A 57,671-nucleotide genomic window follows, 5' to 3' on the forward strand; every position below is an offset into this window, starting at 1 on the left:
CATGTTGTCGCTCCTGTAGGACGAGTATGAACAAAAAGTGGGATAAAACGGCAATAAATGCTGTTGCAGTGATTACAAGCACAAAGTGTGCCAAGCAAAATCTTACATGCAATCTATTGTGCCACATCTTTTTGCTGTCGAGGACTTACTTTTGAGTATTTTTTTAGTGCGTATATTGGTTTGCTGCACTGCTTTGGTGCGTCAATAAATGTAGCTGTAACGTAAGACATGCCGCTAAAATAGCTCGCTCGATGGCAGAGCGCCAACAAGGGGATTTGAGATGAGTCAAAATAACGAAATTTTGCAAAATGCGCGCTCACGCGCCATGAGCCAAGGTTTACCTTACGCAGGCGTTGTCACTCCGAGCGAGGCGTGGACCTTATTGCAAAGCCTGCCCAATGTGCAGCTGGTGGATGTTCGTACGCATGCTGAATGGCAGTTTGTTGGCGTGGTGCCCGGCGCGGAGATGATTGAATGGAAAACCTATCCGGCAATGGCCAATAATCCGCATTTTCTGGTGCAGTTAAAAGCCGCTGTTGATCCTGAGTCCGTCGTACTGTTTTTGTGTCGAACGGGGATGCGTTCACACGATGCCGCTATTTTGGCCGCTGAGCACGGCTACACTGCGGCGATGAATATTTTAGAGGGCTTTGAGGGTGACAAAGACGCGCAGAGTCACCGTGGCAGTAAAAATGGCTGGCAAGCGGCCGGATTGCCTTGGACACAAGGTTGATGTTGTCGTTTGGTCGGCGTCTGGATCTGTAAGCTAACGACTGTGATGCTTCCACTTCAGTCCTCACACAACCGTTGCATGGCAAGGCGTCGAGGCCACAGATCAGTACACCGATGGACCTCGAGTACGACAAGGCAAGGCAACGATGCAAGCAACGGTTGCTTAATACTTACACCTCACTTTTTAATGGGTGCCGCACGATGACTCAACCGACGTATGTGGTGATTGGTAATCCGATTGCGCATTCTAAATCACCGCAGATCCATGCTGCGTTTGCTGCACAGTTTGCAGATCATCCCGCCGTAGTCGGTTTTGACTATCAGCAATTACTCGCGCCCTTAGATGGTTTTTCGGCAACGGTGAAGGCCTTTGCCGATGCAGGTGGACGTGGGGCGAATGTGACGGTGCCGTTTAAAGAAGCCGCTTTTCTTTGGGCTAGCGAGCAACTGACTGAGCGCGCCGCTGCTGCCGGTGCGGTCAATACCTTGGTGCGACAAGCTAACGGCACTTGGCAAGGCGACAATACCGATGGCGCTGGTTTAGTCGCCGATCTGTTGCGGCACATTGATTTGCAGGGTCAACGCATCTTATTGCTTGGCGCCGGTGGCGCGGCACGCGGCGCATTGTTGCCGTTATTACAGCAACAACCCAAATCGCTATCGCTTGCTAATCGAACGCAAAGCAAAGCGCAGCTGTTATTAGATGAAGTGGCAGCGCCTTGGCTGCATGCTCAGGATGTATCGCTGCCGGTGCTGGCGCTGGGCTTTGATGACTTACTTGATGAAGTAACTGCTACCAATCTCTCGCAATATGACGTGGTAATCAATGCCACATCGGCCAGCTTAAGTGGTGAGCGCTTACCGATTGGCGATACGATCTTTGCCGCCAATGCACTGGCTTACGACATGATGTATGGCAAGAATGAAACGCCGTTTTTGGCGCAAGCGCGTGAAGCGGGCGTGCAACAGCGTGTCGATGGTTTAGGGATGCTCGTCGGGCAGGCCGCTGAGGCGTTTGAGTTGTGGACCGGTTTACGGCCGGATGTTACGCCGGTATTGCAGTGGATGCGCGAGCAAATTTAATGATGTATATGAATGTAGGCTTTTATTAATATCGCCTGTATTCATATACCTATAGGTAAATAATGACAAAGACGGGGATTTTAGGCTGGATTGGCCGTGGTTTGGCGGCGCTATTAATTTTGGTTTTATTGTGGAATATCTGGATGTTTTTGCATATTTTGGCGTGGCGCTGGATTAATCCGAGCGATAGCGCATTTATGCAAACGCAGTTGGAACGACTACAACTCGAAAATCCGGCGGCGCAGCTGGAGTTTGAATGGGTCGATTACCCGCAAATTTCACCGCATTTAAAACGCGCCGTAGTGGCAGCAGAAGACGCTAAATTTTTGGATCACGAAGGTTTTGATTGGGAAGGCCTGCAAACGGCGTGGGAAAAAAATATCAAAAAAGGGCGGATCGTTGCTGGCGGTTCGACCATTACTCAGCAGCTGGCAAAGAATTTATTTTTATCCGGTAGTCGCAATCCATTGCGTAAAGTGGAAGAGGCGGTACTGACGGTGATGATTGAAGCTTTGCTGGATAAGCGACGAATTTTTGAGATTTATTTAAATGTGATCGAGTGGGGAGACGGGGTTTTTGGCGCGCAAGCAGCTGCGCAGCATTATTATCGAATTGATGCCAAAAAATTATCCGCCTCGCAATCAGCGAAACTTGCCTCAATGGTGACCAATCCACGCTATTTTGATCAAAATCGTAAAGATCGACGTTTACTACGTAAAGCGGCGATTATCCAACGGCGCATGCCGTACGCCGAAATCCCATAAATGCCACGTTTGAGCCACAGACCGTATCGATTGCACACGCCAAGTTTGCTAGAGCACGGGCCCAGCATGCAATATGTAGTTCGTGTGATGCAGCGGGCGGTTTGCTGTGCTGGATTGAATCTGGGCTGACGATTTAAAAATATGGGTATTCAAGTTAGTTGTGAGTTGCAGGGCCGATGGTCAGCGCTGGTGCTTAGAGGGCAGCAATCGTCAACCACAACGATTTTTAGCCGTAGGTCAGCATGCTTGTTATTTAACGTATTGGCTTGAACAGTATTAATTCAATAGTTTGCGCGAATATACCCCTGAGGTGAGTGCTATTTTAGTGAAAGTAAATCCTGTCAATCAGGCAGCAATCCTTGTGCTGCATCCTGTTCTGGTCAAGTGGCGCGGCTTTGGCTTACTCGGTCTGCTGATGGCACTGTGGCAGGCGGATGTCGATAGCCTACTGATCACACCTTGTCGTTTGGCCTTGGTCATTTGTGGATGTGATGCAGTAAGGAGCGGGCAATGCGCAGCTTAGCCACGGCGCTAGAGATGTTGGGCCTGACCGATGTTGGCCGTTTACGGTCACACAATGAAGATACGCTTCGTATCGATACGGAGTTGGGTTTTTTGGTGTTGGCCGATGGCATGGGTGGCTATAACGCCGGTGAAGTGGCCAGTAGTATTGCCGTTGAGGTGATGCATGAAGTGATGCAGGCGCAATTGGCCATGATCGCACTGCACAGCAAAAATGCGCATAATCTCTCGGCGCTCGCCTATGAAATGCTCGCCATTGCGATTAATCGCGCTAACGCGATGATTTTTCAAACCGGTGAAAAACATCCGCAGTGCGCCGGTATGGGTACGACTTTGGTCAGCGCCTTATTTTTTGACAATCGGGTGGCGATTGCGCATGTCGGGGATTCGCGGGCTTATCGCTTTCGGCAGCAGCAGTTGCTGCAGTTGTCGCGCGACCATTCTTTTTTGCAAGAGCAAGTGGATGCGGGCTTAATCAGTGCCGCTGATGCGCGGCATGCGCCGTATAAAAATCTGGTGACGCGCGCGGTTGGCGTTGCGCCAGAGGTACAGCCTGAGATTCATGAATTTGCCGTTGAAATCGATGATTTGTATTTATTTTGCTCTGATGGTTTGAGCGATATGTTGACCGATGAAGTGATTGCTTTGCAAATGGCCACGCCCGAGTGCAATTTAAATCTAATGGCGAGTACCTTAGTCGAATTAGCCAATGCTCATGGTGGTAAAGATAATATCTCCGTGATTTTGGTAAAAATTAATCGGGATTTTTCGGTACAGACGGGTTTATTAAAAAAAGTAGGTCATTGGTTTAGTTAGCCGTTGATTTAACGTGTTGCGTAGCGTGAATTGACGGATTTGAAAGTATCATTTGCGGTCGATCTTAGTTCGACAAAATGGGCACACAAGACTGTGCAGGAGTTAGCGCATTGGAAGTTTGGATTTATGGCTAAATTAATATTAAGTTTTGAAGGCAAACCCGTCAAAGAAATCAATCTAAGCGCCCAGCGCACTTTAATTGGACGTCGATCGAGTAATCAGATTCAGTTGGATCATTTAGCCGTTTCGGGGGTACATGCGGCACTAGAATGTATTGGCGAAGATTATTTTATTGAAGATCAACACAGTAAAAATGGCACGGCGCTGAATGGTAAAAAAATAAAACGTAGCCGATTAAATAATGCGGATGAAATAAAAATTGCCAAATATCGCCTGCAATTTATTAAAAATAATACCGCACCCAGTGTGAACGAATTTGAATCAACCATGCCAATGAATCTGGATGAAGCGCCACGCAGTGCGTTAATACGGGTATTAACTGGCCTTCATGCTGGGCGTGAATTGTTGATTGATAAACAGTGCTGCACATTGGGTAAAGCCGGAGTACAAGTGGCAAAAATTCTGCGCCGTGAAGAAGGTTTTTTTCTGGCTCATGTGCAAGGAAAAGAGCGCCCACGGGTGAATAGTCAGCCGCTTCATGCATTAGAGCAGCAATTAAATGAAGCAGATTTAATTGAAATTTTAGATATTCGAATGGCGTTTTTCTTGCGGTAAATTATGACTTCATTGCGTGTACTCGGTTGTAGTGGTGGTATTGGCGGCGCACACCACACTACGGCTTTTTTATTGAATCAAACCATTTTGCTGGATGCCGGTACCGGCGTGGCCGATTTAAGTCGTAGCGAATTATTGCAAATTGAACACGTATTTCTTACGCATGCGCATTTAGATCATATTGCCTATTTGCCTTTATTGCTCGATGCCACTTTGGGGGAGCGAACGCGGCCAGTGATCGTGCATGCTTGCGCTGCGACGATTCAAACGCTGAAAACACATATTTTTAATTGGCAAATTTGGCCCGACTTTAGTGTGATTCCGACGGCTGAGCAGCCCTTGCTGCGCTTTGCGGCGATTGAAGTGGGGCAAACGCATGGTGTTGATGCTTTGGCCATCACGGCATTACCCGCCGAGCATACGGTTGCGGCATTGGCGTTTCAAGTGAGTAATTTAACGGCATCGCTGGTGTTTAGTGGCGATACCATTGGTGGGGCCGCATTTTGGCAGGCGGTGAATCAAATTGAAAATTTAAAGATACTGATTATCGAAACGGCGTTTGCCGAATCCAATGCCAAACTCGCTCATTTGGCCAAACACCTTTGCCCGAGCACTTTAGCGGCCGAGCTAAGATCCGTGCCGGCGGGAGTTGAGGTGTTGATTACGCATTTAAAACCGAGCGAAGATCAACAAACAATGGCCGAGGTCTTAGCCTTGCAGCCAGCAGTAGTGGTGCGGCGCTTGATTCAAGGAGAAACCATCTGCTTTTAATGGTCTAATCCACCTGAGCCTACAAAATGAATGCGTTCAAAATCAGCACCGCGACTTAAAATACTGACTAAACGAATGCGTATTTTGCGGTAGCCATCCCAGAGTTCAAGCAAACGACCTTGCCGAAACCAGCCTGTTGGCAGTAGCAAGGAATTAGGGACTTTTAAGGCGACCATGGCCGGCAGCAATAACACGTCGATATAGTCGGTTTGGCCAAAACGCGCGGCGTCTTGAGCGCGAATTGATGCCGCTTGCGGCATGCCGGGTAAGAGTTGTACCCCGATTTTAAGCTGCTGGTTTTCCTCTGACAGCCAACGAATTTGTCCCATCAAATACTGCTGCTGGTCTTGAATGATCAACAGTTGCTGTAAAGCCATTCGCTCCTCGCCAACGGGCCCTTGTAAGCGTAAACCGGTAGCGGTTTCATCGAGTACTTGCCAAGTTAGGGTACGAATCAGCGGTGCGGGTTGCGAAGGCGTGCTGGTTTGGCCAAATAAACGAATTTGCATTAATTCTTCACTGCTGATTTGTGCCTCGGCTTGCGGTGGTGGCGTAAAACGGTCTTTTGCCATCCATGCATGTAAATTACTGAGGCCAAAACCAATTTGAGCCGTTTTTTGGCTGGCTCGACGTGCTAAACAGCGCTCTACTGGATGCTCGCACCATTGGCGATATAAATCAGTGAGTAGTGCCTCCGCCGCAGGCACACCTAATGCCGTGCCTAAGCCGATTTTTTCGGGCATTTCGCCACGGCGGAGTAATTTAATGCGTTTACTCAGCGCTTGGGCTAATTGCAAAGTGCTGATGGCCATTTGGCTGTCTTTGCTCGGCCGATCACGGCGCTCTGGCGCTGCAGGGTGTTCAAAATCAATGGTAAAAGCCGGGCGATTCGGTAGCGTTTCGGCAATATGCTCTAAGGCGCAGCGGCTAGAAAATACTTCTAAACACGCCGAAATCCACGTTAGGTAGCGCAAATTGTATTGAAATGGGTTGGCCGCCGACAGCAATAAACTGTGGATAAAGATATGTTCTGGCGTGGCCACGCCGCCAATAGTCATTAAACTATCTTTGGCTTTTTGCTGCTCCACACCTAAGTGCTGTGCTTGGCTGTAATGACTAAATTGCTGCGCCCACTGCGTGGCTGGAATCACACGGTGCACCAAAATATAAGCAATATTAACTTGTAAGCTGTAATACAAGGTCCGCTCAGCCAATAAAGTCATGTATTCAGCAACGTCGCTCTGGCCGGCGATGGCCGCTTGCCAAATCGATGCATAGCTTTGTTCTAAGTCTTGCCACAGCGTGAGTGCAGCTTGCCAAGCTTGATGTTCGATCTCAGTGAGTGGTAGCGCTTTTTGGGTGTAGCGATTTAACCAGCCGTCTTGTACTACATGGATGGTTTCGCGAAATTGCTCAATAATTTTTAAGCGATCTAAGGCCGTAATCTGGCTGTGATTGAGCGCGCTGATGGCTGAGCGGATTTCGGCATGCGCTACTGGCACATTAATTAAAGGCAGTAATTTCAGCCAATCTCTGGCGCTTCTGGCATCTTGAAATGCTAGTGTTGCGACAGGTGCATCCGTGGCGCTCGGTTCGAGTGGTAATTGGGTATTCATACAACGATTTGCATTAATTGTTGTTTTAATTGCGCTAACTGATCCGCGTTGACCATCGGTTCGGCTGGGCGCTGTGCGGTAGCCCAGATGGAGGCAGGGAAGTGTGGGTCATTTTCCCAGCGCGGAATAATATGCCAATGCACATGCGGTACCATATTGCCTAAGCTGGCTAAATTAATTTTATGCGGCTTTAAGCAGTGTCGAACGATGCGCTCGACTTCCCAAACGATATCCATCAATTGAGTTCGCTCGGATGAATTTAAATCGCTCATTTCAACTCGGTGCGCGTTTAAAATCACCCGGCATAGTCCCGGATAGCCAACTTCATCGGCCAAAATAATCCGAGCAAAATCATTTTGCCAAATTAACTCACCACCCTCGGTGGTACACAGTAGACAGTTAGCCTGCATTCACAACCTCATGCATTTTCATTTAATGATTACTGCGCAAAAGCATTTTGCTTAAAAAATAGGGCGCAACAATCATCGCGCCCTACATTACACCCTATCCGTATGGCTTACTTACGGTGTGGGTGTCTGGTCATTCTTGCGAACGGACTTAGAGTAACACACGTTCAATCCCGCCTTGACTGGCTTGTTTGACATAGTCCGGCATCCAGTTCGGGCCAAGGATGTTTTTGGCGATTTCGATGACAATGTAATCGGCCGTGGTGTCTGAATCATCATCATATCGGCTTAAACCTTGCAGACATGAAGGGCACGAAGTCAGAATTTTTACTTTGGCTTTGCTGTCATTGGCATCGCTACGCAGTTTAGCCGCGCCTTTTTCCATTTCTTCTTGCTTACGGAAACGCACTTGCGTTGAGATGTCTGGGCGAGCGACGGCAAAGGTGCCCGACTCACCACAGCAACGATCATTCAGATCAACACGCTGCCCCATTAATTCATTGGCGACATCGATGCCTTTATAGGTTTTCATCGGCGTATGGCATGGCTCGTGATACATATACTGGGTACCACTCACGCCCTCAAGCTTGATGCCCTTTTCAAGCAAATACTCATGAATGTCGAGCAGGCGGCAGCCGGGGAAAATATCTTCAAAGCGATATTTTTGCAGCTGATCCATACACGTACCACACGACACCACCACGGTTTTAATATCGAGATAATTCAAGGTGGTGGCCAAGCGATGAAATAATACGCGGTTATCCATCGTGATTTTGTCGCCCTTGTCTTGCTGGCCGCTTGAGGTTTGTGGGTAGCCACAGCAGAGATAGCCCGGTGGTAACACCGTGGTTGCGCCCACATGCCACAGCATGGCTTGCGTGGCTAAACCCACTTGGCTAAATAAGCGCTCTGAGCCGCAACCGGGGAAGTAAAACACCGCATCAGTGTCTTCATTCAGGCGTTTTGGATCGCGAATCACCGGTACCACATTGCTGTCTTCTACATCAAGCAAAGCGCGGGCGGTTTTTTTCGGTAAGCCGCCGGGCATCGGTTTATTCACAAAGTGAATCACCTGCGCTTTTAAGGAGGCCGTGCCTAGCGTTGCTGGGGGTGCTTTGGTGATGCTTTTAATTAAGCCAAAACGTTTGGCGAGCGTGTGCGCCAAGCGTTGGCCTTTATAGCCCCAGCCTATCATCACCGTGCGCATCAATTTGATGGTCGCCGGGTCTTTCATCGTTAAGAACGCCATGCCGAGCGCAGAGCCGGGATTGAATTTCTTTTTGCCTTCTTTACGTAAGAAATTACGCATGGCAATCGTTACGTCACCAAAGTCGATTTTAACTGGACATGGATTCACGCAGCGATGGCAAACGGTGCAATGGTCGGCAACGTCGCCGAGTTCTTCAAAATGCTTGAGCGAAATCCCGCGCCGCGTTTGTTCTTCGTACAAGAATGCTTCGGTGAGCAAACCGGTGGCTAAGATTTTATTGCGCGGGCTATACAGCAAGTTGGCGCGTGGTACATGCGTTGAGCAAACCGGTTTACATTTACCGCAGCGCAAACAGTCTTTGACCATATTGCTGATATTGCCGATATCAGACTGCTCTAAAATCAGCGATTCAGTACCCAGCAGGCTAAACGAGGGCGTATACGCATCGCGCAAATCCGCGCCGGGCATTAATTTGCCTTTGTTAAAGTGCCCGTTTGGATCGATTCGTTGTTTGTAGGCTTCAAACGGTGCGAGTTCTTCACGGGTTAAGAATTCATACTTGGTAATCCCGATACCGTGCTCGCCAGAAATAACGCCATTGAGTTCACGCGCCACCCGCATAATGCGCGCAACAGCATGATGCGCGCGTTGCAGCATCTCATAATCATCAGAATTGACGGGGATATTGGTATGCACATTGCCGTCACCGGCGTGCATATGCAGCGCAATCCAGGTGCGGCTTTTCAGCACTTTTTGCTGAATCGCGTGAATCGCATCCAAAATTAGTTTATCGGTTCGCCCGCCAAACAGCGTTTCTAAATCAGTGAGTAATTCGCGTTTGTATGAAATCCGCAGCACGGAGTCGCGTAGCGCATGAAATACGCTTTGCGGTAATTCATCCAGATCGAGTTCTTTTTCCAGAGGCACCATTGGAAACGCGGTTTGATACAACTCAAACGCATCGTCCAAATTGCGACCGACCCATTGCCAGTGAATGCGTGAGCGTTCAATAAAGGCCAGCGCCGACTCACGGCGATCACCAATCAGCACATCGTGGCTTACCGGCGCATCACTGGTATCAAACGGCAGACGACCTTGCTGGAAAAACGCCGTTAGTTTGTCGAGCAACTCGAGTTTATTGTGAATCGACAATTCAATATTAATGCGCTCAATCGCATCAGAATAGTCGCCCAAACGCGGCAGTGGAATCACCACGTCTTCATTGATTTTAAACGCGTTGGTGTGCTTAGCAATCGCCGCAGTTCGGGCGCGATCGAGCCAGAATTTTTTGCGTTGCTCGGGTAATACCGCCACAAACCCTTCGCCGCCACGCGCATTGGCTAGCTGCACCACATGGCTAGTGGCTTCGCCGAGTGCGCGCTCATCGTCCGATACAATATCGGCGATCAACACCATTTTAGGCCGACCTTTACTCTTGGCCTTGGTGGCATAACCCACAGCGCGCACATAGCGCCAATCTAAATGCTCTAAACCCGCTAGCTGAACCGTTGGATGGGCATCTAGATAATTTTTAATCTCGACAATCGACGGCACTGCGCGGCTGACTTCACCAAAAAACTCTAAGCACACGGTGCGCACATGATTGGGCATGCGGTGCAACACAAAGCGCGCGCTGGTGATTAAGCCATCACAGCCTTCTTTTTGAATCCCCGGTAAACCGGATAAAAACTTATCGGTGACGTCTTTACCCAGACCTTCTTTTCTAAATTTGGAGCCCGGAATTACCAAGGTTTCTTCGCCGATTTTGGTTTTGCCATCGGGTTTAAATTTGCTAATGCAAAACGTCGCTTGCGGCGCATCGTGGATTTTGCCCAGATTGTGATCCATCCGCTCGATGAACAACCAATTGCCATCGGGATCGACCATTTTCCAGCTGATTAGATTGTCCAGCGCCGTGCCCCAAAGCACGGCTTTTTTGCCGCCGGCATTCATCGCCACATTGCCGCCAATACAGGAGGCATCGGCCGAGGTTGGATCCACTGCAAACACTAAACCGGCTTCTTCTGCCGCCTCCATTACGCGGCGGGTTACAACGCCTGCGCCGCAATGAATGGTGGTCACATCGTGATCAACGCCAGCAATGCGCATGGTCTCGACGCCTTGATGGCGATCGAGTTTTTCAGTGTTAATCACCGCCGAAAGCGGCGTGAGTGGCACTGCGCCGCCGGTATAACCGGTGCCGCCGCCACGTGGAATCACGGTTAAACCCAGCTCGATACACGCTGCGACTAGCGGCGCCATTTCGGCTTCGGTGTCCGGGCACAGCACCACAAACGGATATTCAACGCGCCAATCGGTGGCGTCAGTCACATGGCTAACGCGCGATAAACCATCAAATTGGATATTGTCGCGGCGAGTGTGGGCGGCCATTTTTTTAAGCGTTTTTTTGCGCAAAATAGCAACGTCACGAAATTCGCGTTCAAACGCATCCACCGCTTGCCGTGTGCGAGTGAGTAAAATATTCACCCGTTCATTACTTTGGCGACGCTTTTCAATTTCGTGCAAACGATGATGCATCGCTTCAACCAACAGTTGTAAGCGCTTATTGTTTTCCAGTAAATCGTCTTGGACGTAAGGATTGCGTTTAACGACCCAAATATCACCCAATACTTCAAACAGCATCCGTGCCGATCGGCCGGTTTTACGCTCTTGCCGTAATTCATCCAATACCCGCCATGCATCTTCACCCATCAGGCGAATGACAATTTCACGATCGGAAAAAGAGGTGTAGTTGTAAGGAATTTCGCGCAAACGTTCAGGCGAGGTCACGTGGCTCACGGCGGTGGGATCCATCATGAAGGGCGTCTCCGGCAGGCAATTACGGCTAAAGAGTGAATTTTAACGGAAAAATGCTCGGTGAAAGTCGCAAATTTAATGTGGGTATCGTAAAAAAACGTAATTGGCTGACACTAAGCTGGTTTTGCTCAGATTTTATGTTGATTTTTACGCGGTTTTTGGTGTTTTCCGTCGACTTCAGGCCGTTATTGAATCACTCGGGGCGGTTGGCGTTGGCTTGAGCCGCCGCGCAGGTGCGATTTTCTCCGCGACTTGTCCCTAGCTGACATAAGCATGCTAGCAGCGCTGACTACGCCTTGGTTTTCCGCGAAAAGCGCGTATCTGGGGCGGGAAATACAAACGTCAACAGGCCCTAGGTAAACGGCAGCTCCATCGTTTCTAGCTCGGCTTGATGAATTTCATTGAGTAACTGTAGGCGTAAGTGTTGATGTTCAATTTGATGGCGTTGTGCCAATTCAGGTTCGAGTTTGGCGGTATAGCTTTGGGCTAAGGCGGCATGAATGCTGGCTTGCTGATGACGAATCCCTAAATAACTGGCGGTATACAGTGCCGATTGCAGTGTTTCAATGGCTAAATCAATTTCACCTTTGGCGGTTTGGCATTGCCCCAAAACCAGCATGGTATTGGCTTCGCTCCATTGATGGTGATGCAGGCGATTGATTTTGAGTGCCACCATCAAACTCATCGTCGCGCGATCAAGGTCGCCACGTAAGAATTGAATCAGGCCAATATTCATATAAATTTCGCCTTCATTGCGATAGCTTTGATCGGCTTTCACTAAGGGCAGGGCACTTTTTAAGGTGCGATAGGCTTCATCCAATTGCGCGCAGCCAATTAAATCGGCGGCAATATTAATCAAAATGCTGGCGTGTAAATGATGATCTTCATGGCTGGCGAGTTCTTGCGCTTTGCGATGGTGGGTGAGCGCGGTTTGGTAGTGTTCATGCGCATAATACAGTTGCCCTAAACCGATATGCGCTTGGACGCGAGACTCAAGGGCAATCGCTTCGTCGGGCAAGGTGAGGCAGCGATTCCAGCTATCGCGGGCAAGGTGATAAGCACCTAGGGTATATTGCACACGGGCATATAAATTAAGGCGTGCACCTTCATACCTTGCGATATTTTCTTGGTCGGCGAGTGCGTTCAGTTCGATCAGTTGCTGTAGTGATTCGGGGTAGCGGCCAAAATTAAAATGCGCTTGCGCGCATAAAAAAAGGGCTTGAGCGCAAAGGTGTGGCAATTTGAGTTGCTGAGCCAAAATTTTGGCGCTCAAGGCCAGTTGCAAGGCCTCGGCGCTTTGGGTGTGGACTAATTTTTGCGCACGATTGAGGCTACGCTCAAGTTCAGCAAGGGTCATCATTGATATCGCATTAGGCGGAATCAGCAGCATACCATTGTTATATTTAATATTTACAATCGCATCAGTTTGTTGTCAGTAAAATGGCACGACAATCCCCGGGTGTTAAGTCAGCTTTCTCGCCAAGTAGTAAGCGATTATGGCGAATGAGTTGTTCGGCCACGCGATCGGCGGCCTCAGTCGCGTCGATTTGATAGTCGCTGAGGCGAGTGGGCAAACCCATGGCGATAAAAAATTGCTCAGTCGAGGCAATCGCTTGCTGTGCGACGCTGATGTCGTCGCCAGTGAGCTGCCATACGCGGCGGCCCATTTGCGTTAATTTGGCTTGTTTGGCAGTAAAACGATAGCGCCACAAGGCAGGCAAAATAATCGCCAAAGTGCGTGCATGATCTAGGCCATACAAAATCGTCAGCTCATGGCCCATGGCATGGGTGGCCCAATCTTGGGCTTGGCCAACGCCGACTAAGCCAAACAAGGCTTGGTTGGCCGCCCACATCATATTGGCGCGCGCCGCATAATTGTCAGGGTCATTTAGGGTAATCGGGCCGACTTCAATTAGCGTTTGCAAAATACCTTCGGCCAAACGATCTTGGACTCGGGCATCGCCAGGATAAGTTAGGTATTGCTCAGTGGTGTGAACAAAGGCATCGACAATGCCATTGCCAATTTGCTGAGCCGGCAAAGACACGGTGCAATTGGGGTCAAGAATGGCAAAGTTGGGGAAGACCAAAGGGTTTTTAAATGACAGTTTGTCATTAGTTTCGCGGCGTGAAATGACCGCTGCAAAATTACTTTCTGATCCGGTAGCCGGTAGCGTTAACACCACGCCAATCGGTAAGGCCTGCTCAAGTGGCGTGCGATTGCCAACGATCAGCCAGCAATCGCCAGCATGCGGAATCGCCGCAGCAACAAATTTAGCCCCATCGATGACCGAGCCACCGCCGACGGCCAAGATATAGTCGAGCTGATGCTCGCGGGCAAAGCGCACCGCCTGCATCAGGGTTTCGTATTCAGGATTGGCTTCAATACCAGAAAAAGCTTGCCAGTGATGATCTTTAAGCGCGCCGCAAACTTGCTCATACACCCCGTTGCGATGAATGCTGCCGCCGCCATATAGTAATAAAACGCGCGCTTGCGGGGGAATTAAAACGCTCAATTTGGCGATACTGCCGTGGCCAAATTCGATACGACAAGGATTGTGAAAGCTAAAGTTTTGCATCGTCCGCCACCAAAAAGTCAGTCAATAGACCGAGTATATCGCGGTGTGGTGGCGCAATGCCTTGCTGTGTTCGATCTATTTATGCGGGCACCAACACCGGTGGGACCGGTAAATTACGTCGCGCCAATTGCTGCTCCAGTTGCGTCAGCCGCGCAAACAGCTGTGGGTCGAGCAAGCGGTGGAAATTTTCTTGGTAGAGCCGATGATGATATTCCGCTTCAGGGGCTTGGCCCATTTCACGAAATAGACCGGCTAAAAACTGGTGAATTAAAAAAATCTTATGCCCGCAACCCATGCGCGTTGATATGTCGAGTGCGCTCATAAAGCTGGTCACGGCCGCCGACCATTGCCCTTGCGCTTGCTGGGTACGGCCATTGACGATGTGCCAGCTAATCTCGCCCCAAGCCCAAAAATGCACGAGATGACGGCCTTCTTGGATAAAAGTATTTGCCTCTAGGTATTGCCCTCTGGCTAAGGCAAGAAGTGACTTGTAGGTGAATACTTCACCGAGGTATTCCAGATGCTGGATGGTTCGAGTGATGGATTCAGCTTGATTGAGCACCACTTGCGCCGCAGTAAAATCCTCTAGCGCGTATAAATCAGCCACAAGATTAATACACAGTCGAGCTTGCAATTCATGATCGGTTTGCGCGTTGATCCGGCATTCGGCTTGACGATGGTGGTGCAGTGCATCGGCAAAGCGGCTACAGGCGAAATAGATTTGCCCTAAACCAATATGCGCATTAATCCGGGTTTCATTGGCAAATTGGGCATTGCCCAAATCCAGACAATCAGACCAATAATCAATCGCCGTGCTGTATTCTCCGAGTGTGTAATGCGCGACGCCCAAATGATGCAATAGATCGCCGCGTTCGGCCTCTAAATCATGGGCCTCGGCGATGACTAAAGCCGGCAGTAAGACGTGACAGCCTTCATGGATTTGGCCAAAAGCAAACAACATGCTCATCTGTTGATGTAAAGCGGCAATCTGTAGCTGTGGGCTGCAGCCGGTTTTTGCCCGCAGTGCGGCTTCTGTTGCCAGTGCCAGCGAGGCGTTAGGGTCGGTGTAAGTGAGCTGTTTGCTGCGCTCAAGTAGCGCTAGAGCTGGGCTTTCTGATAGATCCATTTTGCTGCGCCTGCACAATGCGGACTTCGAGCTTACGCATCGCGCGAAGCGGGATCAAGTTTTTTAGCGACTTTGGTTATTAATTGTCACTTTCGAGTAAGCGTGTTTGCCCGCGACAGAGTTGATGCAGTTGATTGAGTGTGGTTTCCCGCAGGTGGCGAGGCAGCGTTAAGCTTAGAATCACTTCGGTATTGGTAAAGTCGCTGCTGCCAATATCAATGCTGTGTTGTTGCAAATAGTGGCGAACTTTATTTTCTTCGGCAAACGGCAACGCCACTTGTAATACATCCATCGGCACGGTCTCGATATATTCAGCGGCCAATAAAGGACGCGCAATCGCCTCGGTATAGGCCCGAGTTAATCCACCGGCACCGAGTTTAACCCCGCCAAAGTAACGAATCACCACCGCCAAAACGCCATCTAAATGCTTATGTTGCAAGACTTGCATCATCGGCCGCGCGGCGGTGCCCGATGGCTCACCATCGTCAGACATTCCCGATTCGCCACCAGCGAGTAGGGCCCAGCAAACATGTCGCGCTTCGGGGTGTTGTTGTTTAAAGTCGGCGACCAAGGTCAAAGCGTGGGCGCGATGATCCACCGGAATGACATAACCGATAAAACGACTTTTTTTAATAATGATTTCTGCGTCAACCGCATTGGCTAGTGTGGTGCTCATGCCAGCATTTTACCCGCCATGCTGGATAAGTCGATCAGTAAAAGTGGGCTTGCCGCGCTGCAATTTGCCGCGCATGTCGCTTGAACTTGGCCGTTTTTTGTTTGATCTATCGCCAATGATTGGGATATTGAATCGACTGATTGCGTGTTTAGCGCAAAAAAGCCTACTAATCGAGCTGCGCCTAGCTGCCCCTTGGTGTAGCCTTATTGTTTTTTAATGGTGTGGAGTTGCGCTGTGATTAAAAGCATTATTTCTGATATGGATGGCGTAATTTATCGCGGCAAGCAAATGATTCCGGGGGCCGATACCTTTGTACAAAAATTGCTTTCGGCTAATGTGCCGTTTTTGTTTTTGACCAATAATGCGTCACAAACGCCGCTCGATTTAAAACTCAAAGTGGAAAGCTTGGGCATTCATGGCCTGACCGAAGACAATTTTATTACCAGCGCGATGGCCACCGCGATGTTTTTACGTAGCCAAAAAGAAGGTGCCAAAGTGTATGTGATTGGCGGCGGCGGCTTGATTAATGAGCTGTATAACGTTGGGTTTTCGATGTCGGAATCCAATCCCGATTATGTGGTGGTCGCCAAATCAACGACGTTTAGTTTTGAGCAACTGAAAAAAGCCGTGCACTTTATCGACCATGGTGCCAAATTTATCGGCACCAATCCCGATATGATCGACCCCGTTGAGGGCGGCTATGAGCCAGCGGCCGGTACGATTTTGGCGGCAATTTCGGCGGCCACCGGCAAAAAACCGTATATCGTTGGCAAGCCGAATTCTTTAATGATGATGATCGCCAGTCGTAAATTGGGCGTTCATCCTGAAGAGTGCTTGATGGTCGGCGACCGGATGGACACCGATATTGTCGGTGGGCTTGAAGCCGGAATGAAAACCGCGCTGGTGCTGTCGGGCGTTACTAAACTCGATATGCTCAACGAATTCCCATATCGCCCTGATTATGTGTTTAACGACGTGGGTGAAATTGAGTTTGCTCAGCTGTAATTGCGGGTGGTTTGTTTCGCCGCTGAGTGAAGGCTTTGGCGATCGATGCTGATGACGCCCGCGATGAGATTTTCATCGCGGGCGTGGCCTAGAGATTAAAACCTAGGCGGCTATTTTTTGCTGCTGGCGCGATGACTGCATATTGCCGGGTTTTAGACGGCGTAGCGCTTGACCATCGGCATTAAAGACATGAAACGCATTACTTGGCGCGCTAATACTGATTGGCGTGCCGAGTTTGACCTCGCGTTCACCATCGCCGCGAACGACAATATCGACGCCATTGGCCAGCGTGAGATATAAGTAGTTAGCTTCGCCCAAATGTTCCACCAAGTTAACGACTCCTACTAGGGGTATACCGCTGTGAGCGTCTTCAATTAAATGCTCTGCGCGTATACCTACAGTAACTGCATCGCCCACTTGTGCGCCGTCATTGGCTACTAGTGCGGTAATGTCGATGCCGCCTGCCAAAGTAATTGATAAACCTTCGGGCAAAATTTCTTGTACCACGCCTTTGAGTAAATTCATTTTTGGCGAACCAATAAAGCCCGCGACAAATAAATTTGCCGGTTGCTGGTAGAGTTCAAGCGGCGTGCCCGCTTGCTGAATATGGCCGCCTTCCATCACCACGATTTTGTCACCGAGCGTCATCGCTTCGATTTGATCATGGGTAACGTAAATCATCGTGGCGTTTAAATCGCGATGTAATTTAGCGATTTCCAGTCGGGTTTGCACGCGCAATGCGGCGTCAAGATTGGATAGCGGTTCGTCAAACAGGAATAATTTTGGCTCACGCACAATTGCCCGACCAATTGCCACCCGCTGACGCTGACCGCCGGAGAGTTCGCGCGGTAGTCGTTCGAGCAAATGATCAATTTTTAAAATCTTGGCGGCATTTTTAATCCGCACGTCGATTTGCGCTTTGTTTTCACCGGCGATTTTGAGGCCAAACGCCATGTTTTTGTACACGCTCATATGCGGATACAGCGCATAGCTTTGGAACACCATCGCGATGCCACGCTCGGCCGGAGTCAATTCATTCACCACGGTATCGCCAATCGACAATTCACCGCCAGTAATGGATTCCAAGCCGCAAATCATCCGCAGCAGTGTCGATTTACCACAGCCCGAAGGGCCGACCAGCACCACGAACTCGCCGTGCTGTACGTCTAGATTGATGCCATCCAATACTTTGGCTTTGCCATCGTAGGATTTAGAAAGGTTATTTAGTGTTACGTTTGCCATGGGGCACCTCTTAAAAACAATGATTTAGGTCGCGCGATGGCGTTAAAAAATCCACCACAGAGGCACAGAGACACAGAGGAAAGAACTGGCTCGCTGTCGTGTTCTGGCCTAGGGGCTGTTGACGTTTGGTTTGTATATCGTTCTCGATGACGCAAGTTCGAGTTACTCCGTTCAATCTTGTCCACATATCCACCACAGAGGCACAGAGACACAGAGACACAGAGGAAATAACTGGCTCGCTGTCGTGTTCTGGCCTAGGGGCTGTTGACGTTTGGTTTGTATATCGTTCTCGATGACGCAAGTTTGAATTGCTCCTTTCAATCTGGTCCACAGGGCACTTTAGAAGCCGCATTAGCGTTTTTCTCTGTGTCTCTGTGCCTCTGTGGTGAAGGGTTTTTTACCCACTTATTTCACCGCTCCGCATTAAGAACTTCAAAAATCGCCTTGCGTTTTTCTCTGTGTCTCCGTGCCTCTGTGGTGAAGGGTTTTTTACCCACCTATTTCACCGCTCAGCGTTAAGAACTTCAAAAATCGCCTTGCGTTTTTCTCTGTGTCTCCGTGCCTCTGTGGTGCAAGGTTTTTTTACCAAACTTATTTCACCGCTCCCGAAGTCAGGCCGCGTATCAGTTGGCGTGAAAAGATGCTGTATAAAATCAGCACTGGAATCACTGCCAGGCTGAGTGCCGCCAAGACGGAGTTCCAGTCGGTGACGTATTGACCAATAAATTGCTGCACGCCAAGGGTGACGGTTTGGGTTTCTTCGCCGGGCGCTAAAATCAGCGGGAACCACAAATCGTTCCACACCGGAATCATCGTAAACACCGCCACAGTCGCTACGGCGGGGCGAATCAGCGGCAGAATCACTTGGAAGAAAATCTTGAATTCACCAACGCCATCACAGCGCGCGGCTTCTTTGAGCTCCTTTGGAATTTGGGCGATAAATTCGCTCAAAATCATCACCGCCAACGGCAAACCTTGCGCGGTATACACCAGCACCAAGGCGGTGAGGGTGTTGATCAGATTGAGCTGAACGATGAGCTCCAAAATCGACACCGTACCCAAGCGAATCGGCACCATAATCCCGATCATCATATAAATCGCCAAAATCCGATTGCCACGGAATTTGTATTCCGACAACGCCCAAGCCGCCATTGCGCCAAACAGCAAAATCAACGCGAGTGAGGCTAGCGTGACGGTCAGGCTATTGCCGAAATACAGCATGAAATGCGATTTAGCAATGACCTTCTCGAACCCGCCTAAAAAGAAGGTTTCAGCGGTGGGAAAAGCCAGCGGATTATCAAAAATCGCCGCTTTGGTTTTAAAGGCATTCATTAAAATTAAAACAATCGGAAATAAAGCCAGCAGCGTGTAGCCACCCAGCATGCAATGCACGCCGAAGGCGGAGAGGGGTTTACAGATATTTTTTTTCATAGAAACCTCGAAATGATAAAACCCGACGCAGAGGCGCAGAGACGCAGAGGAAAAACGAGTAAATCATGTTTAATTTCGATCAAATTATGAGAATGAAATGTGTTTTTCTGTCTTTCTCTGCGTCCTCTGTGCCTCTGCGTTGGCCGTTTTTTTAACCAATCACAATTCGTAACGCGTTAATTTGCGCTGCACGAAGTAAAAGTAAGCGCCGACGCCACAGAGGATGACCAGGAACATCAATGTCGCTACTGCTGCGCCCATGGTTGGGCTGCCGATTTGGCTTTGATAACCAAAGAAGGTGCGGTAAAACAGCGTCCCCAAAATATCGGTACTGTAGTTCGGCCCCGCAATCGCGCCTTTGACCGAGTAAATCAAATCAAAGGCATTAAAGTTGCCGACATAAGTCAGAATCGTTACCAGCCCTAGCGTGGGTAAAATCAGTGGTAGTTTGATTTCCCAAAAAATACGCCAAGCAGACGCGCCTTCGACGTAGGCCGCTTCGACGATGTCTTCAGGCACGGCCAGTAGTGCGGCGTAAATCAGCATCATCGGAATGCCGACGAATTGCCAAACCGAAATTAAAGCCAGGGTAATCAGCGCTGAGCCTTCTTCACCCAGCCATGGCTGGAAATACGCCCCTAGTCCGACCGCATTGAGTATTGATTCTGAAACGCCCCACAGTGGCGACAAAATCAGTTGCCAGATGAAACCAATAATCACCACAGAGAGCAGCGTGGGGAGGAAAATAAAAGTGCGATATTGCCGCGCGAACTTGAGCCCTTTGAGCGATAAGAATGTCGCTAAGATCAAGCCAATGGGGTTTTGAATCAGTAAATGAATCAAAAAAAACTTAAAGTTATTGCCCATCGCATTCCAGAACGCGCTTGACCAAGCGGGGTCGGTGAGGATGGTGAAGTAATTGCTAAAGCCCGAAAAATGGGCCACACCCGCGTCATTGGTGGTGTAAAAACCAAGGCGCAAGGTGTCTAGTAAAGGTAAGGCGCTAAAGACCGAATAAATCAGTACCGCGGGCGCAAGAAATAAAACGATATGCCAGCGTTTCATCACAACTCCAAAAAATCAAAAAAGACGGGTCAATCACGGTGGATGTCTGTGGTGGGTTGTCGCTTACGCTCCGTAACCCACCCTACTGGTGTCTTCAGGCAGAAAAAAACCGGCGGCACGCCGCCGGCTCAACTCACGCTGGGGTGAGGGGCAAATCGATTATTTTTGCTGCGGGGCGTACCACTTAGCAAAACCGCTTTGGATTTGCACTGCGGCTTCTTTGGGCGCCATTTTGCCGTTGAGCACTTGCGAGCTGACATTCCACAATTCGTTTTCCATTGCTGGCGTGCCACGGTTCATGATTTGCGCATTAAGGCGAATGGTTGATTTGCAGGTTTTGCGCCAATCGAGCATTTGCTTGGCAACAGGGTCTTGCACCGAAATCAGGTGATTCGATAGTGAGAAAAAGCCGGTGACTTTATTGGTGTAGAGGTCGGCAAACTCTTGTGAACCGAGCCACGCCAAAAATTTATACGCATCGGCTTTATTTTTGGCTTTGGGATTCACGCCCATGCCGATATCGGTGTGATCCGAGATATAGCATTGGTCGCCCGCTTTAGCGACAGGCGGCGGGAAGGCACCAAAATCCATGCCTTCTTTATTAAAGTAAGCGATGTCCCAGCTACCGGCTGGATACACACCGGCTTTGCCCATGGCGAATAAGTTTTGGCTATCGGCATAGGTTTGCGCTGAAGCGCCTTTACCCATCAACGGGCCCATTTTGCTCAGTTGTTCCCAAGCGGCAACAAATTGTGGATCGGTAAATTTGGCTTTACCAGCGATCAAGGCTTTACGGCCGTCTTCGCCTTTCCAGCTATTAGCACCGACATTGGTCAATACCGTTTGGTTGGATTCCCACTGATCGGCTGTACCTAGGGCGATGGGGGTTTTGCCAGCGGCTTTGATTTTTTCCATTGCGGCAAAGAACTCAGCTTGCGTTTTTGGCACTTGCAAGTTCAGTTCTTTAAAGATTTTTTTATTGTAAAAATAGCCATGAATCACTGAAGCCATTGGCATGCAGTAGGCTGTTTTGCCATCATCAGTTTGCCATGCCACTTTGGCAGACGCTGGGAAGTTTTCCATGCCGGCTTTGCCGTCGAGTTTTTCTAGCTGACCTTTTTTAAATAAATCGAGTGATTTATCAAATGGACGACAAGTGATTAAATCACCAGCAGTACCGCCGGTTAAGCGCGCCGTTAAGCTTGAGTCATATTCAGTCGGGGCGGTTGGCGTAAATTTGACTTGAATGCCGGGGTTCTTTTTTTGAAATGCTGGAATTAACACTTCTTCCCAGAGGGCCTTATCATCGACCCGCCAAGATTCGATATTCACAGTGCCTGCTTGGGCGGTTCCTGCTGCCAATAAAGTCGCTAGTAAAAGATGACGTGTGCTGAGCGTGCGCATGCGATTTAATCCTCGTGTGTGTGCCGTGATCTATTTGTCTCGGTGGCGCTAAATTAGCACCGAGTAATTTGTGACACTAGCGACGAGGATTTTTTGCTCAAATTATGTCGATGTTGTTGAATTTATTGGACTACATGACATTGGCTTGAGTTTTGTACGTTACAAAAAATCACAGGACAATGCTCAAAAAACGACAAAATGCTGACAAAACCAGCTTTATCCTATGTAATCCCCTGGTTTGGCCAAATTGCATATCGGCATAAAAAGAAATGTTTTATTACGCTTTTCCTTGGAAGCTTACGATATAGTCGACTTAATTCATGGAGAATTGCGACAGGTGTTTGAATCAATAGTGAAAACCATAAAATACCCTGCGATCAGTCTGCTTTTGTTGCTACTGAGTAGCGCACTACATGCCGCAGAGCCGCTGGATGTGTTGCATTGGTGGACTTCGCCCAATGAGCGGCGGGCGGCGGATTTTTTACGGCAAAAAATGGCCGAAGAAAATATCGAATGGCGAGACTCGGCGATTCCGGGGGGCGCCGGTGGCGGGGCGATGAAGGTGCTCAAAAGTCGTGTGTTGTCGGGCAAGCCGCCGGCGGTGTCGCAGTTGATCGGTCCGGCGATTAATGAATGGGCTGAGTTGGGCTTGATTTTAGAGATAGACAGTGCGGCGGTACGCTGGCAAAACCAGTTGTTTCCCACGGTGTGGAATCTAGTCGAGCATCGGCAGCATACGGTGGCGGTGCCTTTAGGGATTCATCGCATCAATACCTTGCTGTATAACAAAAAAATATTTGATCGCTTGGGATTAAAACCACCGCGTGATTTTAATGATTTTCGCCGGATTGCTTTAGTATTGCAGGCCGCTGGGATAACGCCTTTGGCGCAAAGTAGCGAAGCTTGGCAAGTGGCGACACTATTTGAAACGCTGGTGCTGGCCGAGGGCGATGTGCCGTTTTATCGAGATTTATTTGTAAAAAAAAATCCACAAGCGTATTTAGATCCGCGTTTTGCGCGCGCCTTAAATCGTTTGCGCGAATGGAAAACCTATACGCCCAAGGGCAATAGTGATGTGTCGTGGACCGAGGTGGCCAAACAATTTGCCAGCGGGCAAGCGGCGATGTTGGTGATGGGCGATTGGATGAAGGGAGAATTGGTCGCGCAAGGTTGGGTATTGGATGTCGATTTTGCCTGCAGTACGGTGCCAAAAACCGAAGATAGCCATTTATACAGTATTGATACCTTGGTGATGTTTGCTGGGGACTATGCCAAGCAAGTCAATCAAGAGCGCTTTGCGCAGTTGATGTTGTCGCCGGCGGTGCAAATCGGTTACAACCGGATTAAAGGCTCGATTCCTGTGCGCCGAGACATGGATATCGCCAGTTTGGATAGCTGTAGCAAGGCTTCATGGCGGGCTTTTTCACGCGGTAGCGCGTTTCAAGCGCCAAGCTTAGTGCACCGGATGGCGGCCGATGAAACCTTTAAAGACGTAGTGGTGGCGCAGATTCAAACCTTTTATTTAGACGATAAAATTTCAGTCGTTGAAACGCAGCAACGGTTAGCCGCGATGGTGAAAGCGTTAAATCGCAAAGACGAATAATCGATGTGGACTTGATCGCGAACACCGCTTGCGACGAGCGCCATATTGGAGAGATCGATTGAAAAGGACAGGGAATGAGCCGTAATATTTTAATTGTGGATGATGATTTAAAAACCCGCACGCTGCTTAAAGCGTATTTGGAACGCAATCAATACGATGTTCGGCTTGCGCCCGATGGCGAAACCTTTTTGAACGAATTTGATCGCCATAAAGACGAGCTCAGTTTGGTGATTTTAGACGTGATGCTGCCCGACACCGATGGCTTTGCTTTGTGCCAAACAGTGCGCAAAAATAGCAATGTGCCGATTATCATGCTGACCGCCAGCTCGGACGAAACCGATCGGATTGTGGGGCTTGAATTAGGGGCCGATGATTATATTGCTAAGCCATATAACCCCCGTGAATTACTGGCGCGCATTAAAGCGATTCATCGCCGTACCGGTATTGAGACCGGTTCAGGGACGGGGCGATACTATCGTTTTGTCGGTTTTACACTGGATACGGTAGAGCGTAATTTAATGTCGCCCGATGGTGAGGTCGTCAAACTGACGGGCTTGGATTTTCAGCTATTGAAAATGTTTTTAGAGCATCCCGGACAGATTTTGGATCGCAGTCAATTGGCCGAAGAAACGCGTGGCCGCGATGCCGGACCACTGGATCGCTCGCTCGATGTGCAAGTGAGCCGCTTACGGCAACGCTTAGAAGACGATGGCAAGCACCCCAATCTGATTAAAACCGTGCGCGGCGCGGGTTATGTGCTCTCAGCCGAGGTGACCATTAGTCATGTTTAAAGGGCAGTGGCAATGGCTGCGTGAATTGGCGCGGCGTGCGCGCTTAATGAGCATGCCGCGTTGGTTAGAGCATATTTTGCCATCGCGATTATTGCCGCGATTATTGTGGGTGATGGCGGTGGGGGTGTTGGCTTCGCAATTAATTGGTAATGCCATTTGGGCCAATTATTTGCAAAATAAGTCCGAGCAAGAGGTCAGTGCGGCGGCCGATCATATTGCCCTTGGCGCGGTGAGTGCGGTGCATTTTTTTCAAAGTTTACCGCCCAATTATCGGCCGCTAGTGATTCAGCAATTGCGCGAAATGGGCGGTACACGGTTTTTTGTAACGGTCAATGATAGCCCGATCCCTGTGCAGGGTATTGCCGCGCAGCCATTGTCCAATCAAGTTTTGCAGGTAATACATCGTATATTTGAACAAAAACTACCGCAGTTAACAGATTTGCGTTTGGCCTTTGCTTGGCCCAATCAATTGGCAGTGTCTAGCGATGGGATGACTGTTTCGCAATTGCCCGATCACTGGATTAAAAACACCTTGTTGATGGCACCGCGCCCAGCTCCGGTGTTGGTGATTCAAACTGAAATCGAGCCGGGGCATTGGTTGTATTTGGCCACGCTGATGCCTGATCCTTATTTTTTGGATAATAGCGATCCGATGCCGCCGCAGCGTTGGCTATTGCAATTGATTACCTTGATTACGGTCTTGCTATTGACTTGGGTGGTGGTGCGCTGGATTACCCGGCCTTTGGCGGCGCTATCAGAAGCGGCTGAGGCTTTTGGTAAGGGCGAGTCGCCGCCATTGCCAGCTGAAGGCAGCGAAGAATTTATTCGCACGGCGAATGCGTTTGGCGCGATGCGCGAGCGGATTCAACGCTATTTAGAAGACCGTGAAAAACTGTTTGCGGCGATTTCGCATGATTTACGCACGCCGATTACGCGGCTGAAATTACGCACCGAAATGCTCGACGATGAAGCCATCCGGTTGGAGTTTCATGAAGACCTCGACGAGCTCGACATGATGGTCAAAGGCGCTTTGCAAAGCGTGAAAGACAGCGATATTCATGAAAACCGCACCCGAATTCGCTTAGATGCTTTATTGGGCCGGATGGTGAGAGATTCGCGCATGGCAGGGCATGAAATTGCCTATAGCCGTTGTGGTTTATGGGTGATGGTTAAGCCGTTGGCACTCAAGCGCGCCTTGAGTAATTTGATCGACAACGCGCTGTTTTACGGTGAACGGGTTGAGATTTCGGTACTTGAAGGCGTGGGCAAAGTGGTGATTGTGGTGCGCGATCATGGCCCGGGCGTTCCCGATGAAGCGCTGGCAACGTTGTTTGATCCCTATGTTCGTTTAGATCATGGCCGTCAGCACAATCATCAAGGGCATGGTTTGGGCTTGGGGATTGCACGCAATATTATTCAGGCCCACGGTGGTGTTTTAGAGCTAAGCAATCATTCGCAAGGCGGCTTGCAAGCGATGATTATTTTGCCTAAGGATTGAAAGCTGGGTGAAATCCCATGGGCGCATGGCATCGAGAGTTGCAGTACAATCGCAATATTCGAATCTTTAATAAGGCCAATACGGTGCTTGAATTTTCTCATCCGATGGATATATCGGCTTTGCGTACCACGTTTGCTGAGCAAGGCCTGGTTATTTTACGCGGCTTTGCGCTGCCGGCTGAAGTCGCTTTGATTCGAGATGCGGCCATGCAGGCCCTTGAAGCCCGTGCTGAGCCGCTGGAATTGGAAGCCAGTTTGGCGTATCCGGGCGCACCAAGCTCGATTGATGCGCAAGGCGGCCAAACGATTCGACGTTTACGCGGCATGGTGGCGCGCTCGCCGGTGTTTATGCAATGGGCGACGCATCCACGCTTGTTGGCGTTATTGCGGCCTTTGCTGGGCGAACGGATTACCTTAACGCAGGTGCACCACAATAGCTTGATGACTAAGCAGCCGAGCTTTAGTAGCGATACTTTATGGCATCGTGATTTACGCTATTGGCGTTTTAGCCAGCCGCAATTGGTGTCATGCTGGCTGGCTTTGGGCGATGAAAATCCAGAAAATGGCGGCTTGGGATTTATTCCTGGGTCGCACCATTTGACCTTGCCTGAAGCCGCGTTTGATGCGCGTGAATTTTTGCTCGCCGAGCATCCAGACGCCGCGCCGTGGATTGCCAAAGCGCAGTTTCCACGCTTGAGCGCAGGGGATGTGGTGCTGTTTGATGCGCGCACTTTTCATGCCGCGAGCCGTAATAGCACCGAAAAAACCAAGTATTCTTTAGTGATGAGCTACCATGCCAGTGACAATTTACCACTCAAAAATAGTCGATCTGCGGCTGAACCCGGTGTAGATTGCTAGGGTTTGTTGACGTTGGGTTGACTTAGACCCTCATTGTTTTTAAGGAGATTCAGATGCCGGTTAGTCCAGAGCAATTTTCATCGCTGATTCAGTTAGTGTCTCAATTGCAGCCCATGCCGGCGTATCAAGCGGCAAAAGAGCTGGAAATACTCAAACCCGAAATGACCGATGAGCAGCGTCATGCCTATGAGCAAGCTTTGGGTGACGCTCAGCGCCAGCGCAAAGAAATTGAAAAAGCCAATGCCGCAGCCACTGAAGACGCGTTTGATCAAGACGAAGATTAAACCGAGCTGGCGGGGCGCACTTGAAACGTACTTAGTGACTGGCGCACGGTGCGATAAAATTAAGCGCGTTAGCTGGTTTTGAAGACTGGCTTTTTGATTTGGGATCTGCATGGGTATATGTAGCTAGGCTTTTTAGAATGGACTGTCTAGCGATATACCTTTGATTTTTTGCTTTTAACTTGTTCGGGAAACACATTGATATCGCGGCCGCGATCGGCAGCGGTTTGGTGAACTGAAAAAGGGTAGAGTTGCAGCACTTTTTTCACGTATTGCTGTGTTTCTGGATAGGGCGGAATCCCACGGTAGTGATCGACTTTTCCTTCCCCGGCATTGTAACTGGCTGCCACTAAGGCGATATTGCCTTGGTAGCGATCGAGTAGCCAGCGTAAATAGCGCACGCCACCTTTCACATTTTGGCTGGTATTAAAGACATCTTTAACATTAAACCGCGCTGCGGTTTCGGGAATCAGCTGCATCACCCCCATCGCAGATTTGGGAGAAACGGCACTGCTATTGAGCCCTGATTCAACCTTGGCAATGCTCAGTGCAAAAGAAGGATCAACCCCGTGCCAAGTGGCAATTTTGCTAATGATGTTGGCAACCACTTGCTGATTGGCATTCATTTTGGCGCTCAGGATCGGTGATTTACTCATCACCGGTTCCACATCCGCTTCGACGCAGCGGGGCAGGCGATGGCCGCTAATGCGGATGGTTTCTAGCATTTTTTGCGCTTCTTGATGGCCTTGTTCGGCAGCGATAGATAATAAACTCGCAGCAGCAACCCGATCTTCTGGCACACCAATCCCAAAAGCGTACAGCATGGCTAAACGATATTGCGCTTCGGTGATGCCTAAACGCGCGGCATAGCAATACGTGACTGCGGCAGCCCATGGATTACGCATTTCTTGTGCTGTGGCTTTGGCGAGTCTGGCTTGCCATTGTGCCTCGTTTTCATTGCCAGAAACCACCGACAAAGCCAACGACAGACTGAATATTGTTGTCAGCATGGCGGTTTTCCTAATGGTTAAATCAAGAGATTCAGCATAGTCTCAATCTGCTGGTGGTAGAGATTGAGCCTGATTAAAGGCTGTGCGCAAAAAGGATATGCAATGACGATTCACGTGCGACTGATGACGGGCCCAAATGGCACGCAAATTGGTATTTTAGCTTTATCAGCGCCAGAGCGGATCAACGCTCAAAACTTAAGTATGGTCCGGCAAATGTCTGCTGCGCTGAACGATTGGCGTGATCAAGCGCAGATTGTGGCGGTGGTGATGATTGGTGCCGGTGAGCGTGGGTTTTGTGCCGGAGGGGATTTAAAAGCCTTGCATGCGGCGATGACTCAGCCCGGTGAATTGGCACAAGGCGATGCTTTTTTTTCTGAAGAATATGTACTGTGCCAAATGATTCGAGACTATGCCAAGCCGGTGATGGCGTGGGGGCATGGCATTGTAATGGGCGGCGGTTGGGGTTTATTTGCTGCGGCGAGCCATAAAGTAGTGACCGAAAATAGCAAATTGGCGATGCCAGAAACGGCGATTGGTTTGTTTCCGGATGTGGCGGCGAGTCGCTGGCTGGCTGAATTAGCCGGTTTTGGTCCTTTTTTAGCTTTGTCTGGCGCGGCGATCAATGCCAGTGATGCGCTGTATTGCGGTGCCGCCCAGTGGGCTTTGCCCGAATCAAGTCGGCACCAAGTTTTAATGGATTTAAGTGCTTTGGCTTGGCAGGGACAGGCTGAGTTAGATCGTGTTGTATTGAGCGATTATTTAACGCAAGCGGCGCAGCAAGCCGAGCTAACGCTGCCTGAAGGACATTTAGCCGCCCATCCAGATTTGCTGCGCGGCTGCGCCAGCGGCAGTTTGAATGATGCTTTGCATCACATGAGTTATTTTTCAACTTTGGATGATGCTTGGCTCGCGGCGGCTGCGCTGCGGGTGCAGCGCGCGTCACCCACGTCTTTGTGGCTGGCGTGGACTTTGCAACAACGCTGCGCGGCCTTGTCGTTTGCACAGACGGTACAGTTAGAAACTGAGGTCAGTGCGGCGTGTTTACGCTATGGTGATTTTGCCGCCGGCATTTATGCCACATTATTTGATCGCAGTCGTTCCCCTGTTTGGCAGCAAGGTCAGGCCAATCAGTTGGAAGTCTCTAATTTGGCGCAGGCGTTTCCGATGTTATGTAATTGATTATTTGTATAATCAATGTGAAAGTTTGAAACTTTTTGTCTTTGCCGCCCTCTTAGCAGGTGATACAGTATCGACACCGATCAATCAGGAGATTCAAAATGCAATCTTTTAATACTAACACCACGACGTATGGCAATAGCGCCTTGTCGGCAGAACGCAATCAAGTGCTGCGTAATACCTACTTTTTATTGGCTTTGACGATGCTGCCAACCGCTGCAGGCGCCTTGCTCGGTATGTCTATGCAGTTTCGGATGAGCGGTTTTTTAGGTTTTGGCTTATTTATGTTGGTCAGCTTCGGGGCGTTTTATGCCATCGAAAAAACCAAAGAAAGCAGTGCTGGCGTGTTTATTTTGTTGGGCTGGACTGGCTTTATGGGCTTGTGGCTCAGCCAAATTTTGCAAATGGCAATGAAATTTAGCAATGGTCCAGAAATGATTGGCATGGCTGCAATTGGCACCGGCGCGATTTTCTTTACCTTGGCGACCATCGCTACCGTGACGAAAAAAGACTTTTCCTTTATGGGTAAATTCTTGTTTATCGGCATGGTGATTGTCTTATTGGCGGCGGTCGCCAATATTTTCTTTGCGATTCCAGCTTTGTCATTGACGATTTCTGCTGCCGTGATCATGATTTTCTCGGCGTATATCTTGTACGATGTGAGCCGTATCGTGAATGGTGGTGAAACCAATTACATCAGCGCCACATTGAGCTTGTACCTGAATGTGTACAATATTTTTGTTAATTTGCTCAGTATCATTATGGCGTTTACCGGCAATAGCCGAGACTAAGTCATTTTAGATGGGTTGAAAAACGCCACTTTTAAAGTGGCGTTTTTTTATGCCGAAAAGAAAGCCCTGTTGCTGCTATCGAACGTCGTAGATCGCGGGTGAATGGGGTGGGCGAAACTAAACGCCAACAGACTCTAGGTTTTTATAAGCCACGGCGCTCGATCAGTGCTTGCGCCAAAGTACCGGGGTCAACATGTTCCAGCTCGCCACCAACAGGGAGTCCGCGGGCAATACGGCTGACTTTTAGGCCGCGCGCGCGCAGCATTTCAGCCACATAATGCGCGGTGGCTTCGCCTTCGGTAGTGAAATTGGTCGCCAAAATCACTTCGCTCACTTGGCCATCACTGGCGCGCTCGAGTAATTGTTTGAGCGCGATATCGTGCGGACCTATGCCATCGAGCGGGCTTAAACGGCCCATTAAGACAAAATACAAGCCTTCATAACTGCGGGTTTGCTCAATCGACATGAGATCGGTTGGCATTTCGATGACGCATAATTGCGCATGATTGCGTTGCTCATCCAAACAAATGTCGCAGGTGTCCGCCTCGGTAAAAGTATTGCAATGTCGACAATGCTTCAGAGTCCCCAAGGCGTTTTCTAGCGCATGGGCAAGGTCTGACGCACCGACTTGATCGCGCTGCACCAAATGAAACGCCATTCGCGCTGCCGATTTGGGGCCAACGCCGGGTAAAACGCGCAGTGCATCAATTAGATTTTGTAATGAGGCGGGGATAGGCATAGGTATTGCTCTGGTGGCGTTGGTGGTCGGTGCCTAAATAGCAATACCACGGGTTTTGTTATGACGTGGAAAACATGTGTTGGTATTAGTAAGGCGTTATCTCGTAGAGATAACGCCTTGGGTGCTGCGTAGTATCACGATAAATCATCGCCATTGATCACTGCTTGCGCGCGATGATTTGGCGATGTGAGCCCATTAAAATGGCATTTTAAAGCCGGGTGGCAATTGCATGCCGGCGGTAAAACCACCCATTTTGTCTTGGCTGGTAGCTTCTACTTTACGCAGCGCATCATTAAATGCAGCAGCGATCAAGTCTTCGAGCATGTCTTTGTCGTCCGACAATAGGCTGTCGTCAATCGCAACGCGGCGCACCACATTGCTGCAGGTCAGCGTGATTTTAACCATGCCAGCGCCAGATTGACCTTCAACTTCAACGTTGGCCAATTCATCTTGGGCTTTTTTCATATTTTCTTGCATTTGCTGCGCTTGTTTCATCAAGCCAGCCATTCCGCCTTTACCACCAAACATAAGATTTCCTTTTTAATCATGAAGAGAAAAGCGGCCAGCGACAAGATGAGGCTTAAAGATTGGCTCGCGGCCTATCTGTGCATCGCTGGCTGATTTTTTTTAAATGGGTTTGATTGAGTCCAATGCAATACTTGCGCCAAATTCTTTCACCATGGTTTGCACGAAAGGATCGTTATTGATCGCCGCAACGGCTTGATCTTGACGTTCTTGCTTTTCACGGTAATGAATATCGGCTGGCGTTTCAGTTTGTACTTCGCCAATTTGTACATTGAGCGCGATATCGCGACCAAAATGCTCACTCAGCGCGCTGCGTAATTTTTCTTGGTAATCACGCGTTGCCACACTGCGATGCACTTCTTCAACTTTAATATTGAACTGTATATCGCTGTAGCTCAATAGCTCCGAGTGCTGCGCGAGCATACCTGCTTGCCCCAGTTTGAGGTGCACCACCAGTGCCCGCCAATCACCATTAAATTGAGCCGGCTTAACTGGCGCACTGGTGCGAGCTGGCGTCGGAGCGGGCATCGACATGGCCGCAGGCGCTGCATCTTGCTGCCAAGGTGGTGAATCATTGCGCGCTGGGGCGCTGGCGGGGGCAGAGCTGCTTGGCGCTAGATTGTTTGCGACCGGATTACTGGGTGCTGGATGATTTGAGGCCGGATGCGTTGGCGCTGGCGCACTCGGTACCGCGGGTGGATTACTGTTGGCTGGCAACGCCGTATGGCCTGCGCTGCTGGGGGCAAACGCCAGCATCCGCAAAATCGTCATGGTAAAGCCGGCGTATTCATCCGGTGCCAGCGGTAAATCGCGTCGTCCATGCAGTGCAATTTGGTAATACAGCTGGATGTCTTCGGGTGAAATCGCTTGCGCCGCGGCGACGATTTGCTCGCGCAGCGGTAAATCATCCGCCAGCGCATTAGGCACGGCTTGCACTAGCGCAATCTGTTGTAATAAAGAGGCTAATTCATGCAAAGCGGCCTCATACGAGAGGCCTCGCTCGGCAATGGTATCGGCGGTTTTGAGTAAAGTACTGCCATCTTTGGCCACCAGTGCCGTGAGTAAATCAAATAAATAACTTTGATCCACTGCGCCGAGCATGGCGCGAACGTCGGCTTCTTCAACTTTACCCGCGCCGTAGGCGATGGCTTGGTCGAGCAAAGACAAACCGTCGCGCATCGAGCCGCTGGCGGCGTGGCCGATGAGATTGAGTGCCAGGGGTTCAAATTCGATTTGTTCGGCTTGTAATACCTGATGCAAATGGCCGGTGACTTGCTGCGGCGTCATTTGCCGTAATGAAAACTGCAAACAACGACTCAGTACCGTAATCGGTACTTTTTGCGGATCGGTCGTTGCCAGAATAAATTTAACGTGGCTAGGCGGCTCTTCCAGTGTTTTTAGCATGGCATTAAATGCCGACTTGGAGAGCATGTGCACTTCGTCGATAATGTAAACTTTGAAACGGCCGGCGGTCGGTGCATACTGCGCGTTGTCCAAAACTTCGCGAATATTATCGATACCGGTGTTGGACGCTGCGTCGATTTCAAGTAGATCGACAAAACGCCCCGCATCAATTTGCGTACACGCTGAGCAAACGCCGCAAGGCTCAGACGTAATGCCGGTTTCGCAATTGAGCGCTTTGGCCATAATCCGGGCAATGGTGGTTTTACCCACCCCTCGGGTGCCGGTGAGCAAATAAGCGTGATGCAAGCGTTCACTAGCAAACGCGTTTGCCAGTGCTTTAATCACATGTTCCTGCCCGACCAATTGGGCAAAAGTTTTTGGTCGCCACTTACGGGCTAGTACTTGATAGCTCATAGCGACATTCTAACAGATGCGATAGATGAAATGACGATGAATCCGCCTGAAGCATTACCAGAAAACCACGATCCTAAGCCGCAAGCGCCGATAGAGCCGCCACTTGAGGCGTGTTGCAATAGTGGTTGCTACCCCTGTGTTTTTGATGTGTATACCGAAGAGCTGCAGCAATATCGGCTGGATTTGGCCGCGTGGCAAGCGCGGCAAGGCGGCGATACGCCGCTGCCAGCGTCAATTTAAATACCCCAAAGTCAACTTCGTTTTGCGTCCGCCCGAATGACTTGGGCACCAAGCGCGGTTTCTTTTATGCGTTAACAGGAATCTCATGTTGAAAAAATGGATCACTTTGCTGGCCTTGGCCATGAGTAGTAGCTGGGCAGCAGAAACCACCATGCAGGCTTTACCGCTTGGCGTGAGCAATGCTTTAAAAGCGGCCAAAATTCCAGCCGATGCGATTTCGATTGCGCTGCTGCCGCTCGATGGCGCGGGGCAGGCGCAATTTTATCGGGCGGACGTGCCCTCCAATCCAGCCTCAACGATGAAATTAATCACCACCTACGCCGGCTTGGAATTATTAGGGCCAGCATGGCAATGGCGTACCGAGTTGCGTGCCAATGCTTTGCCCAATAAAAATGGCGTATTAGAAGGCCCGGTGTATTTAAAAGGCTCGGGAGACCCAAAGCTAACGCTCGAGCGTATGTGGTTATTGGTGCGCGATTTAAAAGCAGCTGGGGTAGATGACATTCGCGGTGATGTTGTGCTCGATCGCAGTGCTTTTGTCATTGATGAAAAAGAACCCGCTTTTGACGATGATGGCGAGGCCAGTGATCGGCCGTTTATGGTTAAGCCCGATGCTTTACTGACTAACTTTAAATCTATTCGCTTACGTATTCGCAGCGATGGCGAACGCGTTCGGGTGTCGGCCGAGCCCGATTGGCCAGAAGTGCGCCTGAGTAATCAATTGGCAATAGCGGCAGGTGGCAGTTGCGATGCGTGGCAAAAGCGCGTGCAATTTCGACTTGGGCAAGCCACGCCGCAATTGATGCTGCAACTGGTCGGTGAAGTACCTGCTGGGTGTATTGGCGACAAATATATGTCGGTATTTGATGCGCCGACCTATACCTATCAGTTGTTTCGTAATTTATGGCTTGATGCCGGTGGCAAAATTAGCGGCACAATGCAGCTGGGCAAAACCCCAAACTCGAGCGTATTGCTGGCCAGCAGCCAATCTGACTCGCTCACCAATACCATTCGCGATATTAATAAATACAGTAACAATATGATGGCGCGGCAATTGTATTTAACGCTGGGCGCAGTGCAAGGAACGCCGCAAGACGGCGCAAATAGTGCCGTGCGCGCCAATGCGGTGATTACGCGCTGGTTGCAAAACAAGGGCTTCAATTACCAAGAACTGGTGCTGGAAAATGGCGCTGGTTTATCGCGGAAAGAGCAAATCAGCGCCCGACATTTGGCAGAACTACTTAAAGACGCATGGCAGTCGCCATTGGCGGCTGAATTTATCGCCTCTTTACCGATTGTTGGTCTAGATGGCACGATGAAAAAACGGCTCAAAGACGAGTCTAGCGCCGGGCAGGGGCATATTAAAACCGGCACGCTCAAAGACGTGCGTGCCGTTGCCGGCTATATCCGCGATGCACAAGGCAAAACATGGGCGGTGGCGGCGATGATTAATCACCATAACGCACCCGCAGGCATGGCCGCGCTCGACGAATTACTGCAATCAGTACGTAAAACGCCGACGCTCAATTAATCCTCTGCCAGCGTGCGCTAGTGGTGTTTGGCATCAGGTACCGATGCCCCCACTATTTTTGTCGTCCACGATGCCGCTATTGCGGCTTGAAACGCTGTTTTAAGCCGCAATAGCGGAAAAAATACAGGTATTTTTGCAGTCCAGCGCCCAATTGATAAAGAGCTTGGGAAGGAAGTATTAAATGCTGGTAAAATGCCGCGTTTTCCCGCACACCATTGGACAATTCGATATGGATAAGATTCTCATTCTTGATTTCGGCTCACAAGTTACGCAGCTGATTGCCCGTCGTGTGCGCGAAGCGCATGTGTATTGCGAACTGCATTCGTTTGATGTATCGCTCGACTTTATTAAAGAATTTAATCCGAAGGGCATTATTTTGTCCGGCGGCCCTAACTCGGTTTACGAGTCTGATTACCAAGCTGACCCGGCTTTATTTGAGCTTGGCATTCCGGTGATGGGCATTTGCTACGGCATGCAATGGATGGCGCAAAGCTTGGGCGGTAAAGTTGAAGCCGGTACGGTACGCGAATTTGGCTTTGCTGAAATCGAAGTGAATGCAGAAAATAAATTATTCAAAGGCTTGTCAGACCGTACTCACGGTGACAAAACTTGCCTCGAAGTGTGGATGAGCCACGGTGACAAAGTTACTGAGATGCCAGCCGGCTTTGAAGTGATCGCCAGCAACGCTTCTTGCCCTATCGCCGCGATGGCCGATGTTCAACGTGGCTTTTATGCGGTGCAATACCACCCAGAAGTAACGCACACGCTCAAGGGCCGCGAAATGATTAATCATTTCGTGCTCGATATTTGTGGCTCTGAACCAAGCTGGACCATGCCCAACTACATCGACCAAGCCGTGGCAAAAATCCGCGAACAAGTCGGTTCTGATGAAGTGATTTTGGGTTTGTCAGGCGGGGTGGATTCATCGGTTGCCGCGGCACTGATTCACCGCGCGATTGGCGATCAACTGACTTGTGTGTTTGTGGATAATGGTTTGCTGCGTTTGAACGAAGGCAAGCAAGTCATGGAAACCTTCGCCGAGCATTTGGGCGTGAAAGTGATTCATGTTGATGCCGCCGCCCAATTTATGGGCCACTTGGCCGGTGTAACCGATCCAGAAGCCAAACGTAAAATCATCGGCCGCGAATTCGTTGAAGTATTCCAAGCCGAATCCATCAAATTACCAAGCGCCAAATGGTTGGCGCAAGGCACGATTTATCCTGACGTGATCGAATCGGCCGGAGCCAAAACCGGTAAAGCGCATGCGATCAAGAGCCACCACAATGTGGGCGGCTTGCCAGAAACCATGAAGCTATCCTTGCTTGAACCACTGCGCGAATTGTTTAAAGACGAAGTTCGCGAATTGGGTGTGGCGCTAGGCTTGGCACCAACGCTGGTTTATCGTCACCCATTCCCAGGTCCAGGCCTTGGTGTGCGTATTTTGGGTGAAGTAAAACAAGAATTCTGCGAATTACTGCAACGCGCCGACGCGATCTTTATCGAAGAACTCCGCGCAGCAACCGATGAAAAAAGCGGTAAAAACTGGTACGAACTCACCAGCCAAGCCTTCGTCGTCTTCCTGCCGGTGAAATCCGTCGGCGTCATGGGCGACGGCCGCACTTACGACTACGTTGTGGCCCTGCGCGCCGTCGTGACCAGCGACTTTATGACCGCCAAATGGGCTGAATTGCCATACGATTTGTTGGGTAAAGTGTCTAACCGCATCATCAACGAAGTCCGCGGCATCAACCGCGTAGTTTACGATGTATCTGGCAAACCACCAGCAACGATTGAGTGGGAGTGATCCTGTCTCTGGTGCCGTTGTTTGAATGGTGATAAAAAGCCCTGTATTTACAGGGCTTTTTATATTTTTTGCATTGAGTTAATTGGTTTATGTCAAATGTAAGGCCATATTTTGTGGTTTTCTGTTGTAGTGAATAATGAATTATTTTAGTGGTGCAGTTTTATTTAAATTGTTTATGTGGTGCCTGGGTGTTTTAATTTTATTGAAGCCAATGTCTAGTTGATATTTTGTGTTTAAGTATTTTGTGGTATAATTGACTTAACTAATTAAATTATATTTACAGATAAAGATGTTTATAGGAAAAGTCGTTTTTGATTCTTCGCAGTTGGCGGCGGCGTCAAGAATATTTTCGTCGTCAGTATTTAAAGAGATGGCCAAAAGTGCCCAGTCTCCATTATTTGCGCGCTTAATAAAACAAATGAAAGTTGTTGATGACAATAATTGCAGAATATTAGTTGGGCAAGTTTTTGATGATGTTTTTAATGTTTTGAAAAATAAAGCATATCGTCATGAGTATGCTTATAAAGCCGCAGTAACAAAAAAAATACTTTTCGGTGTTCATTCACTAAATACGGCAGTGATGCTTTCTGAGTTTCGTGTTGCTAATAGTAAGGCTGATTTAGTGATCTTGAATGGGACATCTACTGTATATGAGATAAAGTCCGAAAGAGATAAATTAGATCGACTTGAAGGTCAGATTAAATCATATTTGAAGGTTTTTGCAAAAGTTAATGTTATAACGGGTGAGAATCATCTGGATGAAATATTAAATAATTATGATCCTGAGATTGGTGTTTTGTTATTAACGGATAGATATCAAATTAAAATAGTTCGCAAACCCGTAGAGAGAAAAGACCGGATAGAACCTGCTGTTTTATTTGAGTCTCTTACACGGAAGGAGCACCTTGAAATTCTTACTCGATTTGGCGAACCGCTTCCTAATGTGCCTAATACGGAATTGCATGCAGTGCTTAAGGAAAAAATTGTTAGTTTTAAGCCTAGCGATCTCCATGATGTCGCATTAGAAACGCTAAAATCGACAAGAAGTTTGTTGGGGCTCAAGCAATTTACAGCACAATTACCTGAATCATTGTATGCTATTGCACTAACCATTAAGGTTAGTCGGCAAGAACAAAGCAATATTCTTACAGCAATTGGGACTCCGACTTGTGAGGCTCTTCACTGGGGTTAATTTATGTACTATCCGTATTTTAGAGGTAAGCAATACGATTTGATCGTTATACGTGAATGTGCAGAGCTAATGGCACAAAGTCAGTTCGTGCCAATAATTGAGCCAGTAAAAGAATCAACAGCTGCCTTGATACGGGCGCTAAGAACATTAATTGATAGTCAGTGTGATTCAGTTCTGATTGTAAATCCAGTTAATGGTAATCACTCAACAGATCCTAGTGCAATATCTGAAATTTTGAATGTGACATTTCAAGGCGATTCGCATGTCCGTGTGGGTATTTTACTAGAGAAAGAAACTAGCGCACGGGAAGCATTTGATTTAGCTAATGATTTTCCTCAAAGAAAGATTTCATTTATCCACTCGGGGTTTACTGATCCGGTGGCTTTAGTTGAATTGCTTCAAGATGAAAAAGAACGTTATGGACACATTTTTTTAGATGATGGGCGTGGTAAGCGATACCAAAAACATTTTAAAGAATTTCATCGTGTTTTAATTAAGGATGGTTTTGAAAAGAGATCAAATAGGGAGCATCCAGATGTTGAACATTTCTCTGATCTTCATGCTACCTATGAAGATGAAGGAATGGATGGCTTCGGTGATTTTCTGATTGTTGGGGATGATTATTCGGAGTCGGGTGGTCCAGCATATGCGGTTGCTATTCATATCACCTACATCGATGCAGATGATGATGATGGAATGTACATTTTCCATTTCAAATCTGATAGAAATGATACGCCTACAGACCCTGGCGGAAAGTTTGCAGAGGCATTGAGCAAGTTAATTTCAGAAGTGAATAGCGGCACCACAAAAGTAACACAAACAGAAGCTATTGAAGAGTTTAGGGCTCTTTCTGCAAGTGGACATTTCCCTGGTTTAGGAACTGTAAAAAAAATAGCAATGAAACATCATATACAAACATTAGCAAGCTATTTGGTAGATTGATTATGTTCTGTTGTTCAAATTGTTTTGACGATAAACATTTAAGTAATTCTATGTCTTTTCTCTCAACCAGTGAGGGCTGCTGTGATTTCTGTGGTAGTGCACAATTTCCTTTACTTGATCCTGTTTTGCTGAGGGAACAGTTTGAGCTTCTTGCTGGAATTTATATTAGAGATGACAATGGTCGAACTCTTGTTGAATGGATGCAAGAAGACTGGTTGATATTTAATAGTACTGCTTTAAATTCTCATCAAATGAGGGCGTTGCTGTCTGAGATTTTGGATGACGGTGAAATTGTGAGGCAAAAATTTGTCCCACAATCTAATGGGGATATTGATGTTAGCGAGCGCTGGCAAGAATTTCGTTTGGAATTAATGCACGCAAATCGATACTTCCCTGAGTCAGCGATCGACATGATGGACTTAAAGGAATTACTAGAGCATTTAGTAATTAAGTCCGAAAATGCTCCGCAAGAGTGGTTTCGTGGGCGAATCTGTTTAGACAATCCCTTTACTCAACAGCAAATGAGTTCTCCACCTAAGCATTTAGCTTCACATGGACGAGCAAATCCTGCTGGTATTCCATATCTATATATGGCATCTACGGAGCAAACTGCTGTCTCTGAGATCAGGCCTCATACTGGTGAAGCTGTCACAATAGCTAAAGCTAGTCTTCGTGGAGATTTGATTTTTGCAGATCTGCGTAATCCAAGAAAGACTATATCGCCTTTTTTGATTGGTGATGAAGAAAAAATTAAAAAGACCCGCAATTTTATCGGTTTTCTTGAATTGTTGGGACGTGAGTTAACTAGACCCGTTTTGCCTAGGTCAGCTGCATTTGATTATGCGCCAAGTCAATATTTGTGTGAGTTTATTAAGAAATGCAATTATAGTGGCGTAATTTATAGTAGCTCAGTCGGCGATGGATTTAATTTAGCATTGTTTGATCCTTCGTTAGCGGATATAAACAATGTCTATCAGAAGTTAGTTTCGAGGGTATCAGTTATTATTGAATAGCGACTTAATTCTTGCGTTGCCCAACGCTTGAGAAAAAATACGCGCCCAAAATTCTAAATGGATACCTTCATACTTGAACGCAAAAGCCAATTGCACACTAAACGTGTCAAGCGAGCGGTAGATTTTTGGATAAACGTTCAAAACGTATGTCACCGCCACTCGACGTGGAGCGCTTTCATTCTGTAATGTGCATGGACATGGTAGGTCAGCGATAGCTGATACCCGATCTCAGCCATAAAATCGATTACTCCGCTATAAAAACAGTTATTAATTGATGTTTTTTAATAAAAATGATTATAGCTGGCGTGTTTGGGGCGTTTATGTCGAGCACCACGCTCTCATCTTGATTTCATCTAAAGTAAGCAGTGCTTTGCGGTGCCATTTCATCCTCATTCAAAGGTCTATATGCAAAAAAATAATGCCTTATTGATTTTGAGCCTGTGCATCGGGGTGACTTGTGCGCCAGCATTGTCAGGCGAGCTGTGGGAAATTACATCCAGTTCGATAGGGCCGGATGGTGTCGCCATGCCTTTGACGCAAAAGCAATGCCTGCCCAATAACGGCATGAATCCGAGCGCGGTATTGGCGGGAATGGGGCAGTGTGTCTTTGATCAAAAAAACGGCAATGCCAGCGCGATGGCTTTTACCATGACGTGCAAAACGCCCAATATGCCGCAAGGCTTGGATGCGATGAAGATTGTCGGCGACGCCAAAATGAGCGCAGATCGTTTTGATCTGCGTTACACCATTGCCATTGCCGGCAGCGCGGTGCAACAAAGCGGTGGAGATTTCAAAATGTCGGGCAGCGCTCAGGCTAAAAAACTCGGCAAGTGCACTGAATATTGAGCTTTAGCCAGAGCCGGGCACAGCGAGTGGTGGCAAGCTCAATCAAGCAATCGAGCGTAGTCGATCTGTGATCACTTTCAATTTCAGCGGGGCCTGTCGTTCAGAATCTTGCTGCGTGGATGGCGGATTAATTAAAAGCCAAACTGGTAATTTTGCTGAGTGATGACGTAAGTTTTAATTCGACGCTAAATTGACTGTGAATGGCAATTGATTTTTATTGTAGGTATATGACTGTAGGCTATTATTTGCAAGTAATGTAGAGGTATACCCATGATTTTTTATTGTAAGTATACAGCCATACTCGCCAAATCTATTTAAGGTACCGGATTGCGGTACCGCCCAAAATAAATACCGATTGCAATTGCCGCTGGCACTGTCATGATCGGGACACTTTTTGAATTTTTTGAGATTGAGTTATGCCAGCCACAGCTTACCAACAGCTTGTCACGATATTTACCCGACTGTATCGCTACGAACATCTTGCCGCGATGGTGGGGTGGGATCAGGCGGTGATGATGCCGCCTGAGGGCAATGAGGCGCGTGGGGCGGCGATGGCCGAGTTGGATGTGTTGATGCATCGCACATTAACCGATGCGGCCTTGGCCGAATTGTTGACGGCAGCAAGTCGAGAGCCACTTAGCGACGCCGAGCAAGTGAGTTTACGAGAAATGCAGCGGCAATGGCAGTTGGCCAATTTGCTGCCAGCCAGTTTGATTGAGGCCAAAACCTTGGCCGGATCAAAATGCTCGCACGCATGGCGCACGCAAAGAGCGAATAATGATTGGGATGGTTTCTTGGCTAATTTTCGGGCGGTGGTGAGTTTGGCGCGCGAAGAAGGCATTTTATTGAGCCATCAAACCGGCTTGTCGCCGTATGAATCTTTGCTCAACAAATACGAGCCGGGCATGACTTGCGCTGAGCTCGATCGTATTTTTGCCGATGTTAAAAGCTGGCTCCCCGCGCTGATTCAACAAGCCATGGCCCAACAAGCGACTGAAACCCGCATCACGGCGGCGGGGCCATTTGCCATTGAGGCGCAGCGCGCTTTGGGCGTGGAGGTGATGGCGCTACTGGGGTTTAACTTTGCCGCTGGGCGTTTGGATGTGTCGCATCATCCGTTTTGTGGCGGCGTGGCCGAGGATGTGCGGATTACGACGCGCTATACCGAGGCCGATTTTAGCCAAAGCTTGATGGGGATTGTGCACGAAACCGGGCATGCGCGTTACGAGCAAAACCTACCGCACGCTACACGCCATTTGCCAGTAGGGCGGGCAAGGTCGATGGGGATTCATGAAAGCCAAAGCTTAGCTTTTGAAATGCAGTTGGGGCGTAATCCGGCCTTTTTGGCCTTGATTACGCCGTTGATTGCGCAGCATTTGGGGTCGCAAGCGGCGTTTACCCCAGCGAATTTGGCACAAATCTACACCCAAGTTCAGCCCGATTTTATTCGGGTGGATGCCGATGAGCTGACTTATCCGGCGCATGTGATTCTGCGCTATGAAATTGAGCGCGCTTTGATTAATGGTGAAATCGAGCCCGATGATGTCCCTGCGTTGTGGGATCAAAAAATGCAGGCGTATTTGGGCGTGGATACCACGGGTAATTTTAAAGATGGCTGCATGCAAGATATTCATTGGACCGATGGCAGCTTTGGTTATTTCCCCAGCTACACCTTAGGGGCAATGTATGCCGCGCAGTACTTTGCCACGCTGCAACGCCTTTATCCGGATTTAGATCAGCGCATCGCCGAAGGCGATTTAGCGCCGATTTTCACTTGGCTCAATACCCATATCTGGCAGCAAGCGAGCCAACTCGAAACCGATCAATTAATTCGCAATGCCACCGGTGAGTCACTCAACCCCGTTTACTTCCGCCAGCATTTAGAGCAGCGTTATTTGGCGGTGCCTTCTGTGAATTAACCCAATTTGATCTGGATTAAATTTGTAATCCACTTTAGGCAAAGTACGAGGATCACCATTTCAAAAAAGCACGCTCAGATTAGAGCGTGTTTTTTTTATTCAAAATTTAATACTCGAAGTGGTGATATGGGTAAGTGATTGAATTTAATTAGATACTTTTATGTTTGCTATGTTTTTCAAGATGTTTAACTCAATACCTTATCGATTGAATGTGTTTTTAATTGCTACGGGTGTCGGGTTTTTCCGCTTTGTAGTGGAAAAAAATCAGATACAAAGTCCGATCGGGCTTGGTTAAAGTAAACCCATCCAAGCAATTGCAACAATCCATTCTCGGTAAGGAGATCAAATGAGTGCGGTTTTAATGGCGGAGTTGAGTGAAGAGCAGATTCAAACTTTAGCGCAGCAGGTGTTGGGACAAATTACAGCGTTGCTCGATACGGAAAATAAATATCTCAGTGAAGTTCAGCAAATGAAATTGGACTCACACATTGCCGCGATGGCGCGTCGTTCTTTGACCGGTGAAGGTTTGCCAGACTTTGATGCCGATTTATTTGACGAGATTTCAGCGCCAGCGATGCAGTTATCCGAAGCAGTGACCGCGATGTTTGGCAACTTGCCACATAAAGAGGCATTGCTGCTATCGATTCACTTTGAAATGGCAAAAAACAAATAACTCTCTTCGCCTGAAGCTTGTTTCAGGCGCTTCAATATTAAATTAGGAATTAAATCATGACTCAAATCACAGTGGTAATCGGCGATCGTTTAGGTAAGGGCCAAAAAGTAGGTGCGGGTGTGGCGTTAGCACAAGGACGTGCCGTGGTGATTCCTGGTGTTGCGGCGGATATGAAGTTGGGCGATGTGATGAAAGCTGAAAATGCGCAATTGGGTATTTCATTTTGTGGCAGTGGCGGTGCTGGCGCAATTACGGCACAAACCAAGTATGGCTACAAAGCCAAGTACGGCATGCGTTCAGTTGAAGAGGGTATTACAGCGATTGAAGAAGGCTACACCGTGTTGGGTTTTGGTTTTATGGATAAAGAAGAACTTGGCCAGCGTTTGGTGCAAGCGTATCAAAAAAAATACGGCATTTAAATCATGAAAGAACACTTCCAGAGCAAGGTGACCGTGAGCGGAATGGGCGACAGTAAGGCGAAGGCTTTTGCAGATGCTTTGTCCAAAGTGCAGCGTACGGTGATGGCCGATAGCAATAAAATTTTGCTACGTATTGAGCCACAAGACGTACTGGTGCTGAAGGCTGAGCAGATACAGCGTAAAGAAAAATTCTTATTTTTGTTTTTGCCTAGAATTCGCAATCACTATCAGGTTCAACTGGAAGTCAGTGTGAGTGTGACGGCAATTGATACCGAACAAGTGTCATTTGTCGTTCATAGCGCTAAGCCATAAAGGGATCACAGAATATGTTGCTGATGATATTAATGAAGTCGCTGGTGATTGGCGGTTTGGTCGGATTCGCCGTTGGTGCGGGTGCGGCGCGGATGTTTCATGCGCCGACAACGCAAGGGATGGGGGCATTTCGGACTTTAGGCGAGTTAAATTCTTGTGAAGGTGATGCGGCATCACATTTCTCATTTGGCCTGGGGTTTTTCTTTAATGCTTGGGCTTCATCTGTCGCTGCAGGGGCATTTACCCAAGATATTGATCATCGAATTATCCCGCACTGGGGGGCAGCGGCATTAATGAGCCGGAATAAAAACATTGCTGAAACCATGCACAACCCTAAGAAAATGGCGATTGCATGTGGTTTGATCGGCATGGTTGTGGTGGCTTTTTTGAATTCAACCGCGTCAGCAGTACCGCCTTCTTTGCAAATTACTGCGGTCAAAGTCTTGGTTCCTGCCGCTAATTTGTTGGTCAACATCATTATGCCGGTGATTTTCTGGTTGGCCGCGATTGAAGCAGGTAAGCGCTCCGGATTTTGGGGAACGATTTTTGGTGGTTTGGCGCAATTAATCATGGGTAATGCGGTGCCGGGTTTAGTGCTTGGGATCTTGATTGGTAAAGGCGTTGACGATGGTGGCTGGAACAAAATAACTAAAACAATGATGAGCGCCGTGGTGCTGTTGTTTGTGTTGAGTGCTTTTTTCCGTGGCTTCGATTTAGAAATGATTCAATCTTTTAATTTAGCCATCCCTGCATGGTATGAGCTGATTCACAGCACACTGAAGTAAGTCTTGAGGAGAGAAGAGATGACTGAATTTCCGAGTGAAGAATTAAGAACTGATTTTTGGTTTGCCGATTGGAGCTTCCCTTTCTTTGTTGGCTTGCTTTCTGCTGGGGTATTTGCCGGTACGCATATGTATTACGTCTACGGCATTGGTGCCTTTAATGAGGTGGCGTTTGTTTCGATGCTACGCGCTGGGATGGATACCGGTGTCTATGGTGCGGTTGCGGCATTTGGAGCCAGCTTTTTGTTTGCACGAATTATTGAAGGTGCACTCGTCGGTATTTTGGACGTCGGTGGCGCCATTATGACTGGCGTTGGCTTAGGGATTCCGGCGATGTTTTTAGGCGCAGGAGTCACTTACCCCTTAGATAATTTTTTTCCGGCATTGGCGACCGGCATGGTAATCGGTTGTGCTGTTGGTGGCATTATTATTTTGGCGCGTAAGTTTACGATGAACCAATCGAACTCAACGTTTGGCGCCGATGTGATGATGGGGGCAGGTAATTCATCGGGTCGTTTTCTTGGTCCTTTGATTGTGATCACCGCAATTTCAGTTTCAATTCCAATTGGAGTGGGGTCTTTGTTGGGGGCCTTAGGGTTTTATATCTGGAATAAACCGATTACCGGCGGTGCGATTTTAGGTGCGATGTTGTTTGGTTCGCTATTTCCCGTCGCAATTTAATGGGTCTCGCTACCGCTACTTTGCGGCAGCGCTTGAAAAAGGAATTGGCATGTTTGATTTAATCATTCGTCGTGCTCGCGCTATTGATGCTGAAGATGTGGTTTTTGATTTGGCGATTAAGGACGGTTTGATTGCAAAGATTGGTCAAATCAATGCTAAGGCACGGCAAGAGATCGATTTAAATGGCCGGTTTTATGCCAGTGCTGGTTGGATTGATAGCCATGTGCATTGCTATTCCGCTTCGCCAATATACAACGATGAGCCTGATTTAGTCGGTATTGCCGGCGGGGTGACAACGGTGATCGATGCGGGTAGTTGTGGTGCGAATGATATCGGCCATTTCAATCAGTTAGCGCAAGCGTGTCAGACCGAAGTGCGCGCTTTATTAAATATCTCACGGATTGGTTTGGCAACGCAGCATGAGTTGGCTGACTTGGCAGACATTGATCTGGCCGCTGCAGATCGAGCCATTACGCAATATCCCGACTTTATCGTTGGTTTGAAAGCACGTTTAAGTTCGAGCGTTGTGGGCGGGAATGGTATTACTCCGTTAAAAATGGCCAAAGCGATTCAACAGCAACATCCGAAATTGCCTTTGATGGTGCATGTTGGTAATACCCCCCCTGATTTGGATGATATTACTCAGATGCTCGATCAGGGCGATATTTTGACGCATTGTTATAACGGCAAACCAAACCGTATTTTGAATTGCTCAGGCACGGTGAGAACGAGTATTTACCGTGCGATTGAGCGTGGTGTGACGCTTGATGTTGGTCATGGCGGCGCGAGTTTTAGTTTTGCCGTTGCACGGCAAGCCATTGCTCAAGGCGTCTTACCCAATACGATTAGCTCAGATATTTATTGTCGTAATCGAATCGCTGGGCCGGTATTTGGTTTGGCCCCCGTGATGGCTAAATTTTTGTCATTGGGAATGACGCTGGCAGAAGTGATTCAGTGCGTGACAGCGCATCCTGCTCAAATTTTACATTTAACGGCAAAGGGGCGGCTTGAAGTGGGTTTTGCTGCCGATATCTCCATTTTTGCTGTTGATTCTACTGATTTAGTGCAGAGCGACTGTGAAGGTGAATCTCTGCTTTGTGCCCAACAATTTAGACCTTTGGCAGCCATTGTTGCTGGCAAAATATTTTTGACTGATGAAGGTAAAACTGAACATGTCTTCAATTTATAAGAAATACGATCTTAAACCAGTCATTAATGCTTCTGGACGAATGACGATTTTAGGCGTTTCAACGCCATTGCCTGAGGTGGTCGCTGCGGTCAATTTAGGGTTAACGCATTATTTTGAAATGCAAGATTTGGTGGATAAAACTGGGGCGTATATCGCCGGGTTATTGGCGGTGGAAAGTGCCGTGGTGGTGTCTTGTGCGTCAGCAGGAATAGCACAGTGTGTAGCAGGAGTGATCATTCAAGATGATGCTGATTTACTGCTTAATTTACATGCCAAACCAACGCTAGTTCCTTGTGAAATCGTGATTCCAAAAGGGCATAACGTGAATTATGGTGCGCCCGTAGCGACCATGGTTGCACTCGGTGGCGGTAAAGTCGTGGAGGCTGGCTGGGCGAATGAATGCTCTAGTGAGCAATTGGCGGCGGTGATTACGCCCAATACGGCAGCGATTTTGTATATCAAATCGCACCATACCGTACAAAAAAGCATGTTGACGGTCGCTGATGCAGTTGCTGTGGCAAAAACACATGGCCTGCCTCTGATTGTGGATGCGGCCGCTGAGGAGGATTTGCGTCTTTATTATCAGCTTGGTGCTGACTTGGTGATCTATAGCGGAGCCAAAGCCATTGAAGGTCCATCGAGCGGTTTGGTACTTGGCCGTGAGAAATATGTTGCTTGGGTCAAAAAGCAATCTAAAGGGATTGGCCGAGCAATGAAAGTCGGTAAAGAAGGCATTCTCGGTTTAACTTGCGCCATTGAAACCTTTCTATCGCGAGAGCAAGAAAGTGCTGATCAAATGGTCAATAAAATGCAAGGTTTTATGAGTGCATTAAATGCGATTTCAGGAGTGAGCGCCAAGGTAGTTTGGGATGGTGCTGGCCGTGATATTGCACGGACTGAGATTTACTTTGATCACGATGTATTGGGCGTTAAAGCGACAGAAGTTGTTGCTGCACTTAAATGCGGCGAGATTGCGATTTACTTTCGAGAATATAAAGCCAATGAAGGCAAGATTGAGGTGGATGTGCGCAGTGTGAGCACGAGTCAGCTTGATGTCATCAGCCAACAGATTCGTCAATTATTACAGGAAAAACCACAATGAAATTAAGCCCTAACTTTTATCAAGACCGAGTGTGTTTAAATGTTTTAGCGGGTAGCAAACAAAATGCCGTGGATATTTATCAGGCTGCAGAAGGATTTGTCATCGTCGGTTTGCTGTCTAAAAATTATCCGGATGTCGCTAGTGCTGTTGTCGATATGCAAGCGTATGCCGATTTAATTGAAAATGCGGTGTCTATTGGCCTTGGTGCCGGTGATCCTCGCCAATCGGCAATGGTGAATGAGATTAGTCGCCAAATTCAGCCGCAGCATATTAACCAAGTCTTTACCGGTGTAGGCCCTGCTCGTGCTTTAGTTGGACAGACGCAAACCGTGGTGAATGGTTTGATTTCACCAACGGGTCAAGTTGGCATGGTGAAAATTTCAACGGGTACTTTGAGTAGCCAGAGGCCGGATGCGATTGTTCCTGTAAGTACCGCGATTGCCATGCTGAAAGATATGGGGGGTAGTTCGGTAAAGTATTTTTCTATGGATGGTTTGAAATATCGTGATGAGTATGTTGCAGTCGCCAAGGCTTGTGCTGAGCAAGACTTCTGGTTAGAGCCAACGGGGGGGATTGATTTACAAAATTTTGAAGAAATTCTACAAATTGCGCTTGATGCAGGCGTGTCAAAAATCATTCCTCACGTCTATAGCTCGATTATCGATAAAGCCAGTGGCAATACGCGACCGGAAGATGTTGCCACGCTACTCAGCATGATAAAACGCCAGCTTGCTTAAGTGCTCCGATGGCATCAATCAAGTGGGTTGAGTGCAAGTAGTAAATATTTACCGTTGAATAAATTGCACATTGATCACTGATTGCTTTAAAAATGAAAGCCGTTAGTGATAGTGCGTGATTCACTTGTTTTGGGCCATCAAATGATGGCTCAAATGCGTTACTGATCGCGTTTATATCGCGGTAAAAATAATCGAATTTGAAGCTGGGCGGTGTATGGCGCTGTATTTGAGTGCTGAGATGATTAGCAGCATTGCTTATGTGAAATTGCTGCAATAAAAACAATATTCGTTGAAATATTGAAAGGTCATTATGGTTCGTTTCCCTTATCCTAGATTAGCGTTGCTCTATAGCACCTTACATGCAGAAACACTGCCGCAGGATGAGTTAGCGCGTAGGCTCTCGGTGTCCACTCGCACGGTAAGAACCGATATCTCCGCATTAAATACGCTTTTATTGGAGCACGGCGCGCAATTTATATTGCAGCGTGGCGAAGGCTATATGCTGACCGTGCACGATAAAATACGTTTTGATCAAGCCAATATTGTCAATTCGTCGCATCGAGCCGTTCCACGCAATGCTCGTGAACGAGTGCAATATTTATTGATGAGTTTTTTAACCTCAGCGTATTCACTTAAATTGCAAGATTTAGCCGACTCTTGGTGTGTTAATCGTGCCGCGCTGCAAACCGATATGGCTGAGGTGCGCCAGCATTTTGCTAATTACCAATTAAGTATTGAGGCACGCCCACATTACGGGATGAAGCTGTTAGGGCGGGAGTCGGCCATTCGCGTGTGCTTATGCGATTTATTGTGTCAGCTTTGCCGTGAACAGATCGATCATCCTTTGTTGACGAATGATTCAGTTTTGCATGCGGCATCGATGACTTTTTTAAGTACCTTGCCGCGCTTATTGGCGCATAGCAATGTGCGGTTGACCGATGAGGGCTTTCATTTCGTCAGTTTGTATTGTGCGGTTGCAAGCAAACGAATTATTGATGGATTTCCTTTGGAAGTACTTTCTATTGAAGAGGTGAGTCGTGATACGCGCTTGCTGGCTAGCGATTTAATTTCATTGCTAAAGCAAATTAGTTGCTGTGAATTATCGAGTGCCGAAACACATTTTCTGCAAGTGAATATTGCGGTACGCAGTATTCAACATGTCCAGGCCAGTACGATTAATGCCGATGATGCCGATACCTTAGTCAGCTATATTCTGGATTATATCAATAGCAATTTTAATTATGATTTGCGCCATGATGAGCGCTTGCGTATCGATTTGATTACGCATGTTAAAACCATGATAACGCGGTTACGCTATCAAATTAATTTACCTAATCCAGTATTAACCGATATTAAACAGCACTACGCTTTGGCCTATGACTTTACTTTGGCTGCGGTCTCCAGTTGGGCTAAGCATACGGTTTATCAGGTCAATGAAAATGAGATTGGCTATTTAGTTTTACATATTGGCGTCGGTCTTGAGCGGCATTATCAAATTGCTTTTGTCGGTCGGCCTCAAGCTTTGTTAGTGTGTGATGGTGGAAATTCAACATTGCGAATGATAGAGGCCATGTTGCAGCGTAAATTCCCACAAATTTTGATTAATGAATCCATTACTCAGCAAGCGTATTACGCGCTTGAACAGATTGAGAGTGATTTCGTTATTTCGACCAAGCCGATTGAAGATAAAGGTAAACCGGTTGTTGTCGTTTCACCATTCCCTACGCATTTTCAGCTCGAGCAATTGGCGAAAATAGTAGAAATTGATCGTGCGCATTCCTATGTATTAGATCGCTATTTTGATGAGCGCCATTTTTTGCTGATTGATGAGCCCATTACGCAAGATCAATTATTTCACCGTTTATGCACTCAACTTGAGCAAGAAGGGATTGTAGATCCGGATTTCTATCATTCGGTGGTTGAACGTGAAGCGATTTTATGTACGATTCAAGGCGATGGTATTGCCGTTCCTCACTCTCTGGGCTTATTGGCTAAGCGCTCAGTGGTGTATACCGTGCTGGCTCCACAAGGTATTGCATGGGGAGAGGGCGTTGAAGCGACGGTTATTTTTTTACTGGCGATTAGTAAAGAAGATTATGAAGAAGCAATGGCGATTTATGAATTATTTATCTCTTTAATTCGTGAATGTAGTGGTGTACGCCTATTGGAGTGTCATGATTTTTTTGAATTTAAAGCGGCAGCGATTGCAACCTTAAAAGCCCATTAATTTATTTTATTCTAGGATCTGTTGACGTTTGATTTACCAACCTCGTTTGTATCGTTTGTATCGTTTGTGGTCTGAGGCAAGGTAAGGCACGAAGCGCGCAGCGTACTCATGCTACGCCTGCGCTTTGTAACGCAGCATCAGGCGGATTTTATTTAAAACAGCCGCCGCCAAACCCTGCAGGCTGGGCGCTTTTCGCTGTGCAGCTGTGCTGTAGCAAGCTCTCATAGCATGACTATGCATCGCTTACTACGCCTTGATTCGCAGCGAAAAGCGCGTAAGCAGCGGCGGTAAACCAAGCGTCAACAGACTCTAGCTACTGCGCGGTAGGTTTTGATCTAAGGCACTTTTTAGTGCTGCCAATGTAATGGGCTTACTTAAAAAATCATCCATTCCTGCTTGCTGGCAGCGCAAAATATCTTCTTTAAACACATTGGCGGTGAGCGCCACAATTGCTAGGTGTTGGCCTGGTGCTTCTGTAGCGCGAATATGTTCCGTTGCTGCGTAGCCATCCATATTGGGCATTTGGCAATCCATAAAAACAAGATCGTAGTTTTGGGCGGCAACGGCGGCGATGCCGAGTGCGCCATCATTGGCAATATCAACGCGGCAATTGAGTTTTTCTAGCATTTTAACCGCCACCTGCTGATTGACTGGATTGTCTTCAACGACCAAGACATAGTGTTTTTCTGTCGCGAGTTGTTCCGCAATTTGATGCATTGTGACTAAGGGGGGCTCAGCGGCATGGTGTTGATTTAATACCAATTCAATGGCGCTGTATAAGGTTTTGCTGCGCATGGGTTTACTCAAAAACGCGGCGAAACCCGCCGCTTTGGCCGATTCCGCTTGCCCAATCGTGCTATTGCTCACCAGTAAAATCAGCGGTAAATCTTGTTGCAGAGGTAGGCTATGGATTTGTGCGGCTAATTGTTGGCCGCTGTTGGCATCGAGGTTTTTGCTAATGAGTGCGATATCAAATGCATGCGGGGTTTTTTCTAAGATCGAGAGGGTGTCAAAGCTATTGCTAATTGTCGTGACGATCAGCCCCATTTCACTTAATTGCTGGCTGAGTAATTCTCGGCTGGCAGGCATATCATCGACAATCAGCGCTTGTTTTTGCTGTAGTGCGATGTTTTTGTGTTCAATTTCCTCACTAGTCTGTGCTTCTAGCGTGATTTCAAACCAAAAAGTGGAACCTGCATTGGGTTGGCTAATGACGTCAATATATCCTTGCATCGCTTCAACTAATCTTCGGCAAATGGATAAACCCAGTCCAGTGCCACCAAAGCGGCGCGTTGTGGATGCATCGGCCTGCACAAAGGGTTGAAATAAGGTTTTTATCTCTGCGGCGCTAATGCCAATGCCCTTGTCTTTGACTTCAATATATAGGCGGTGAAACGGTGGCGTTAATGGCGTACTTCGCATGCGTAAAACGATTTCACCTTGGCTCGAGAATTTAATCGCATTATTAAATAAATTGAGTAAAATCTGCCGTAATCGGCTAGGGTCGCCATTGAGTTTGTGGGGGACGGATGAATCAATTATGCCGATGATTTCAATGGATTTTTCTCTGGCTTTACTCGAGATTAAATCAATCGTGTCTTCAACCAAATAGCGAAAATCAAAATCAATTTTTTCTAAAGTAAGTTTTCCTGCTTCTATTTTAGAAAAATCCAGTATGTCATTGATTTGTATGAGTAAAGATTGCCCGCCAATGTCGATTGAGTGTAGTAATTCTTGTTGTTCTAGACTTAATGGGGTATGAGCGAGTAATTCAGAAAATCCAAGAATTGCATTTAAAGGTGTTCTAATTTCATGGCTCATATTGGCTAAAAAAGCACTTTTAGCTTCATTGGCCTGTATTGCCGTTTCTTTGGCCTGTGTTAAATTGCTTTCACTTTGAGTGAGTTCTTGTGCTTGGTACTCTAATGCGGAAATGACCGCAACGGTTGTCGTCATGGCCATTTGCAGTGACTGGGCTAAATGGCCAATTTCATCTTCTTGTTCGGCCTCCTGCCACGTTTTGTTTTTACAATCATCCCATTGCTTTACATGCAGCTCAATTTTTTTTAGTCGTAATAAAATATTTTTTCTTAATAAATAATAACTTAAACCGCTAATTAAAAATAGGCCAAAAAGACAAGCAATCGAAAACTGTAACGTAACCGCATCTATTTCTTTTTGTGCTTGTTCAGTGTTGAGCTGAATATAAATCGATCCTTTGTTTTTGTCGATATCGATTGATTTGCTGAGCAACAATGGTTTGATGGCAATGTGTTTAAATGAATTTGGGTTGAAATAACTATAGGTTTTTTTCGTATTGGCGTAGGTAAGTAATAAATTTTTTAATTCTTTGTCTTGAATCGAGGTGATGTTTTTCCCGATGAGGTTGAGTTTATTTGAAGCAATAATGTTTTTTGTTTCTCCTTCAGTAATAATGATAATGTCAACGCCATCTTCAGCACCCAGAGCGGTGATTATTCTTGATAATTCACCTTGGCGAGTAATGCTTTCGGCGATGTAGTTGATCATATTGACGATGAGCTCGCCACGAGCGTCTATTTTGTCGCGTAATTGATTTTTTGATATTTGGTAAATGGTAAAAATAGCCAGTGTGGCTAATGTAATGCTTGCTATAGCGAGGGGAAGTAACAGCTTAAAGTTTAATGATCTTTGCCATTTTTCTTTAATGAGCTGAATCATTGCTTGCCTGTGTGATTGAGTTGCGATGTAATATTTTGGGTATGATCAATCCCTTTAATTTGTTGGCTTTCACGTAATACTTTATCGGTGCGCTGAATGACTTCGTCGAGTTTTCCATTTTTTTTAAAATAAGCATTTTGCTCGGCAAGGCTGATCATTTTAATGCCTTGGCTTAATGCCGTTTTAAATTCCTCCGCTGTAATTCCTTCGCGCGCGGCTATAATGGCATAGGCTTGATCGGGGTGCGTTAAGCTGTATTGGTAGGCTTCCTCAAATGCGGCAATAAATTGTTTCACTGCAGCAGGATGTTGCTCAATAAATTGTTGATCAATGGCAATCACATCCAAGACTTCGCCCGAGATGGCTTTGCTGTCAAAAAGGGTATGAAAACTGGGATCGGCTAATAATTGAATATTGGTCGGTGGGTAAGTCACAATGGCGTCCAGTTCGCCCGCTTTTAATGCTTCAGCCAGCGATTGTTGGTCTAGTGATTGTAAGTGCAGGTCATTGAGGGTTAGGCCATTTTTTTCTAGCGCCCGCGCCAGCACATACACGCCCAGCGATGCGAGCTCTAAGCCGACTTTTTTGCCTTTGAGGCTTTTGATATCGGCAATTTTTCGGTGAGCAATAATCATATCTGCGCCATCGGAATAATCGCAGACGCTGACTATTTGTAATGATTTGTCTGAGTTCTCTCTCGATTGCAATACTTCGATGACCGTGGTGCCTAAGGCATCAATCTGACCACGCTCATAAGCGCGGCGAGCATCGGATAATGAATTAAATTCCAGTAATTTAACGTTTAAGCCGGCTTTTTTATACAGGCCCAGTTCTTGGGCTAAGTAAATAAATTCATAACCCGGCCAAGCATTAATCCCAACCCGCAATGTAGGCGGTTCCTTGGTCGCGCAGCTACTCAATATGATGATGCTGCTGATCAGAAGCAGTATTTTTAAGCGCCAATTTTGGAGTGCCATTGCGGTGCTGATCCGTCAATAGATTGATTGATTTAGACTAGGACGCTAGCTGTAAAGTTACAAGACAATTACTCTGTGCTGTTTTATGCTTAATCCGGTGACTTAGCTGGATCGGCGCGTACTGACAGCGTGTTGCTGGGTTATCATGACGAGATGACTGATGAAATAATCCTGCCACCTTATATTGGTGTTGATCCGCAGCGGATCGTTGTCGTGAATTCGACTGCTGATGCGATCGCCGCTAGCCGCATCTTGGCGGCGAGCGACGTTTTAGGCTTTGATACCGAATCAAAACCGGTTTTTATGAAGGGGCAAGTGTCGCAAGGTCCGCATTTAATTCAATTGGCCACGCTGGAGACGGTGTTTTTATTTCCGATTCGGCGCGGTGAGTCTTATGTCCTGTTACAAGAAATTTTGGAATCCACCACGATTTTAAAAGTAGGTTTTGGCTTGGGTGACGATCAGCAACGCTTGCACGCTAAGTTGGGTATTACCACCCAGCATGTACTGGATTTGGCGCGGGCGCTACGCACGGATTCGCGCTGTGATGTCGGCGCTAAAACGGCGGTAGCGCGGTTTTTTGGCCAAAAATTACAAAAATCAAAAAAAATCTCGACGTCCAATTGGGCTGTATTGCCACTGACGGATAAGCAAAAACAATACGCCGCTGATGACGCCCATGTGGCACTTAAAATTTATCGCGCCTGGCAGGCGCAGTGCGATCAGGAATGAATTGGCTTAATCGCACTGCAAAGGTTTTATTTTTTACCTAGGTATGCATCTAGCGCGCTTTTTAAATCGGGGTATTTAAAGCGATACCCAGCTTCAATGAGTCGCTGAGGGATGACGCGCTGCCCACGGGTAAATAGCGCACCCATTTCTCCGGCTAAAGCATTAATCAGCCAAGCCGGGGTAAAGAGCCAAGTCGGGCGGTGTAGCGCTTGGCCAACCGCTTTGGCAAATTGCGCTTGCGTGGGGGCCTGTGGCGCGGTGAGGTTGTAAGCGCCGCTAAAACTTGCGTCCGCCATTGCCAGCGAGATCACTGCCAATACATCATCGCGATGCACCCAGCTCATCACTTGCTCACCATTGCCCATTTTGCCGCCCAAACCCCAGTAATACGGTAAAACCAGTTTAGGTAAGGCGCCGCCTGGATCTTGCTGCGAGCAAAACACCAAGCCTAAACGTAGGCAAACCACGCGCAGCCCCAGTGCTTGGGCTTTGTTCGCCGACGCTTCCCATTGCTGGCAGAGTTCAGACATAAATTCAGATTGGGGTGGCGCGGTTTCATCGAGTGCTTCGTCGCCACGGCAGCCGTAATAACCAATTGCCGAGCCATTGATGAGTACCGCCGGCCGGGTTTGCGCTTGGGCTAGCCAGGCAATTAAATGCTCGGTGGTGCCGACGCGGCTCTCTAGCAGTAACTGCTTACGTGCCGTAGACCAGCGTGGACCAACCACGGGGCTGCCTGCCAAATTAATCACCGCATCAAAAACACTGTTCGGACTGAGCGTTTGCCAGTCGGAAAACGCGCGCACTTGTCCTTGAAATTGCGCGATTGCCGCCTGTGGCTGGCGGCTATACAGCGTAACTTGATCGCCAGCGGCTAGTCGTTGTTTGACTAAGGCACTGCCAATAAAGCCGGTACCACCGGTAATCAGTAAGCGTTGTGGCATGGTGTAAATCCTTTTCTTTCCGTTCTACGATTAAAGCATGGCGTGACCGGCAGCTTGCGGTATTTTTGTAATGCGTCGCAAGAAAGATGCAGCTGTGTTACGGTTCATATCTTTGGTTTGGCTTGCTGTATGTTTTCACAAGGCGTCGGTTTTGGCGTTGCGTGTTTTGATTGATCCCTAGGAGTTATCACGATGAGTATTTTTGATAAAGCAAAATCATTACTTGATACCGCAGAGCAGTCGATGAGTGCTGCTGCCGAACAGGCCGCTTTAAAGGTCTCTGAATTAGCCGATAAAGCTGGCGATCTTGCTGATCAAGCCGTGCACAGTGCTGAAGAGCTCGGCGATAAGGCCAAAATCGCTGCGGACCATGCTTGGGATAGTAGTAAGCAAGCCGCGACAGACTTAGCACACAAAGCTGGTGGGCTGTCGGATGATGTATCGGCAAAAGCGGCTGAGCTCGGGGCGAAAGCGGCGCATGCCACTGAGCAAGCTTTGGATGCCAGTAAACAAAAAGCCAGTGAGTTGGGCGCTAAAGTCAGCGATGCTGCTGGCCATGTGGCTGATAAGGCGGGTAGTTGGGTGGATAAAACCGCCGATGTGGCGGAAAAAGATTTACAACAGCCTAGCGTGAAAAATGTAGCTGGCCACGATAGTGTGAAGCCGGAGTAAAAATGGTTTTCTGTGGCTAACAAAACCGAGCTTGCTCGGTTTTTTCTTTTTGGCGTGTGAAGATTACGCATGACCATCAGGTCGACCGCATCGTTGGCGTAGAGGTCGTTGTTATAGAATTTTTGCTTATTTAGGCTGCGCTAAACAGTCTTTTTGATTTTAAATATTCCCCTTACACTCGCGCTCAATTATTTGTTGCTCAATTGAGGCGCAGGCCATGAAAATTCGTCATCCAGATTTAAGCGACAGCCCAGAAAATCGACAGCATCAAGCGATCGGTTTGCCCCCGCTGGATACCGCCATCGGCAGCGAGCGTCGCTTGTGGCAAAGCAAACGCTTAGCCGGTTTAACCTTGCTGATCGCGATGGCCGTTAGCGTTTATATCGCTCAGCATCTGCTGCAAGGGCAATCGGCGGTGCTGGGCAATCAATTGCTGCTGGCCGCACAGCAAGTGATTAGCTCGCCGCAGTTTTGGGCAGCAGTGGCTGTGGGCTTTGCCGCGCAAGCGATCGATGGCGCATTAGGCATGGCGTATGGCATTAGCTCAAATACTTTTTTAATTGGGGTGGGTGCCAGTCCGGCGGCGGCATCGGCCGCTGTGCATGTGGCGGAAGTCTTTACCACCGGTTTTTCCGGCTTGTCGCATTTAAAGTTTGGCAACGTCGATAAGGCCTTGTTTCGGCGTTTGGTGATTCCGGGCGTGATCGGCGGGGTGGCGGGGGCTTATTTGCTGACCAGTATTGACGGGCATTTGATTAAGCCCTATATCGCGGCTTATTTATTGCTGATGGGTTTGTATATTTTGCGTAAAGCGTGGTTGGCGACGCACCCTAAGCCGCATTCCAGTGAAATTAAGCATGTCAGTCCTTTGGCGCTATTGGGCGGTTTTGTTGACGCCGTTGGCGGTGGCGGCTGGGGGCCGGTGGTGACGTCGACTTTGGTCGGGCGCG

The 57,671-nt window shown here is 48.0% G+C and carries 53 protein-coding genes (2 of these 53 running past the window's edge); 34 read left to right on the forward strand and 19 right to left on the reverse strand.

Annotated elements, in window-relative coordinates; genetic code table 11:
- Positions 1-3, reverse strand: the 5' portion of a protein-coding gene (gene glnA / locus Q0V82_RS00810) for a type I glutamate--ammonia ligase (RefSeq protein WP_297571902.1). Its footprint begins 1,407 nt before the window's first position; the window shows 3 of its 1,410 coding nt (coding positions 1-3); it begins with the start codon at positions 1-3; its stop codon lies off the left edge, out of view.
- Positions 4-280: 277 nt separating this feature from the next.
- On the opposite strand from glnA, the gene Q0V82_RS00815 reads away from it, so the two are divergent.
- The 6 genes from Q0V82_RS00815 to Q0V82_RS00840 all read left to right on the forward strand — a co-directional run bounded on the left by Q0V82_RS00815 (position 281) and on the right by Q0V82_RS00840 (position 5,423).
- On the forward strand, positions 281-733 hold the full coding sequence (locus Q0V82_RS00815; protein ID WP_297571903.1) for a rhodanese-like domain-containing protein: 453 nt from the start codon (positions 281-283) through the stop codon (positions 731-733).
- Positions 734-933: 200 nt separating this feature from the next.
- On the forward strand, positions 934-1,815 hold the full coding sequence (aroE, locus tag Q0V82_RS00820; RefSeq protein ID WP_297571904.1) for a shikimate dehydrogenase: 882 nt from the start codon (positions 934-936) through the stop codon (positions 1,813-1,815).
- A 62-nt stretch (positions 1,816-1,877) separates the two neighbouring features.
- Entirely contained in the window at positions 1,878-2,579 is a 702-nt protein-coding gene (gene mtgA / locus Q0V82_RS00825) for a monofunctional biosynthetic peptidoglycan transglycosylase (protein ID WP_297571906.1), read from the forward strand.
- A gap of 510 nt (positions 2,580-3,089) precedes the next feature.
- On the forward strand, positions 3,090-3,917 hold the full coding sequence (locus Q0V82_RS00830) for a Stp1/IreP family PP2C-type Ser/Thr phosphatase (protein ID WP_297571908.1): 828 nt from the start codon (positions 3,090-3,092) through the stop codon (positions 3,915-3,917).
- Between the two features lie 126 nt (positions 3,918-4,043).
- The gene (locus Q0V82_RS00835) at positions 4,044-4,652 is read left to right on the forward strand and encodes an FHA domain-containing protein (protein ID WP_297571909.1); all 609 of its coding nucleotides are present in this window, start codon (positions 4,044-4,046) and stop codon (positions 4,650-4,652) included.
- Between the two features lie 3 nt (positions 4,653-4,655).
- Positions 4,656-5,423, forward strand: a complete 768-nt coding sequence (locus tag Q0V82_RS00840; protein ID WP_297571910.1) for a 3',5'-cyclic-nucleotide phosphodiesterase — start codon at positions 4,656-4,658, stop codon at positions 5,421-5,423.
- On the opposite strand, the gene Q0V82_RS00845 is transcribed toward Q0V82_RS00840, so the two are convergent.
- From Q0V82_RS00845 to Q0V82_RS00875, 7 genes are all read right to left on the reverse strand, one after another.
- Positions 5,420-7,039, reverse strand: a complete 1,620-nt coding sequence (locus tag Q0V82_RS00845) for a hypothetical protein (protein ID WP_297571912.1) — start codon at positions 7,037-7,039, stop codon at positions 5,420-5,422. The two genes, Q0V82_RS00840 and Q0V82_RS00845, sit on opposite strands and share 4 nt — an antisense overlap.
- Entirely contained in the window at positions 7,036-7,449 is a 414-nt protein-coding gene (locus tag Q0V82_RS00850; RefSeq protein WP_297571914.1) for an HIT family protein, read from the reverse strand. The genes Q0V82_RS00845 and Q0V82_RS00850 overlap by 4 nt, the downstream gene beginning before the upstream one ends.
- A 148-nt stretch (positions 7,450-7,597) precedes the next feature.
- Complete coding sequence (locus tag Q0V82_RS00855) at positions 7,598-11,473, reverse strand: FAD/FMN-binding oxidoreductase (protein WP_297571915.1); 3,876 nt, start codon at positions 11,471-11,473, stop codon at positions 7,598-7,600.
- A 352-nt stretch (positions 11,474-11,825) separates the two neighbouring features.
- Complete coding sequence (locus tag Q0V82_RS00860) at positions 11,826-12,833, reverse strand: hypothetical protein (protein WP_297571917.1); 1,008 nt, start codon at positions 12,831-12,833, stop codon at positions 11,826-11,828.
- Between the two features lie 61 nt (positions 12,834-12,894).
- Complete coding sequence (locus Q0V82_RS00865; protein WP_297571918.1) at positions 12,895-14,049, reverse strand: iron-containing alcohol dehydrogenase; 1,155 nt, start codon at positions 14,047-14,049, stop codon at positions 12,895-12,897.
- A 79-nt stretch (positions 14,050-14,128) separates the two neighbouring features.
- Entirely contained in the window at positions 14,129-15,175 is a 1,047-nt protein-coding gene (locus tag Q0V82_RS00870; RefSeq protein WP_297571921.1) for a hypothetical protein, read from the reverse strand.
- Positions 15,176-15,254: 79 nt separating this feature from the next.
- Positions 15,255-15,851, reverse strand: a complete 597-nt coding sequence (locus Q0V82_RS00875) for a YigZ family protein (protein WP_297571922.1) — start codon at positions 15,849-15,851, stop codon at positions 15,255-15,257.
- 234 nt (positions 15,852-16,085) lie between these two features.
- Here Q0V82_RS00875 and Q0V82_RS00880 point away from each other — a divergent pair, with 234 nt between their 5' ends.
- Positions 16,086-16,856: an HAD-IIA family hydrolase gene (locus tag Q0V82_RS00880; RefSeq protein WP_254456659.1), complete on the forward strand. Its 771-nt coding sequence runs from the start codon at positions 16,086-16,088 to the stop codon at positions 16,854-16,856.
- Positions 16,857-16,958: 102 nt separating this feature from the next.
- Here the strand turns inward: Q0V82_RS00880 and Q0V82_RS00885 are convergent, their stop codons facing one another.
- The 4 genes from Q0V82_RS00885 to Q0V82_RS00900 form a co-directional block, all read right to left on the reverse strand.
- The gene (locus Q0V82_RS00885) at positions 16,959-18,098 is read right to left on the reverse strand and encodes an ABC transporter ATP-binding protein (RefSeq protein WP_297571926.1); all 1,140 of its coding nucleotides are present in this window, start codon (positions 18,096-18,098) and stop codon (positions 16,959-16,961) included.
- Positions 18,099-18,689: 591 nt separating this feature from the next.
- Positions 18,690-19,529, reverse strand: a complete 840-nt coding sequence (locus Q0V82_RS00890; protein ID WP_297571928.1) for a carbohydrate ABC transporter permease — start codon at positions 19,527-19,529, stop codon at positions 18,690-18,692.
- 159 nt (positions 19,530-19,688) lie between these two features.
- On the reverse strand, positions 19,689-20,594 hold the full coding sequence (locus tag Q0V82_RS00895) for a carbohydrate ABC transporter permease (protein ID WP_297571930.1): 906 nt from the start codon (positions 20,592-20,594) through the stop codon (positions 19,689-19,691).
- A 159-nt stretch (positions 20,595-20,753) separates the two neighbouring features.
- On the reverse strand, positions 20,754-21,998 hold the full coding sequence (locus Q0V82_RS00900) for an ABC transporter substrate-binding protein (protein ID WP_297571932.1): 1,245 nt from the start codon (positions 21,996-21,998) through the stop codon (positions 20,754-20,756).
- Between the two features lie 352 nt (positions 21,999-22,350).
- Here Q0V82_RS00900 and Q0V82_RS00905 point away from each other — a divergent pair, with 352 nt between their 5' ends.
- The 5 genes from Q0V82_RS00905 to Q0V82_RS00925 all read left to right on the forward strand — a co-directional run bounded on the left by Q0V82_RS00905 (position 22,351) and on the right by Q0V82_RS00925 (position 27,031).
- Positions 22,351-23,601 (forward strand): ABC transporter substrate-binding protein, encoded by a 1,251-nt coding sequence (locus tag Q0V82_RS00905; RefSeq protein WP_297571934.1) that lies wholly within the window; start codon positions 22,351-22,353, stop codon positions 23,599-23,601.
- A 74-nt stretch (positions 23,602-23,675) separates the two neighbouring features.
- Positions 23,676-24,392 (forward strand): response regulator, encoded by a 717-nt coding sequence (locus Q0V82_RS00910; protein ID WP_297571937.1) that lies wholly within the window; start codon positions 23,676-23,678, stop codon positions 24,390-24,392.
- Positions 24,385-25,890, forward strand: a complete 1,506-nt coding sequence (locus Q0V82_RS00915) for an ATP-binding protein (protein WP_297571938.1) — start codon at positions 24,385-24,387, stop codon at positions 25,888-25,890. Before Q0V82_RS00910 ends, Q0V82_RS00915 begins: the two co-directional genes overlap by 8 nt.
- Positions 25,891-25,907: 17 nt before the next feature.
- Positions 25,908-26,747 carry a phytanoyl-CoA dioxygenase family protein gene (locus tag Q0V82_RS00920; RefSeq protein WP_297571939.1) on the forward strand — a complete coding sequence of 280 codons (840 nt, stop codon included), beginning with the start codon at positions 25,908-25,910 and terminating at the stop codon, positions 26,745-26,747.
- Positions 26,748-26,800: 53 nt separating this feature from the next.
- Positions 26,801-27,031, forward strand: coding sequence for a hypothetical protein (locus tag Q0V82_RS00925; RefSeq protein ID WP_297571940.1), 231 nt, complete (start codon positions 26,801-26,803; stop codon positions 27,029-27,031).
- Positions 27,032-27,177: 146 nt separating this feature from the next.
- Here the strand turns inward: Q0V82_RS00925 and Q0V82_RS00930 are convergent, their stop codons facing one another.
- Entirely contained in the window at positions 27,178-28,038 is an 861-nt protein-coding gene (locus Q0V82_RS00930) for a transglycosylase SLT domain-containing protein (RefSeq protein WP_297571941.1), read from the reverse strand.
- 102 nt (positions 28,039-28,140) lie between these two features.
- Between Q0V82_RS00930 and Q0V82_RS00935 the strand changes: the two genes are divergently transcribed.
- Together Q0V82_RS00935 and Q0V82_RS00940 are read left to right on the forward strand one after the other, a co-directional pair.
- Positions 28,141-29,217, forward strand: coding sequence for an enoyl-CoA hydratase/isomerase family protein (locus Q0V82_RS00935; protein WP_297571942.1), 1,077 nt, complete (start codon positions 28,141-28,143; stop codon positions 29,215-29,217).
- 98 nt (positions 29,218-29,315) lie between these two features.
- Entirely contained in the window at positions 29,316-30,005 is a 690-nt protein-coding gene (locus tag Q0V82_RS00940) for a Bax inhibitor-1/YccA family protein (RefSeq protein WP_173531999.1), read from the forward strand.
- 142 nt (positions 30,006-30,147) lie between these two features.
- Here Q0V82_RS00940 and recR read toward each other — a convergent pair whose 3' ends face one another.
- The 3 genes from recR to dnaX form a co-directional block, all read right to left on the reverse strand.
- Positions 30,148-30,744 carry a recombination mediator RecR gene (gene recR / locus Q0V82_RS00945; protein ID WP_297571944.1) on the reverse strand — a complete coding sequence of 199 codons (597 nt, stop codon included), beginning with the start codon at positions 30,742-30,744 and terminating at the stop codon, positions 30,148-30,150.
- Between the two features lie 195 nt (positions 30,745-30,939).
- Positions 30,940-31,272 carry a YbaB/EbfC family nucleoid-associated protein gene (locus Q0V82_RS00950; RefSeq protein WP_297571945.1) on the reverse strand — a complete coding sequence of 111 codons (333 nt, stop codon included), beginning with the start codon at positions 31,270-31,272 and terminating at the stop codon, positions 30,940-30,942.
- A 99-nt stretch (positions 31,273-31,371) separates the two neighbouring features.
- Positions 31,372-33,087 (reverse strand): DNA polymerase III subunit gamma/tau, encoded by a 1,716-nt coding sequence (gene dnaX / locus Q0V82_RS00955; protein ID WP_297571946.1) that lies wholly within the window; start codon positions 33,085-33,087, stop codon positions 31,372-31,374.
- 30 nt (positions 33,088-33,117) lie between these two features.
- On the opposite strand from dnaX, the gene Q0V82_RS00960 reads away from it, so the two are divergent.
- The 17 genes from Q0V82_RS00960 to Q0V82_RS01040 all read left to right on the forward strand — a co-directional run bounded on the left by Q0V82_RS00960 (position 33,118) and on the right by Q0V82_RS01040 (position 50,696).
- A complete protein-coding gene (locus Q0V82_RS00960) occupies positions 33,118-33,327 on the forward strand; it encodes an oxidoreductase-like domain-containing protein (protein ID WP_297571947.1) in 210 nt (69 codons plus the stop codon).
- Between the two features lie 85 nt (positions 33,328-33,412).
- Positions 33,413-34,858: a D-alanyl-D-alanine carboxypeptidase/D-alanyl-D-alanine-endopeptidase gene (dacB, locus tag Q0V82_RS00965; RefSeq protein ID WP_297571948.1), complete on the forward strand. Its 1,446-nt coding sequence runs from the start codon at positions 33,413-33,415 to the stop codon at positions 34,856-34,858.
- 229 nt (positions 34,859-35,087) lie between these two features.
- Positions 35,088-36,662, forward strand: coding sequence for a glutamine-hydrolyzing GMP synthase (guaA, locus tag Q0V82_RS00970; RefSeq protein ID WP_297571949.1), 1,575 nt, complete (start codon positions 35,088-35,090; stop codon positions 36,660-36,662).
- A gap of 289 nt (positions 36,663-36,951) precedes the next feature.
- Complete coding sequence (locus Q0V82_RS00975) at positions 36,952-37,854, forward strand: sce7726 family protein (protein ID WP_297571950.1); 903 nt, start codon at positions 36,952-36,954, stop codon at positions 37,852-37,854.
- A gap of 3 nt (positions 37,855-37,857) precedes the next feature.
- Positions 37,858-38,796, forward strand: a complete 939-nt coding sequence (locus Q0V82_RS00980) for a sce7725 family protein (RefSeq protein WP_297571952.1) — start codon at positions 37,858-37,860, stop codon at positions 38,794-38,796.
- Between the two features lie 50 nt (positions 38,797-38,846).
- The gene (locus tag Q0V82_RS00985; RefSeq protein ID WP_297571953.1) at positions 38,847-39,809 is read left to right on the forward strand and encodes an RES family NAD+ phosphorylase; all 963 of its coding nucleotides are present in this window, start codon (positions 38,847-38,849) and stop codon (positions 39,807-39,809) included.
- Positions 39,810-40,214: 405 nt separating this feature from the next.
- Positions 40,215-40,655, forward strand: a complete 441-nt coding sequence (locus Q0V82_RS00990) for a DUF3617 family protein (RefSeq protein ID WP_297571954.1) — start codon at positions 40,215-40,217, stop codon at positions 40,653-40,655.
- A gap of 416 nt (positions 40,656-41,071) precedes the next feature.
- Positions 41,072-42,574: a carboxypeptidase M32 gene (locus Q0V82_RS00995; protein WP_297571955.1), complete on the forward strand. Its 1,503-nt coding sequence runs from the start codon at positions 41,072-41,074 to the stop codon at positions 42,572-42,574.
- Between the two features lie 346 nt (positions 42,575-42,920).
- Positions 42,921-43,247 (forward strand): hypothetical protein, encoded by a 327-nt coding sequence (locus tag Q0V82_RS01000; protein ID WP_297571956.1) that lies wholly within the window; start codon positions 42,921-42,923, stop codon positions 43,245-43,247.
- A gap of 56 nt (positions 43,248-43,303) precedes the next feature.
- Positions 43,304-43,666 carry an SFCGS family glycine-rich protein gene (locus Q0V82_RS01005; protein ID WP_297571957.1) on the forward strand — a complete coding sequence of 121 codons (363 nt, stop codon included), beginning with the start codon at positions 43,304-43,306 and terminating at the stop codon, positions 43,664-43,666.
- 3 nt (positions 43,667-43,669) lie between these two features.
- Positions 43,670-43,978: a DUF4312 family protein gene (locus Q0V82_RS01010; RefSeq protein ID WP_297571958.1), complete on the forward strand. Its 309-nt coding sequence runs from the start codon at positions 43,670-43,672 to the stop codon at positions 43,976-43,978.
- 14 nt (positions 43,979-43,992) lie between these two features.
- On the forward strand, positions 43,993-44,763 hold the full coding sequence (locus Q0V82_RS01015; protein ID WP_297571960.1) for a DUF4311 domain-containing protein: 771 nt from the start codon (positions 43,993-43,995) through the stop codon (positions 44,761-44,763).
- An 18-nt stretch (positions 44,764-44,781) separates the two neighbouring features.
- The gene (locus Q0V82_RS01020; RefSeq protein WP_297571961.1) at positions 44,782-45,441 is read left to right on the forward strand and encodes a DUF4310 family protein; all 660 of its coding nucleotides are present in this window, start codon (positions 44,782-44,784) and stop codon (positions 45,439-45,441) included.
- Positions 45,442-45,490: 49 nt separating this feature from the next.
- Positions 45,491-46,630: an amidohydrolase/deacetylase family metallohydrolase gene (locus Q0V82_RS01025; RefSeq protein WP_297571962.1), complete on the forward strand. Its 1,140-nt coding sequence runs from the start codon at positions 45,491-45,493 to the stop codon at positions 46,628-46,630.
- Positions 46,614-47,732, forward strand: coding sequence for a DgaE family pyridoxal phosphate-dependent ammonia lyase (locus Q0V82_RS01030; protein ID WP_297571963.1), 1,119 nt, complete (start codon positions 46,614-46,616; stop codon positions 47,730-47,732). Before Q0V82_RS01025 ends, Q0V82_RS01030 begins: the two co-directional genes overlap by 17 nt.
- A complete protein-coding gene (locus tag Q0V82_RS01035; protein ID WP_297571964.1) occupies positions 47,729-48,469 on the forward strand; it encodes a KDGP aldolase family protein in 741 nt (246 codons plus the stop codon). The genes Q0V82_RS01030 and Q0V82_RS01035 overlap by 4 nt, the downstream gene beginning before the upstream one ends.
- Positions 48,470-48,779: 310 nt before the next feature.
- Positions 48,780-50,696, forward strand: a complete 1,917-nt coding sequence (locus Q0V82_RS01040) for a transcription antiterminator (RefSeq protein ID WP_297571965.1) — start codon at positions 48,780-48,782, stop codon at positions 50,694-50,696.
- 309 nt (positions 50,697-51,005) lie between these two features.
- Here Q0V82_RS01040 and Q0V82_RS01045 read toward each other — a convergent pair whose 3' ends face one another.
- Both Q0V82_RS01045 and Q0V82_RS01050 read right to left on the reverse strand, forming a co-directional pair.
- Positions 51,006-53,396 (reverse strand): response regulator, encoded by a 2,391-nt coding sequence (locus Q0V82_RS01045; protein ID WP_297571966.1) that lies wholly within the window; start codon positions 53,394-53,396, stop codon positions 51,006-51,008.
- Positions 53,393-54,373, reverse strand: coding sequence for an ABC transporter substrate-binding protein (locus Q0V82_RS01050; protein WP_297571967.1), 981 nt, complete (start codon positions 54,371-54,373; stop codon positions 53,393-53,395). Before Q0V82_RS01050 ends, Q0V82_RS01045 begins: the two co-directional genes overlap by 4 nt.
- A gap of 153 nt (positions 54,374-54,526) precedes the next feature.
- On the opposite strand from Q0V82_RS01050, the gene Q0V82_RS01055 reads away from it, so the two are divergent.
- Positions 54,527-55,105: a 3'-5' exonuclease gene (locus Q0V82_RS01055; RefSeq protein WP_297571968.1), complete on the forward strand. Its 579-nt coding sequence runs from the start codon at positions 54,527-54,529 to the stop codon at positions 55,103-55,105.
- Between the two features lie 26 nt (positions 55,106-55,131).
- On the opposite strand, the gene Q0V82_RS01060 is transcribed toward Q0V82_RS01055, so the two are convergent.
- Positions 55,132-56,049 (reverse strand): TIGR01777 family oxidoreductase, encoded by a 918-nt coding sequence (locus Q0V82_RS01060; RefSeq protein WP_297571969.1) that lies wholly within the window; start codon positions 56,047-56,049, stop codon positions 55,132-55,134.
- A 192-nt stretch (positions 56,050-56,241) separates the two neighbouring features.
- Here Q0V82_RS01060 and Q0V82_RS01065 point away from each other — a divergent pair, with 192 nt between their 5' ends.
- Both Q0V82_RS01065 and Q0V82_RS01070 read left to right on the forward strand, forming a co-directional pair.
- Complete coding sequence (locus tag Q0V82_RS01065) at positions 56,242-56,721, forward strand: hypothetical protein (protein WP_297571970.1); 480 nt, start codon at positions 56,242-56,244, stop codon at positions 56,719-56,721.
- A 217-nt stretch (positions 56,722-56,938) separates the two neighbouring features.
- Positions 56,939-57,671, forward strand: partial view of a sulfite exporter TauE/SafE family protein gene (locus Q0V82_RS01070; RefSeq protein WP_297571971.1) — the 5' portion only. It continues 257 nt past the right edge of the window; 733 of the gene's 990 nt are visible here — the first part of the coding sequence; it begins with the start codon at positions 56,939-56,941; the stop codon falls past the right edge of the window.

This window comes from uncultured Deefgea sp., assembly GCF_947072475.1.
Classification (GTDB): domain Bacteria; phylum Pseudomonadota; class Gammaproteobacteria; order Burkholderiales; family Chitinibacteraceae; genus Deefgea.

Excerpts from the sequence above, each read along its gene's own strand:
- Q0V82_RS00840 (WP_297571910.1), top strand. The coding sequence starts at position 4,656 with ATGACTTCATTGCGTGTACTCGGTTGTAGTGGTGGTATTGGCGGCGCA.
- Q0V82_RS01025 (WP_297571962.1), top strand. The coding sequence starts at position 45,491 with ATGTTTGATTTAATCATTCGTCGTGCTCGCGCTATTGATGCTGAAGAT.
- dnaX (WP_297571946.1), bottom strand. The coding sequence starts at position 33,087 with ATGAGCTATCAAGTACTAGCCCGTAAGTGGCGACCAAAAACTTTTGCC.
- Q0V82_RS00890 (WP_297571928.1), bottom strand. The coding sequence starts at position 19,529 with ATGAAAAAAAATATCTGTAAACCCCTCTCCGCCTTCGGCGTGCATTGC.
- Q0V82_RS00995 (WP_297571955.1), top strand. The coding sequence starts at position 41,072 with ATGCCAGCCACAGCTTACCAACAGCTTGTCACGATATTTACCCGACTG.
- Q0V82_RS00865 (WP_297571918.1), bottom strand. The coding sequence starts at position 14,049 with ATGCAAAACTTTAGCTTTCACAATCCTTGTCGTATCGAATTTGGCCAC.
- Q0V82_RS00885 (WP_297571926.1), bottom strand. The coding sequence starts at position 18,098 with ATGGCAAACGTAACACTAAATAACCTTTCTAAATCCTACGATGGCAAA.
- aroE (WP_297571904.1), top strand. The coding sequence starts at position 934 with ATGACTCAACCGACGTATGTGGTGATTGGTAATCCGATTGCGCATTCT.
- Q0V82_RS00925 (WP_297571940.1), top strand. The coding sequence starts at position 26,801 with ATGCCGGTTAGTCCAGAGCAATTTTCATCGCTGATTCAGTTAGTGTCT.
- mtgA (WP_297571906.1), top strand. The coding sequence starts at position 1,878 with ATGACAAAGACGGGGATTTTAGGCTGGATTGGCCGTGGTTTGGCGGCG.
- Q0V82_RS01020 (WP_297571961.1), top strand. The coding sequence starts at position 44,782 with ATGACTGAATTTCCGAGTGAAGAATTAAGAACTGATTTTTGGTTTGCC.
- Q0V82_RS00815 (WP_297571903.1), top strand. The coding sequence starts at position 281 with ATGAGTCAAAATAACGAAATTTTGCAAAATGCGCGCTCACGCGCCATG.
- Q0V82_RS01015 (WP_297571960.1), top strand. The coding sequence starts at position 43,993 with ATGTTGCTGATGATATTAATGAAGTCGCTGGTGATTGGCGGTTTGGTC.
- recR (WP_297571944.1), bottom strand. The coding sequence starts at position 30,744 with ATGCCTATCCCCGCCTCATTACAAAATCTAATTGATGCACTGCGCGTT.
- Q0V82_RS00930 (WP_297571941.1), bottom strand. The coding sequence starts at position 28,038 with ATGCTGACAACAATATTCAGTCTGTCGTTGGCTTTGTCGGTGGTTTCT.
- Q0V82_RS00920 (WP_297571939.1), top strand. The coding sequence starts at position 25,908 with ATGGGCGCATGGCATCGAGAGTTGCAGTACAATCGCAATATTCGAATC.
- Q0V82_RS00860 (WP_297571917.1), bottom strand. The coding sequence starts at position 12,833 with ATGATGACCCTTGCTGAACTTGAGCGTAGCCTCAATCGTGCGCAAAAA.
- Q0V82_RS00980 (WP_297571952.1), top strand. The coding sequence starts at position 37,858 with ATGTACTATCCGTATTTTAGAGGTAAGCAATACGATTTGATCGTTATA.
- Q0V82_RS01055 (WP_297571968.1), top strand. The coding sequence starts at position 54,527 with ATGACTGATGAAATAATCCTGCCACCTTATATTGGTGTTGATCCGCAG.
- Q0V82_RS00830 (WP_297571908.1), top strand. The coding sequence starts at position 3,090 with ATGCGCAGCTTAGCCACGGCGCTAGAGATGTTGGGCCTGACCGATGTT.
- dacB (WP_297571948.1), top strand. The coding sequence starts at position 33,413 with ATGTTGAAAAAATGGATCACTTTGCTGGCCTTGGCCATGAGTAGTAGC.
- Q0V82_RS00960 (WP_297571947.1), top strand. The coding sequence starts at position 33,118 with ATGACGATGAATCCGCCTGAAGCATTACCAGAAAACCACGATCCTAAG.
- Q0V82_RS01065 (WP_297571970.1), top strand. The coding sequence starts at position 56,242 with ATGAGTATTTTTGATAAAGCAAAATCATTACTTGATACCGCAGAGCAG.
- Q0V82_RS01035 (WP_297571964.1), top strand. The coding sequence starts at position 47,729 with ATGAAATTAAGCCCTAACTTTTATCAAGACCGAGTGTGTTTAAATGTT.
- Q0V82_RS00895 (WP_297571930.1), bottom strand. The coding sequence starts at position 20,594 with ATGAAACGCTGGCATATCGTTTTATTTCTTGCGCCCGCGGTACTGATT.
- guaA (WP_297571949.1), top strand. The coding sequence starts at position 35,088 with ATGGATAAGATTCTCATTCTTGATTTCGGCTCACAAGTTACGCAGCTG.
- Q0V82_RS00850 (WP_297571914.1), bottom strand. The coding sequence starts at position 7,449 with ATGCAGGCTAACTGTCTACTGTGTACCACCGAGGGTGGTGAGTTAATT.
- Q0V82_RS01045 (WP_297571966.1), bottom strand. The coding sequence starts at position 53,396 with ATGATTCAGCTCATTAAAGAAAAATGGCAAAGATCATTAAACTTTAAG.
- Q0V82_RS00935 (WP_297571942.1), top strand. The coding sequence starts at position 28,141 with ATGACGATTCACGTGCGACTGATGACGGGCCCAAATGGCACGCAAATT.
- Q0V82_RS00835 (WP_297571909.1), top strand. The coding sequence starts at position 4,044 with ATGGCTAAATTAATATTAAGTTTTGAAGGCAAACCCGTCAAAGAAATC.
- Q0V82_RS00985 (WP_297571953.1), top strand. The coding sequence starts at position 38,847 with ATGTCTTTTCTCTCAACCAGTGAGGGCTGCTGTGATTTCTGTGGTAGT.
- Q0V82_RS01060 (WP_297571969.1), bottom strand. The coding sequence starts at position 56,049 with ATGCCACAACGCTTACTGATTACCGGTGGTACCGGCTTTATTGGCAGT.
- Q0V82_RS00870 (WP_297571921.1), bottom strand. The coding sequence starts at position 15,175 with ATGGATCTATCAGAAAGCCCAGCTCTAGCGCTACTTGAGCGCAGCAAA.
- Q0V82_RS00990 (WP_297571954.1), top strand. The coding sequence starts at position 40,215 with ATGCAAAAAAATAATGCCTTATTGATTTTGAGCCTGTGCATCGGGGTG.
- Q0V82_RS00940 (WP_173531999.1), top strand. The coding sequence starts at position 29,316 with ATGCAATCTTTTAATACTAACACCACGACGTATGGCAATAGCGCCTTG.
- Q0V82_RS01000 (WP_297571956.1), top strand. The coding sequence starts at position 42,921 with ATGAGTGCGGTTTTAATGGCGGAGTTGAGTGAAGAGCAGATTCAAACT.
- Q0V82_RS00975 (WP_297571950.1), top strand. The coding sequence starts at position 36,952 with ATGTTTATAGGAAAAGTCGTTTTTGATTCTTCGCAGTTGGCGGCGGCG.
- Q0V82_RS00950 (WP_297571945.1), bottom strand. The coding sequence starts at position 31,272 with ATGTTTGGTGGTAAAGGCGGAATGGCTGGCTTGATGAAACAAGCGCAG.
- Q0V82_RS01050 (WP_297571967.1), bottom strand. The coding sequence starts at position 54,373 with ATGGCACTCCAAAATTGGCGCTTAAAAATACTGCTTCTGATCAGCAGC.
- Q0V82_RS00845 (WP_297571912.1), bottom strand. The coding sequence starts at position 7,039 with ATGAATACCCAATTACCACTCGAACCGAGCGCCACGGATGCACCTGTC.
- Q0V82_RS01010 (WP_297571958.1), top strand. The coding sequence starts at position 43,670 with ATGAAAGAACACTTCCAGAGCAAGGTGACCGTGAGCGGAATGGGCGAC.
- Q0V82_RS00875 (WP_297571922.1), bottom strand. The coding sequence starts at position 15,851 with ATGAGCACCACACTAGCCAATGCGGTTGACGCAGAAATCATTATTAAA.
- Q0V82_RS00855 (WP_297571915.1), bottom strand. The coding sequence starts at position 11,473 with ATGATGGATCCCACCGCCGTGAGCCACGTGACCTCGCCTGAACGTTTG.
- Q0V82_RS01030 (WP_297571963.1), top strand. The coding sequence starts at position 46,614 with ATGTCTTCAATTTATAAGAAATACGATCTTAAACCAGTCATTAATGCT.
- Q0V82_RS00915 (WP_297571938.1), top strand. The coding sequence starts at position 24,385 with ATGTTTAAAGGGCAGTGGCAATGGCTGCGTGAATTGGCGCGGCGTGCG.
- Q0V82_RS01040 (WP_297571965.1), top strand. The coding sequence starts at position 48,780 with ATGGTTCGTTTCCCTTATCCTAGATTAGCGTTGCTCTATAGCACCTTA.
- Q0V82_RS00900 (WP_297571932.1), bottom strand. The coding sequence starts at position 21,998 with ATGCGCACGCTCAGCACACGTCATCTTTTACTAGCGACTTTATTGGCA.
- Q0V82_RS01005 (WP_297571957.1), top strand. The coding sequence starts at position 43,304 with ATGACTCAAATCACAGTGGTAATCGGCGATCGTTTAGGTAAGGGCCAA.
- Q0V82_RS00910 (WP_297571937.1), top strand. The coding sequence starts at position 23,676 with ATGAGCCGTAATATTTTAATTGTGGATGATGATTTAAAAACCCGCACG.